General features: G+C 32.3%; 49 protein-coding genes and 1 riboswitch. Of the genes, 15 read left to right on the top strand and 34 right to left on the bottom strand.

Annotated features, from left to right (window positions below; translation table 11 throughout):
- Positions 1-761: 761 nt before the first annotated feature.
- From pruA to LQ679_RS12895, 6 genes are all read right to left on the bottom strand, one after another.
- Positions 762-2312: an L-glutamate gamma-semialdehyde dehydrogenase gene (pruA, locus tag LQ679_RS12870; RefSeq protein WP_037589857.1), complete on the bottom strand. Its 1551-nt coding sequence runs from the start codon at positions 2310-2312 to the stop codon at positions 762-764.
- 229 nt (positions 2313-2541) lie between these two features.
- Complete coding sequence (gene mmuM, locus LQ679_RS12875) at positions 2542-3444, bottom strand: homocysteine S-methyltransferase (RefSeq protein WP_239763177.1); 903 nt, start codon at positions 3442-3444, stop codon at positions 2542-2544.
- A complete protein-coding gene (locus LQ679_RS12880; RefSeq protein ID WP_275589941.1) occupies positions 3428-4756 on the bottom strand; it encodes an amino acid permease in 1329 nt (442 codons plus the stop codon). Before LQ679_RS12880 ends, mmuM begins: the two co-directional genes overlap by 17 nt.
- A 349-nt stretch (positions 4757-5105) precedes the next feature.
- The gene (locus LQ679_RS12885; RefSeq protein WP_126476388.1) at positions 5106-5618 is read right to left on the bottom strand and encodes a thioredoxin domain-containing protein; all 513 of its coding nucleotides are present in this window, start codon (positions 5616-5618) and stop codon (positions 5106-5108) included.
- A 152-nt stretch (positions 5619-5770) separates the two neighbouring features.
- Positions 5771-5971, bottom strand: a complete 201-nt coding sequence (locus tag LQ679_RS12890; RefSeq protein ID WP_025905033.1) for a cold-shock protein — start codon at positions 5969-5971, stop codon at positions 5771-5773.
- Between the two features lie 205 nt (positions 5972-6176).
- A complete protein-coding gene (locus LQ679_RS12895; RefSeq protein WP_049320582.1) occupies positions 6177-6863 on the bottom strand; it encodes a 2,3-diphosphoglycerate-dependent phosphoglycerate mutase in 687 nt (228 codons plus the stop codon).
- Between the two features lie 154 nt (positions 6864-7017).
- Here LQ679_RS12895 and LQ679_RS12900 point away from each other — a divergent pair, with 154 nt between their 5' ends.
- Both LQ679_RS12900 and LQ679_RS12905 read left to right on the top strand, forming a co-directional pair.
- Positions 7018-7404: a CidA/LrgA family protein gene (locus tag LQ679_RS12900; RefSeq protein ID WP_239748897.1), complete on the top strand. Its 387-nt coding sequence runs from the start codon at positions 7018-7020 to the stop codon at positions 7402-7404.
- Positions 7401-8084 (top strand): LrgB family protein, encoded by a 684-nt coding sequence (locus LQ679_RS12905; protein WP_058611381.1) that lies wholly within the window; start codon positions 7401-7403, stop codon positions 8082-8084. The genes LQ679_RS12900 and LQ679_RS12905 overlap by 4 nt, the downstream gene beginning before the upstream one ends.
- 1115 nt (positions 8085-9199) lie before the next feature.
- On the opposite strand, the gene hxlB is transcribed toward LQ679_RS12905, so the two are convergent.
- Together hxlB and hxlA are read right to left on the bottom strand one after the other, a co-directional pair.
- Positions 9200-9739, bottom strand: a complete 540-nt coding sequence (gene hxlB, locus LQ679_RS12910) for a 6-phospho-3-hexuloisomerase (protein ID WP_239763180.1) — start codon at positions 9737-9739, stop codon at positions 9200-9202.
- A 1-nt stretch (position 9740) separates the two neighbouring features.
- Positions 9741-10373 (bottom strand): 3-hexulose-6-phosphate synthase, encoded by a 633-nt coding sequence (gene hxlA, locus LQ679_RS12915; protein WP_107576628.1) that lies wholly within the window; start codon positions 10371-10373, stop codon positions 9741-9743.
- A gap of 112 nt (positions 10374-10485) precedes the next feature.
- Between hxlA and LQ679_RS12920 the strand changes: the two genes are divergently transcribed.
- From LQ679_RS12920 to LQ679_RS12935, 4 genes are all read left to right on the top strand, one after another.
- Positions 10486-10839, top strand: coding sequence for a winged helix-turn-helix transcriptional regulator (locus tag LQ679_RS12920; RefSeq protein WP_037589866.1), 354 nt, complete (start codon positions 10486-10488; stop codon positions 10837-10839).
- Positions 10840-10899: 60 nt separating this feature from the next.
- Positions 10900-11454, top strand: a complete 555-nt coding sequence (locus LQ679_RS12925; protein WP_196307954.1) for a DUF4256 domain-containing protein — start codon at positions 10900-10902, stop codon at positions 11452-11454.
- 158 nt (positions 11455-11612) lie between these two features.
- Positions 11613-12068: a LytTR family DNA-binding domain-containing protein gene (locus LQ679_RS12930; protein ID WP_051575455.1), complete on the top strand. Its 456-nt coding sequence runs from the start codon at positions 11613-11615 to the stop codon at positions 12066-12068.
- A gap of 13 nt (positions 12069-12081) precedes the next feature.
- Positions 12082-12465 carry a DUF3021 domain-containing protein gene (locus tag LQ679_RS12935; RefSeq protein WP_239763185.1) on the top strand — a complete coding sequence of 128 codons (384 nt, stop codon included), beginning with the start codon at positions 12082-12084 and terminating at the stop codon, positions 12463-12465.
- 434 nt (positions 12466-12899) lie between these two features.
- Here LQ679_RS12935 and LQ679_RS12940 read toward each other — a convergent pair whose 3' ends face one another.
- From LQ679_RS12940 to isdC, 13 genes are all read right to left on the bottom strand, one after another.
- Positions 12900-13235: a hypothetical protein gene (locus tag LQ679_RS12940; RefSeq protein ID WP_037589869.1), complete on the bottom strand. Its 336-nt coding sequence runs from the start codon at positions 13233-13235 to the stop codon at positions 12900-12902.
- A gap of 375 nt (positions 13236-13610) precedes the next feature.
- Positions 13611-14075 (bottom strand): hypothetical protein, encoded by a 465-nt coding sequence (locus LQ679_RS12945; protein WP_204258734.1) that lies wholly within the window; start codon positions 14073-14075, stop codon positions 13611-13613.
- Positions 14076-16124, bottom strand: a complete 2049-nt coding sequence (locus LQ679_RS12950; RefSeq protein ID WP_239763187.1) for an AAA family ATPase — start codon at positions 16122-16124, stop codon at positions 14076-14078.
- Complete coding sequence (locus LQ679_RS12955) at positions 16111-16302, bottom strand: hypothetical protein (RefSeq protein ID WP_107566179.1); 192 nt, start codon at positions 16300-16302, stop codon at positions 16111-16113. The genes LQ679_RS12950 and LQ679_RS12955 overlap by 14 nt, the downstream gene beginning before the upstream one ends.
- Positions 16286-18349, bottom strand: a complete 2064-nt coding sequence (locus tag LQ679_RS12960) for a DEAD/DEAH box helicase family protein (RefSeq protein ID WP_239763189.1) — start codon at positions 18347-18349, stop codon at positions 16286-16288. The genes LQ679_RS12955 and LQ679_RS12960 overlap by 17 nt, the downstream gene beginning before the upstream one ends.
- Before the next feature lies 1 nt (position 18350).
- The gene (locus LQ679_RS12965) at positions 18351-21437 is read right to left on the bottom strand and encodes a sigma factor-like helix-turn-helix DNA-binding protein (RefSeq protein ID WP_239763191.1); all 3087 of its coding nucleotides are present in this window, start codon (positions 21435-21437) and stop codon (positions 18351-18353) included.
- 236 nt (positions 21438-21673) lie between these two features.
- Positions 21674-22024 carry an antibiotic biosynthesis monooxygenase gene (locus LQ679_RS12970; RefSeq protein ID WP_126477304.1) on the bottom strand — a complete coding sequence of 117 codons (351 nt, stop codon included), beginning with the start codon at positions 22022-22024 and terminating at the stop codon, positions 21674-21676.
- Positions 22025-22044: 20 nt separating this feature from the next.
- Complete coding sequence (gene srtB, locus LQ679_RS12975) at positions 22045-22764, bottom strand: class B sortase (protein ID WP_239763193.1); 720 nt, start codon at positions 22762-22764, stop codon at positions 22045-22047.
- Entirely contained in the window at positions 22748-23533 is a 786-nt protein-coding gene (locus tag LQ679_RS12980; RefSeq protein ID WP_239763195.1) for an ABC transporter ATP-binding protein, read from the bottom strand. The genes srtB and LQ679_RS12980 overlap by 17 nt, the downstream gene beginning before the upstream one ends.
- Positions 23514-24488: a FecCD family ABC transporter permease gene (locus LQ679_RS12985; RefSeq protein ID WP_204173430.1), complete on the bottom strand. Its 975-nt coding sequence runs from the start codon at positions 24486-24488 to the stop codon at positions 23514-23516. The genes LQ679_RS12980 and LQ679_RS12985 overlap by 20 nt, the downstream gene beginning before the upstream one ends.
- 12 nt (positions 24489-24500) lie before the next feature.
- A complete protein-coding gene (isdE, locus tag LQ679_RS12990) occupies positions 24501-25385 on the bottom strand; it encodes a heme ABC transporter substrate-binding protein IsdE (protein ID WP_126477300.1) in 885 nt (294 codons plus the stop codon).
- Positions 25382-26986, bottom strand: coding sequence for an NEAT domain-containing protein (locus LQ679_RS12995; RefSeq protein ID WP_239763201.1), 1605 nt, complete (start codon positions 26984-26986; stop codon positions 25382-25384). The genes isdE and LQ679_RS12995 overlap by 4 nt, the downstream gene beginning before the upstream one ends.
- Positions 26986-27675 (bottom strand): heme uptake protein IsdC, encoded by a 690-nt coding sequence (gene isdC / locus LQ679_RS13000; protein WP_126477298.1) that lies wholly within the window; start codon positions 27673-27675, stop codon positions 26986-26988. Before isdC ends, LQ679_RS12995 begins: the two co-directional genes overlap by 1 nt.
- 230 nt (positions 27676-27905) lie before the next feature.
- Positions 27906-28014, top strand: a riboswitch (TPP riboswitch).
- A gap of 67 nt (positions 28015-28081) precedes the next feature.
- Between isdC and LQ679_RS13005 the strand changes: the two genes are divergently transcribed.
- From LQ679_RS13005 to LQ679_RS13025, 5 genes are read left to right on the top strand one after another with little or no spacing between them, the layout of a single operon-like run.
- Positions 28082-28675, top strand: coding sequence for a thiamine phosphate synthase (locus LQ679_RS13005; RefSeq protein WP_481817227.1), 594 nt, complete (start codon positions 28082-28084; stop codon positions 28673-28675).
- Positions 28668-29777, top strand: coding sequence for an NAD(P)/FAD-dependent oxidoreductase (locus LQ679_RS13010; protein WP_239763205.1), 1110 nt, complete (start codon positions 28668-28670; stop codon positions 29775-29777). The genes LQ679_RS13005 and LQ679_RS13010 overlap by 8 nt, the downstream gene beginning before the upstream one ends.
- The gene (thiS, locus tag LQ679_RS13015) at positions 29774-29974 is read left to right on the top strand and encodes a sulfur carrier protein ThiS (protein WP_037589891.1); all 201 of its coding nucleotides are present in this window, start codon (positions 29774-29776) and stop codon (positions 29972-29974) included. Before LQ679_RS13010 ends, thiS begins: the two co-directional genes overlap by 4 nt.
- A 1-nt stretch (position 29975) precedes the next feature.
- Entirely contained in the window at positions 29976-30743 is a 768-nt protein-coding gene (locus LQ679_RS13020; RefSeq protein ID WP_239763208.1) for a thiazole synthase, read from the top strand.
- On the top strand, positions 30743-31741 hold the full coding sequence (locus LQ679_RS13025; protein WP_239763211.1) for a ThiF family adenylyltransferase: 999 nt from the start codon (positions 30743-30745) through the stop codon (positions 31739-31741). Before LQ679_RS13020 ends, LQ679_RS13025 begins: the two co-directional genes overlap by 1 nt.
- Positions 31742-32804: 1063 nt before the next feature.
- On the opposite strand, the gene LQ679_RS13030 is transcribed toward LQ679_RS13025, so the two are convergent.
- Complete coding sequence (locus LQ679_RS13030; protein WP_239763213.1) at positions 32805-33158, bottom strand: DUF488 domain-containing protein; 354 nt, start codon at positions 33156-33158, stop codon at positions 32805-32807.
- 149 nt (positions 33159-33307) lie between these two features.
- Between LQ679_RS13030 and LQ679_RS13035 the strand changes: the two genes are divergently transcribed.
- Complete coding sequence (locus tag LQ679_RS13035) at positions 33308-35263, top strand: fructose-1,6-bisphosphatase (protein WP_204258725.1); 1956 nt, start codon at positions 33308-33310, stop codon at positions 35261-35263.
- A 295-nt stretch (positions 35264-35558) separates the two neighbouring features.
- Here LQ679_RS13035 and LQ679_RS13040 read toward each other — a convergent pair whose 3' ends face one another.
- From LQ679_RS13040 to norA, 4 genes are all read right to left on the bottom strand, one after another.
- Positions 35559-37559, bottom strand: coding sequence for a CocE/NonD family hydrolase (locus LQ679_RS13040; RefSeq protein ID WP_239763222.1), 2001 nt, complete (start codon positions 37557-37559; stop codon positions 35559-35561).
- A gap of 94 nt (positions 37560-37653) precedes the next feature.
- Positions 37654-39417, bottom strand: coding sequence for an ABC transporter ATP-binding protein (locus LQ679_RS13045; RefSeq protein ID WP_239763224.1), 1764 nt, complete (start codon positions 39415-39417; stop codon positions 37654-37656).
- The gene (locus LQ679_RS13050; protein ID WP_191836373.1) at positions 39401-41191 is read right to left on the bottom strand and encodes an ABC transporter transmembrane domain-containing protein; all 1791 of its coding nucleotides are present in this window, start codon (positions 41189-41191) and stop codon (positions 39401-39403) included. The genes LQ679_RS13045 and LQ679_RS13050 overlap by 17 nt, the downstream gene beginning before the upstream one ends.
- Positions 41192-41902: 711 nt before the next feature.
- Positions 41903-43048 (bottom strand): multidrug efflux MFS transporter NorA, encoded by a 1146-nt coding sequence (gene norA, locus LQ679_RS13055; protein ID WP_191836526.1) that lies wholly within the window; start codon positions 43046-43048, stop codon positions 41903-41905.
- A 153-nt stretch (positions 43049-43201) separates the two neighbouring features.
- On the opposite strand from norA, the gene LQ679_RS13060 reads away from it, so the two are divergent.
- A complete protein-coding gene (locus tag LQ679_RS13060; RefSeq protein WP_239763226.1) occupies positions 43202-44017 on the top strand; it encodes a MerR family transcriptional regulator in 816 nt (271 codons plus the stop codon).
- Between the two features lie 44 nt (positions 44018-44061).
- On the opposite strand, the gene LQ679_RS13065 is transcribed toward LQ679_RS13060, so the two are convergent.
- Positions 44062-45081, bottom strand: coding sequence for a DUF418 domain-containing protein (locus tag LQ679_RS13065; protein ID WP_239763229.1), 1020 nt, complete (start codon positions 45079-45081; stop codon positions 44062-44064).
- Positions 45082-45220: 139 nt separating this feature from the next.
- On the bottom strand, positions 45221-45922 hold the full coding sequence (locus tag LQ679_RS13070) for an alpha/beta hydrolase (protein WP_239763234.1): 702 nt from the start codon (positions 45920-45922) through the stop codon (positions 45221-45223).
- A 156-nt stretch (positions 45923-46078) separates the two neighbouring features.
- On the opposite strand from LQ679_RS13070, the gene LQ679_RS13075 reads away from it, so the two are divergent.
- Positions 46079-46681 carry a DJ-1/PfpI family protein gene (locus LQ679_RS13075; protein ID WP_239763236.1) on the top strand — a complete coding sequence of 201 codons (603 nt, stop codon included), beginning with the start codon at positions 46079-46081 and terminating at the stop codon, positions 46679-46681.
- A 41-nt stretch (positions 46682-46722) separates the two neighbouring features.
- A complete protein-coding gene (locus LQ679_RS13080) occupies positions 46723-47622 on the top strand; it encodes a macrolide 2'-phosphotransferase (protein ID WP_239763239.1) in 900 nt (299 codons plus the stop codon).
- 38 nt (positions 47623-47660) lie between these two features.
- Here LQ679_RS13080 and LQ679_RS13085 read toward each other — a convergent pair whose 3' ends face one another.
- The 6 genes from LQ679_RS13085 to LQ679_RS13110 form a co-directional block, all read right to left on the bottom strand.
- Positions 47661-48662 carry an accessory Sec system protein Asp2 gene (locus LQ679_RS13085; protein ID WP_239763242.1) on the bottom strand — a complete coding sequence of 334 codons (1002 nt, stop codon included), beginning with the start codon at positions 48660-48662 and terminating at the stop codon, positions 47661-47663.
- 176 nt (positions 48663-48838) lie between these two features.
- A complete protein-coding gene (locus LQ679_RS14905; RefSeq protein WP_239763247.1) occupies positions 48839-51118 on the bottom strand; it encodes a CDP-glycerol glycerophosphotransferase family protein in 2280 nt (759 codons plus the stop codon).
- A gap of 493 nt (positions 51119-51611) precedes the next feature.
- Complete coding sequence (locus LQ679_RS13095; protein WP_239763250.1) at positions 51612-51923, bottom strand: hypothetical protein; 312 nt, start codon at positions 51921-51923, stop codon at positions 51612-51614.
- Between the two features lie 287 nt (positions 51924-52210).
- Positions 52211-53857 (bottom strand): phospho-sugar mutase, encoded by a 1647-nt coding sequence (locus tag LQ679_RS13100; RefSeq protein ID WP_239738576.1) that lies wholly within the window; start codon positions 53855-53857, stop codon positions 52211-52213.
- A gap of 17 nt (positions 53858-53874) precedes the next feature.
- A complete protein-coding gene (galU, locus tag LQ679_RS13105) occupies positions 53875-54741 on the bottom strand; it encodes a UTP--glucose-1-phosphate uridylyltransferase GalU (protein WP_198051857.1) in 867 nt (288 codons plus the stop codon).
- Positions 54742-54752: 11 nt separating this feature from the next.
- On the bottom strand, positions 54753-57509 hold the full coding sequence (locus tag LQ679_RS13110) for a CDP-glycerol glycerophosphotransferase family protein (protein ID WP_204255756.1): 2757 nt from the start codon (positions 57507-57509) through the stop codon (positions 54753-54755).
- Between the last annotated feature and the right edge of the window lie 162 nt (positions 57510-57671).

The raw sequence follows: 57671 nt of genomic DNA on the forward strand, positions 1-57671 counted from the left end.
TTAGAACGCGCTAACTTCCATTATTCTGAATTCTGGTAATTAGAACGCTGTAACTTCCATTATTCTGAATTCTGGTAATTAGAACGCTGTATCTTCCATTATTCTGAATTGTGGTAGTTAGAACGCGCTAACTTCCATTATTTCGAATTCTGGTAATTAGAATGCTGTAACTTCCATTATTCCGAATTGTGGTAGTTAGAATGCTGTAACTACCATTATTTCGAATTGTGGTAATTAGAATGCTGTATCTTCCATTATTCTGAATTCTGGTAATTAGAACGCGCTAACTTCCATTATTCTGAATTCTGGTAATTAGAACGCTGTAACTTCCATTATTCTGAATTCTGGTAATTAGAACGCTGTAACTTCCATTATTCTGAATTCTGGTAATTAGAACGCGCTAACTTCCATTATTCTGAATTCTAGTAATTAGGTGAGCACTCACTTAGAGACATTTCTCAGAATACTGTCCCTAACAACCTCTCTTACGGACATTTCTCAGAATTCTGTCCCTAACAACCCCTCTTACGGACATTTCTCAGAATTCTGTCCCTAACAACATAAACTACTCATCAAAAAGAAAGACAGGCTGGGACATAAAGTAATGTCTCAGCCTGTTTTAGTATATTGGCAGTAGATGACTGAATTGAAAATGCGCTTGTATCAAGCTTTTTTCAACTCTAGTCATCCTTGCCGGGGCGGGACTACGAAATCTTTTTATACAAATTAGATTTCTGTCCCGCTCCCTCTCTTTATCTATTCTAGAATTGTTCTGATAAGATTTTTTGTTCTAAGAAGTTTAGCATATAGTCTGGGCTTCCTGTCTTAGCATCTGTTCCTGACATTTTGAAGCCTCCGAATGGATGATAACCTACTACTGCTGATGTACAACCTCTGTTCAAGTATAAGTTACCTACGTCATAATCTTCACATGCTTGTCTCCAATGTTCACGATTATTTGTAATGACTGCTCCTGTTAATCCGTAATCTGTATCATTAGCAATTTCTAATAATTCTTCAAAGTTATCGCCTTTAGTGAAGCCAACAACTGGTCCGAAGATTTCTTCTTGCATAATTTGATCACTTGATTTAAGTCCAGAAATAATTGTTGGATGTACGAAATAACCTTTACTGTCGTCAGTCTTACCGCCAACTTCTAACTTACCTTCTTTACTACCAATTTCGATATAATTTTTAATTTTATCGAATTGTTTTTTATTAATGACAGGTCCCATGTATACATCAGAACCGCCTTCTGTATGATTAATTGAAAGTTCTTTTGTTAATGCAATTGATTTTTCTAGAACTTCATCATAAACATCTTTGTGCACGATTGCTCTAGAACATGCAGAACATTTTTGACCAGAAAAGCCAAATGCAGAATCTACAATTGCTTTAGCTGCTAAATCAGTATCTGTATTTTCATCTACAATAATTGCATCTTTACCGCCCATTTCAGCGATAACACGTTTTAAGAAGTTTTGACCTTCTTGAACTTTAGCTGCTCTTTCAAAAATACGTGTACCTGTTGCTCTTGAACCCGTAAATGTTACAAAGTGCGTATCTTTATGATCAACTAAGTAATCACCGATTTCTTTCGGATCACCTGGCACAAAGTTTACAACGCCTTTTGGAAGACCTGCTTCTTCTAAAATTTCCATTAATTTATATGCAATTAATGGCGTATCTTCTGCTGGTTTAAGTAATACTGTATTACCTGCAATAATAGGTGCAACTGTTGTACCTGTCATAATTGCAAATGGGAAGTTCCAAGGTGGAATTGTAACACCAGGACCCATTGGTTTATAAATATATTGGTTATGCTCCCCTTCTCTATCAAAGACTGGCTTACCATTAGCCAGCTCCATCATAGAACGCGCATAATATTCAATAAAATCAATACCTTCATTTGTATCTCCATCTGCTTCATTCCATGGTTTACCTGCTTCATAAACCATTAATGCAGAAAGTTCATGTTTTCTTCTGCGAATGATTGCAGAAACTCTAATTAATAATTCGGCTCTTTCTTTATGAGACCATTTTCTCCAAGTCTTATAGGCTTCTTTAGCCGCTTCCATCGCTTGGTCAACTTGTTCTTTAGAAGCTTTTGAAATTGTACCTAGTACTTGTTGGTGGTTTGCTGGATCTACAGATTCAAATTTATCATCTGTATAAATCTTCTCACCATTAATTACTAGAGGAATTTCTTTCCCAAATTCAGATTTAACTTTTATTAATGCATCTTTAAACGCTTGTTGATTCTCTTGATTTGTAAAATCTGTTGCTGGTTCATTGTGAAATTCTACTACCATCCTTCATACCTCCTAAAAATATAAACCTAATAAGAGATAAATACCTCTTATAAAACATTTTACTATTGTATTTTAAAAATTATCAAGTAAAGGGCTTTCATAAAGAAATGATTATTACTCAAAAAGCTTATAATTCCTGTAATATCAGTACTTCAGAGTGACATACATACAAAAAATATGAGACATCACTAGATGCCTCATCTTTACTCAAATAGAGAAATTATACACTTTATTTAATCGCTTGGTGAATGTGTTGAATATCTTGTGGCGTTGTTTCACAACACCCACCTACTATTTGAATACCTTGCGATATCCACTCTTTAGACTTTTGAGCAAGCAATGCATGATCTCCTTGACCTATCCAAACTTTCTCTACTGGATCAAATGTCTTACCACCATTCGGATAAATAGCAATGACTTGTGGTAATGCCGTCAATCCTTTTTCAATTGCTTTATCAACACTTTCAATCTTTGAACAGTTCACACCAAATACAGGCAGACGCGCTTCATGCTCTTTAATATATTGGCATACTGTCTTAAAATCAGTACCATCAGATAAATTGCCTTCATCATTAACGGTACATGATATCCAGAATGTCATGTCATCTGAATATTGAGGAATGATATGTTCAACGATTGCTTTTATTTCATTAAAATTAGGCACCGTTTCAAATACAAAATCATATATACCTCTATCAATTAGTGCTTGGATACGTGCTTGATGAAAGTCGATATAATCTTCTGTGGATACTTCATATGCTCCAGTATATTCTGAACCATCACTTAAATATGCGCCATATGGACCTAAACTACCTACTATAACTTGTTCGTCCGTTACAGATGATTTTATTTGTTCGACAGCTACATCAAATAAATGTTCTATTTCTGACGTTTGCATACCAATCGATTCAAATGTAGCAAAGCTTGCTTGATAAGTACTTGTTAATACAATATCAGCACCTGCATCTGTAAATGCTTGATGCGCTTGTTTCACTTTATTAGGTTCATGAATGATTACTTCACTAGACCATAATGACGAATTCAAATCACAGCCATAACCTTCTAATGTTGTGGCTAATCCACCATCTAATACTAAAGTGCGTTCTTGTTTAATTTTATTCAGAAGTCTCAATGATCTGACCATCCTTTTTATGATATTTTACAAAATAAAATACAATCGCAATAATCGCAAACGGAATACCGAAATATAATGCTGGTGATTGGTTTGGATCAAAAATCATACCAACACATGACACTAAACAAAGGATAAAGCCAATGATTGGTACACTTTGATGAATTTTCAAATGTTTATTTGCACGTTTCGCATTGAAATAAGATAAACAAATACTCATCCATACAATTACAACAGCTAAACCGGCTATAGAAACAAGTACGATATATAAAGTATCTGCAGTATAAATACTTGAGAATAATGCCAGTAAACCTCCACACATACTAAAAATAGTCGCGCGTATCGGCATATGATGTTTGTTTAGTTTCTTAAAATATTTAGGGAACATGCCTTCATTTGAAAGACTCCAAACCATCCGACTAGCTGCATACAACCCTGAATTGGCTGCTGATAATAATGCGGTTATAATAACTAAATTCATGATATCTCCAGCATACGGGATACCCATATTTTGAAAGATGACAACAAATGGACTTTCTAATGATTTCCCTTGATAGCTCGGAATGAGAATAGAAATAATAACCATCGTACCAATGAAGAAAATGATCAATCGCCATAATGTTGCATTAATCGCTTTCGGAATGACTTTTTTAGGATTTTTCGTTTCACCTGCTGCAATACCTATCAGTTCCGTACCACTAAATGCATAGTTAACTGCTAACATCGTTAAGAATACGGCACCTAAACCATTCGGGAATGTTGGATTCGTATATCGTGATTTAATTGTATCTAGACCGTTATAACCACTGTAGTGAATAAGCCCGAATAACGTGAGAGCGCCTAAACAAATAAACAGTATAATCGCTAACACTTTCACTAAAGAAAAGTAAAATTCAACTTCAGCGTAGAATTTCGTAGATACAATATTAAAAGCTAAGACAAGTATAATCGCAATACTTGAAAATATGTATACAGGTACATCGGGTAGCCACTTCTGCATTAAAATACCCACTGCCGTAAATTCCGAACCAAGTGCTACAGTCCATGTTAACCAATAAAACCAAGCAACTATAAACCCTATTGAAGGATGTATATATTTTGAAGCATAAACATGAAATCCACCTGTCACCGGATGTTCAATCGCTAATTGTCCGAGACATAGCATAACGAGATACACGAGAATAGCACCAACGACATAAGATAACATCGTACCTAACGGACCCGCTTGTTGCAACGTATAACCAGAACTTAAAAATAACCCCGTCCCAATTACACCACCAAAACTTAATAACATAATATGACGTTGTTTCATATCACGTCTATATGACTGATTTGACACGATATACCTTCTCTCTAAAATTAAAAATATCTTCAATTTTATATCTTTCGAATAATTCAGTCAACTCATAATTTTCTGTAAATATAAAAAAACCTCTGTATAGCATGGTTTTTATCCCTTGTTATACAGAGGTTTTAGTTAGGAATCTTCGTGCGATACACCCTGATTTCGCACCTTTGCGCACGATATCTCGAAGTCTTCGTGCGATACACCTTGATTTTGTACCTTTGCGCACGATATCTCAGAGTCTTCGTGCGATACACCCTGCTTTCGCACCTTTGCGCACGATATCTCGGAGTCTTCGTGCGTTCTCACCGCTTCATTATATACTTCCTAATGCATTTCTTAATTTTTCTTGTATTGTCTCTTTGTCATCTTCTACAGGATTAAATTCAAATTTTTCATCATTTATAAAAACGGTTGGTACGCCTTTAATCCCTCTTTCAAATGTTTCTTGCATAATGGCTAAGGATCGGTCGTCTGCATTTTTTTGTGGTGACAAGCCTAATTCATGTTCCATTTTTCTTTCTATCGTTTCAAAATTCAATGTCCATTCGTCTTGTGTTTCATATAGGTATCGTATTATTTTAAAAGTTTCTTCGGGGTCATCGTAATCCAGATAAATATTCGCAACAGTTCCTTTAAGCAATCTTTGTTTCGTCTTATCAAAATGCTTAACGATATATTGTACTTTATTCTCATTAATATAAGGTTCTAAAACTTCGTCAGCTGCTGCAAAATAATTTAAACAATATGGGCATGCAAAATTAATAAATGCCTCAATTGTTATGTTTGCGTCTTTGCTTCCTACTGTTAAATGTTGGATTTCTGTCATAACGTTTACCTCCTATATGTTGTTATACTTATTTAACCATTTCACAGTCGATAAAGCGAATGATTATATTCAGAATTGTTTATCAATTCTATTTTAATATAAAAAAACACTCCATAACAAAGTTATGAAGTGTTTAACTAATTGGTTAAATATTAGTTTTTGATAACGTTAACTGCTTGAGGTCCACGTTGTCCTTCTTCGATATCGAAAGTAACTGAAGCACCTTCGTCTAATGATTTGTAACCTTCAGTTTGGATAGATGAGAAATGTACGAATACGTCGTTACCATTTTCTCCTTCGATAAATCCGTATCCTTTTTCTGCGTTAAACCATTTTACTGTACCTTTATTCATAATAAAAGTCCTCCTATTGTGCTTTTGCACGTATATTTGCAATAATCAATCTTCAAACTTAAATGGACTTTATTAACTATGAATAAAACTACCAATTAATTTAATCTCGAAATATCACTTGCTACTCACTATACGCTATAAATGATTGAAAGTAAAGCTTTATGTTAAATTAAACTTTTATTTTACTTTTATCATGCGCTATAACCTATAAATAATACTTGTCTATCACTTTTAACGATTCATCTAATTCATATATTAGTGGTGCACCTGTTTTGATTTCTAAGTTTGAAATTTCATCATCTGGAATATCTTCTAAATACTTAATCAGTGCTCTTAAAGAATTACCATGTGCAGAAACTAAAGTTGTTTGATGGTTTAATAAACTTGTTGAAATATGATCTATCCAATATGGGATGACTCTATCCAATGTATCTTTAAGACTTTCTGTAACAGGCATGATTCTTCTATCTAACATTTCATATCTTCTATCATTCAAGTATTCTTCTCGTAACTTTTCATCCGCTTCTGGCGGTCTTGTATCATAAGAACGTCTCCAAATATGCACTTGTTCTTCACCATATTCTTCTCGTGCTTGATCTTTATTTTTACCTTGAAGTCCACCATAATGACGTTCATTTAAACGCCATGTTTTGTAAACTGGTATCCAAAGTTGGTGAGAATGTTTCAATAATAAATATGTGGTTTCAATTGCTCTTGTTAAAAGTGATGTATATACAACATCTATTTCAATATTTTGTTTTAATAATTTTTCACCTGAGATTCTCGCTTCATTATACCCTTGCTCTGATAACTCTACATCTGCCCAACCTGTAAATAAATTTTTCGCATTCCATTCACTTTGCCCATGTCGACATAAAATTAATTTTGGCATATGATTCGCTCCAATCTTTTAATTGTTAAGTCTATTGAACCACTAATTGCAAACTTTTAAAAATAAAAAGACCGTCCGATAGCATTTCAAAATATACTAATCAGTTCTATAATAAATAAATATCATCATAAAAAGTTCAAAGGATTGAGTTGTCATGATTTATAAATTCATAAAAATCATACTCCAAATATGTATGATCTATTTTATTACCATTCTGGGTAGTTGGATTCAAGACACATTAAACATACCTATTGCAGGTAGTATTATCGGACTTGTGATACTTTTCTTATTATTACAATTTAAAATTATAAAAGAAGAATGGATAAAAGATGGTGCAAATTTATTATTAAGTACGATGATTTTCTTCTTCATCCCTTCAATCGTCGGTGCTATGAATTTGGTTGACCAAATAAACGCACAGTTTATCTTTTTAATTGTATTAGTCATCGCAAGCACATGCATTGTTGCACTCTCTTCAGGATACATAGCTGAGAAAATGTTAAAAAAGAATCATATAGAAGAAAGTGGTGATCAATCATGATGATTAAAGCACTTTTAATGATTCTTTTAACAATTGTCATGTACATATTTGCATTATTTATACAGAAAAAATTCAAGATTGCCATCTTACACCCTGCACTCGTTTCATCCATTGCGATTATATGTGTACTTGTGTTATTTGGATATAATTACAACGACTATATGGTCGGCGGACAATGGATTTATGACTTTTTAAATTGCACAGTTGTATGTTTAGCATATCCACTATATTTATATAGAAAAATGATTGTTCAACATTTCAAAGTCATTATCACAAGTGTATTAGTTGGGATAACGATTAATATTATTTTAATGTTTACGATTTTAAATATATTCGGTTATTCAAAAGAAATGATCGCATCACTGTTGCCTAGATCTATAACAGCAGCAGTCGGTGTACAAGTATCACAACAAATAGGCGGAATAGATAGCTTGGCCGTGTTGTTCATTATAGGTACAGGATTAATAGGAAGTATGTTGGGATCATATCTTATCAAAATAGCCAAATTCCAAACATCCATTGCCAAAGGACTCACTTATGGCAATGCATCACATGCCATTGGAACAGCCAAAATATTAGAAACCGATATCGAATCAGCAGCCTTCAGTTCAATCGGCATGATTCTAACAGCCCTAATCAGCTCAGTCGTGATACCATTGTTTGTTATATTAGTATATTGAGAATTTAGAGATGAAGAGTATAAAAAGATAGAGGCTGGAGTGAGTTGGTAGGTCTGTATGAGGTCTGTATGTTGCTTGTTTTGTATGTCTTGCAACATACGGGCGAGCTATGTTGCTTGTTTTGTATGTCTTGCAACATACAGGAGCTCTATGTTGCTTGTTTGGGCAGTCTTGCAACATACGGTGGCGCTATGTTGCTTGTTTGGGCAGTCTTGCAATATACGGGCGAGCTATGTTGCTTGTTTGGGCAGTCTTGCAATATACGGAGCTTCTATGTTGCTTGTTTGGGGAGTCTTGCAACATACGGGAGCTCTATGTTGCTTGTTTAGGGAGTCTTGATAAATACAGAGCCTCTATTTATCTTGTTTCGCCTGTCTTGATAAATACAGAGCCTCTATTTATCTTGTTTCGCCAGTCTTGATAAATACAAGGCATCTATTTATCTTGTTTCACCAGTCTTGATAAATACAAGGCATCTATTTATCTTGTTTCACCAGTCTTGATAAATACAAGGCGCCTATTTATCTTGTTTCGCCAGTCTTGATAAATACAAGGCATCTATTTATCTTGTTTCACCTGTCTTGATAAATACGAGGCCGCTATTTATCTTGTTTCACCAGTCTTGATAAATACAGAGCCTCTATTTATCTTGTTTCACCTGTCTTGATAAATACAGTGCTCCTATTTATCTTGTTTCACTAGTCTTGATAAATACAAGGCGGCTATTTATCTTGTTTGGCCTGTCTTGATAAATACAGAGCTTCTATTTATCTTGTTTCGCCAGTCTTGATAAATACGAGGCGCCTATTTATCTTGTTTCACCAATCTTGATAATTACAAGGTCCTGAACATTGCTAGTCGCACCCCACTTGCAATGTTCAGACTTCCAACATTGCTAGTCACACCCCACTTGCAATATTCACACCTCCAACATTGCTAGTCACGCTCCACTTGCAATATTCTCACCTCCAACATTGCTAGTCACGTTCCACTTGCAATATTCAGCTTCCCAACATTGCTAGTCACGCCCCACTTGCAATGTTCACACCTCCAACAACACTCATCTCTATCTAAAAAGTAAGAAACCGTCTGAATATTTCAGACGGTTTCCTCTATTATTCTAAATTCGCGTGTTTATTTTGCATATATGTTTCACTTACGTTTAATTGTTCCATTAAATCCATTACGATACTATCTAAATATAATTGAGTGCTTTGTTCGAACAGACTTCCTAGTGGTTGGTCTGATCCTTTTTCATCATATTTAGTACCTGCTGGTAAAACGATCACGTCATCTGCTATTTCAGCGATTGGTGATTGTTCTTTTGTAGAAATTAATATGACATTCGCTCCGATATCTTTTGCTGTTTGTGCGAGTAATTTCAAGTGAGCTGTTGATCCTGAACCGGAGACAATCAATAATTTATCTCCTTCTTGAATAGAAGGTGTACTTGTCTCACCTACTACATAACTTTTCTTACCTAATTGGTTCAATCTCATAGCAAAACTGTTCGCAACAAATGCAGAGCGTCCTTTAGCTGCTACAAACACTGGATCTTCTGACAACAAGCTATTTACGAATTGCTCAGTATCCTTCAAGTCTACTTGATTTAATGTTTGCGTAATTTCATCCAATATTAATTGATAACGGCTCATATTATTTACCTTCAATAATTTCTCTACATAATTTTGCGGCTGCTTTTGGATCGTCTGCGTTAGCAATTCCTCCACCAACAATAATTAAATCTGGATTTTCATCAGCAACAGATTGAATTGTTTCTGGTGTAATACCACCTGCTACTGCTACTTTTGAATTTTTGATAACTGATTTAACTGTACGTAAGCTTTCTAATGGTGATACACCTTCAGCTTGTAAGTCATAACCAGTATGCACAGCGATATAGTCTGCACCTAATGCGTCTAATTCTTTCGCACGTTTTTCTAAATCTTGAACTGCGATCATATCTACTAATAATTCTTTACCATGTTTATGTGCTTCTTCAACTGCACCTTTAATAGAAGCATCTTCTGCTACACCTAAAATTGTTACAATATCTGCACCAAATTTAACAGCTTGGCTTACTTCATAACTAGCAGCATCCATAATTTTTAAGTCAGCTAATACTTGAACATCTTTAACAGATTGACTTAATTTTTCTACTGCACCTAATCCTTCATTAATAACGATAGGTGTACCGATTTCTACTATATCTACATATTCCTCAACTTGTTGTGCTAATTGAGCTGCTTCTTCTTTATTTAATAAATCAATTGCTAATTGTAATTTCATATTAATCATATCTCCTTTATCTATATTACTTTACACTAATAATTGTGATACAATGTATAAAATTATGCAATACTGACAAATATGTCACTTAGTGAAGAAATGGGGTTGTATCATGGTATTAATTAACTATAAAGAAACGGAATATTATAATTCTAAAGACTTAGCATTATCTGTTATTGGAGGACGTTGGAAAATACCAATCATCTGGCATTTATTACAAGCGTCACCTCTTAGACTCAACGAATTAGAAAAGAAACTACCAGATATTAATCAGCGTATGCTTATTAGACAGTTGAGAGAACTTGAAGACGATCATATCGTAAACCGTACTGTATATCCGGTCGTACCACCTAAAGTTGAATATAGTTTGACACAAATAGGCAAAGATTTAGAACCTGTTGTTAATGGCATTTGTGACTGGGGAGACGAATTTTTAGACTTTTTAAATACAAAAGATAAAGCCTAATCACATATTGCTTTTAATCGCTTCATAGTTTGCTACAATAAAATAAAAAAGGGGTATTTTATGACAACTCAAAAACTTTCACAAGAAGAACAAGCTGAACTGCTTACAACTTTACAAAAGCGATTCGAAAAATTTCCAGAACGTCATAAAAATATAGAATGGTCAGATGTAGAACAGCGACTAAATAAACATCCAGAAAAATTATGGTCCCTTAATCAAATGGAACAAACTGAAGGAGAGCCTGATGTAATAGGATTAGAAGACGATGCTTATATATTCGTAGACTGTTCGAAAGAAAGTCCTAAAGGCCGTAGAAGTGTTTGCTACGATAGAGCAGCATTAGAATCTAGAAAGAAACATAAACCAGAAACAAGCGTAATGGACATGGTTCATGAAATGAAGGTTACATTACTTAATGAAGAACAATATAGACATTTACAAACACTCGGTGAATTTGATAAGAAAACATCTAGTTGGATTGAAACACCTGCAAAAATTAGAGACCTTGGCGGTGCATTATTCTGTGATTTACGTTATGACACAGTATTCACGTACCATAATGGCGCTGATTCTTATTATGGCGCAAGAGGTTTCCGAAGCATGTTAAAAATATAAAATAAAGCTTCCTCAATTTGTCTCAAGAAGACAAGTTCAGGAAGCTTTTTCTGTACAATCATTACCTAACCACTTACACCGTATATTCAACCGGTTATGACATAACTACTGACAAATAATGTGATACAACATACTATATAACCAAAGGAGGTTATGCTATGACAGAGCCATTCAACGTTCAACTAAACATCGACACTTCACAAACGACGACGGATATTTCAATCAGAACCTTTGAACAAGAACTTGGTCATAACCTATTAACGTATATTCAACAATTTGAAACATCCAACCATAAAATAGGTATTAAGACATCACAAGGAACGTCACTTATTTTAAAAGAAGATATCATTTTTGCAGAAGTTTTTGATAAACAACTGAACATTATAACACTCAGTGAAACACTCACAACTCGAATGTCACTCACTGCCTTACAGCAAACTTTGCCTAAGCAAAAGTTCGTACAAATTAGTAAATCGTCCATCGTCAACATAGAACATATCACCAAAGTATCACCGTCATTCTCAGGGAATTTATATGCAACTTTATCCAATAATAAAAAAGTAACCATTTCAAGAAGGTATGTTAAAAATTTAACTGAAATATTAGGTATATAAGGAGGAGAAAATTATGAACAAAATCTTTAAATCTATTCTACAAGGTATCGGTATAGGAAGCAGCATTATGCTCATATTTATCGCAATATTTGAAGTAACAATTGACTTCCAAGCAGTATTCAGCGTTTATATATTCGGTGCAATTTGTGGATTTCTACCAATAGTTTATGAAATCGATCAAATACCACTCTTATTCAAACTCATCATTCATTTAGGCGGTAGTATCATTATGTTCTTTATCGTTTCAACAATTAATAACTGGATACCATTACAACCAGCACCACTCATTGGCGGACTCACAACCTTCGCATTGATATTCCTCGTTATCTGGTTTATATTTATGTATCTTAATATTCAACAAAGCAAAAAAATAAATACAAAACTTAAAAAAATGTAAACAAAGACCCTTAAGGTTCTCACCTTAAGGGCCTTATTTTCCGTTTTTACATGTTTTACTGAAATATCTGAAATTCACACGATATAAATTCCTTATCACACAAAGCGTGTAATCAATACTAAAATATATTATCTATTCATATCTTCTAAACTCATAATCGATTTCCCCATTGATTATGAAAACTTCTCTTATTTAGTGCTTAAAATCTTATAAAGTATAATTTTAGCGCCATGAAAAATTTATAAACCTAAAACTCCCCAAAACATTCTTTGAATCATTTAAATCCCTCTAAAATTCTTTATAACCTATAATAACCCTTTCAAAAAGAGAAAACGTACAATATCACATTAAAATTAAGCTTAACTACAATTATAATCAATTAATAAACTGTGCTATGAACAAATATGTGTAATGCTTTAAACAAAATGTATAATCTATGTGCCAATCGCATCTTCAAAGTGACGATTCAAATATAAACAAATTTCATTTATCGTATCAATCGTCTCACCAAACAAAGCAGAACTTCGTTTGAGAACCTTAAAGTGCTTTTGGTCTTCCTCCAGCCTCACGCATGCAAATATAAAAATTGAATTGAAAAATTCAGTCTGATCAGTAAGAGACTCTCCATATCTCTCGTCCAAATCATCCAAAATATCATCCAAACTTATATCTTTCGGAATCGCCAGTTCCTCCACTCTATGCATACCAATCTTACCTTCAGTAATAAAACCTTGAATGTCGTAAAATTCAAATTTAATGATATTGCACATCTTAACCTCCTTTCCTTGGGGTTGTTATAGGTTATACTCTTATTATATTCAGGACTCATTTAATGTCAACAATTTTCTATTCTTTTTTTATACAAATTCTTTAAAATACAATGAAACGCCGTTAAATCAACGTTTTATAAGCCATAAATTTTAAAAATGTCTCAAAATAAGTAGTTCAAAATCGTAAAATTTTCAAAAAAAATTTATTAGACATAATTTAAGTAATAGTAATATTTAAGACACTTTAAACTTCAAAAAATGTAATATAAAAATTAAATTTTTCTCAAAAAAAGTGAAAGAAAAACAAAAAAATCTGCAAAAAATCGACAAAAAAAGACACGACGTAAAAAGTCGTGTCTGGAAGTTAGAATAAATTTAAAATGGTACCATCTTTAATTGAGACAATATAAACTTATTCAGATCATAATAATAATCCTCATATTTTTGATTTAATTCATACCCATCCCAATTTTCATAAAGTGATTCTTCAACAATAAGTTTCATGCCACCATTTGAATACTCTTCTATAATTGTTTTTATTTTACCTTTATTATCATCATCTATAAGTGATTCTAACTCGTTTGATAATTCCGGATCAGTAAATGCTAGATTTAATAATAAATTTTCTTCCATTGGCGTTAAATATGTACTTCGAGTTTCTTTACCTTTCTTATCAAGCTTTACTCTTGAAGCATTTTTGAATCCAATTGATGCTGCTAAAATAAATAAATGCTTAGTTTCAAATTTCTTTTCTTGTTTTAATTTAGCAAAAGTTTCGTACACGCTTGAATACTTTTCATCAGCATAAAACAGTAATTGATTATCTCTTAAAATCCCCATCTAGTATCCTCCTCTTGTAGCCATTCTTTCATCAATTGAAACATATTCAATTTCAGAATGATGTACATCAATTTGATTAATTCTGTACCAACTTCCTAGTCTATTTGTACGCTTAAATACTCTCTCTTCACTTGGTGTTAATTCTGTATCTGTGACTAATAATATCCATTGTCCTGTTAAATCTGGAATCTTCTCAATTAAATTATCTCTGTTCATACCACTAAGTCTGTTAAATGGCGAATCCATGAATAATGGATAATCTATTTTTTCACCAGAATTTTCTCTTGCTGCATTCTTAGCTAAGGCAGTAATAAATGATAATGCTAAAATTTGTCTCTGGCCTTGTGATATATCTTGAGTAATCTTATATTCATTTCTATTAATAGCACCAATTTCAAAGTTTTTATCTATTGTAACTTTATCAATAATATTTATATCTTTAGGATCTATTAAAGTTTTAAAGATTTCCGTAGTATAAGTACCAATTAAGGAACGTACATCATTACTAAAAGTATCAGATATCTTTTTCAGTTCTTCTTCGAGTTTATACATTAATTTTAATTTTTGTTTTTCAATTGTATATTTACTTTCTTTATCAATAAGTTCTTGGTACTGATCTTTTATTTCCTTCAATTCCATTTCTAAGTTATTAAGTTTATCTTTATTTTTTTCTAATTGGACTGTCATATCAATTTTCTTATTATTATCTTGATCTATCATTGTTTGAATAGTTGATAAATCTACAGTATTTCTTGCTTGTTCAGCAATATCTTTTTCTAAATCTTTAATTTGAATATTTGCTTTATCAATTTTTTCAATTGTTTCTTTATATTTCTTGATTAGACTCTCCAATTCTTTTGTATCATCTTCGAATTGTGGCTCTTTATCTTCGATTAAGCTTAATAATCTTCTAGCAACTTCATACGTTTCTGAATTATTCTGTTCTTGTATTAATATTTCAATATGATCTCGAGCAGTATGATTATCACTTAAGTTATTTGCACAAATTATACATTCATTATCTGTAATGGATTTTTCAAGTATTTCTCTAGGAATACTAATTTTTCTATCTCCTAAAAAATTCTCTAAAAATAACTTGTTAGTTTTAAAAATATCTCCTGCTAGTAAATAAGGCATACTAGAAAATGACAAATTAAACAACTGTGATTTCAAACTTTCAAGCTGTTGATTTAGAGTTAATACAACCGATTTTTTATCTTCAATTCTATCTCTTTTTTCTATAATATTTTTATTTTTATCTAGTGTTATATTATGATTTGCAATTGACTCATCAATTGAAGATATTTCTTCACTAATTTTATTATTAGTTTGGTTTAGTTCTTCGATTTCTAAATCTATATCATTAATTTTTTTAGACAAAACTGTCACATTACCATCAGAAGAAGAACTGGTTAATTTATAGTTTAATATCTTACTTTCATCTTTTAATACCTTTTTAGCAAAGTTTATTTTGTCTATTTGTAAGAGATTAAATATAGCATTTTTTACTTCTGACCTTACCTTGTTATCAGATTTAGCTAATGTATCAATTTTTTCTGCATCAAAGAGAAAGAAGTCTTTAATTTTTTCATTCATAATTTTATTGATTTTCAAACTTATCTCTTGTCTATCTTTTAAATAATCAGGCATAACATTTCCTGTTTCTGGATCTATTTGCGTTAATGATACTGATTTTTCTCGTTCTGTTATAATTGATGGTGATTGTTTAAATGCACTAATTTTTCTGCTTATTTCGTATACAATATTTTCATGTTCAAACCTTAAATTAACTGTTGCTTCACCAGTCCCTGAGCTATTCTCATTTAAATATTTAAAGTTAGTTAAATGGATCTTATCATTACCAGTATCTTGTGAAATTTTAATAGACCCAAATAGTACAAACATAATTGCTCTATATATACCAGTCTTACCTTTACCATTTTCCCCAAATAAAATTGTTGTATTACGAGTACCTTCATAAGCGAAATCAACAGTTTGTTTACCATAATATTGTCTAAAATTATTAAGTTCTAATCTAATTAACTTCATCTTTATGTTCCCCTTTAACATATTTATTTATATTGTTTTCAAACCTATTAATTGCTGATTTTTCTTCTGAAACTGTATCAGAATTTGCTAAATCCTCTAAGAATGGTCTTAATAAATCTTCATACTCTTTGTCTAATTCTGCTAAATGCTTGCTCAATTCATTATTTAATGTTGCCATTTTCAAACATCTCCTTCATTTCTTTATAGACTTCCCAAGGTTTTTTATACATTAAATGCGACAAATTATAGTCATTCAAAATATTCCCCATATAAAGTTTTGTTTTACTATAATTTAATGCACTGTTACTAAATTCAGTAAATCTAGGTAATTCTTTAGAAGCAATTTTATTAAAGTCATCAAAAGGTAAGCCTAATGGAAGAACAATATAATCATGTAATTTTGCATACCTTTTACCAGCATGCTTTCTTAGAATTCTACCTCTTCTTTGAATAAATTCTTTTGGATTCGAAGTACTAGCTAAAAAGTATGCATTTCTAGTTGCTGGTATATCAACACCCTCATCTAAACATCTAATAGCTACTAATACTTGAATCTGTCCTTCATCAAACATTTTTAGTAATTTTTCTCGTTCTTTATTTTTTATTTCAGCATTAAATTTACTAACTTTTAACCCTAATTCATATAATTTTTTTACTATAATATCTATTTCTCCACGAGCACAATATACAAGTGTATGCTTTAAATTAGGTAAATCCTCTTCTTTAATATCTTGTATAAACTGAGGAATTTTATTTTCTGCTTTATAAATTAAGTTTGCACGTTTAGAATAAAGTCTCTCTAATTTTTCTCGTTCCTCATCGGAATCCTTTTTTAATAAGTTAAATATTTGCATACTAATTTTGTTGTACTCCGACATTTCTTTTTCACTAAAATTAACGATATGAGGATAATATTCATAAGGTGTGAGTTTATCATTTTCAATTGCTTGATCAAGATCATATTGATATACAACATCACCAACTGATTTTTTTATAAAAAATGTACCTTCTTCATCCCACCATCTATCCGGAGTTGCCGACAAACCTAATCTTCCATTAAATTTATCGAAAGGAAAATCTCTATATCCGTTATATGTTAAAGAATGACATTCATCACATATCAATAAAGATGGTCCTATCATGCGGTTGAATATATTTTTAAAACCAACTGATGATGCAGTTTTATAAGTCGTTAAAAAAACTTGTTCATCAACTAAACCTAGATTATATTCTTGTACAATTTTTTTAGCTTTATTAAACCATGTTTGTTTAGAATTCATACATTTTAAAACATCTACATCTAAAATACTTTCAACATCTTTTGACCATTGTTCTATGAGATGTTGAAATGGAACAATAATTATTATGAGAGCGCGTTGTTGGCTCTTTTTAAACCTTTTTGCGGCTAATAAACTTGTTATTGTTTTTCCGGTGCCTGTTGCCATTTCTAAAATTCCAATATTCTGATTATTAATCCAATTATTTATTGCTATTTTCTGATAGTCTCTTTCTTCAACTTTATCAGTTTTTTGTTTCTCACTCTTCGATGTATATAAATTATATTTTTCAATATCTTTTCTATAGGAAATTAACTCTCTATTAATTGAATCAGGCATATCCATAACTTCTAATTCTCTTGTTCTGTTATGCCATAGATTATCAAAGTCACTTTTTGAATTTTCAATTCTATGTATATCTCTGATGTCAGAGTATACATCAATTTTTTCAAAATTTTCACGTAAACCATAATATGTTTCATTAGCAGATCCAGAAAAGGCTATCGAATAACCAGTTTCATCTGTAAATACACCAAATTTTTCATGATAAATAGCATTTCCTTTAGTAAAAGCTATCTTAAATTCTAATTGCTCTTTAAATATTAACCACGAAATAACATTTAATGTATCGTCTTCAATTGTTTTATAACCTAATTTAATTTCTTTTAATAAATTCTCTTCAATTATTTCTTCTTTTGCTATATGGCCTTTTTCAATAGCTTCTATATCATCTTCCGATAATTTAGGATTAGCAACTATTCGTATTTTCCCTCCATTTTCTAAAAATACTTCTAATCCTCTAGCTAATAATTTAAAGCTTTCACTCGTAAAATAACCTGATGCACGATCATATGAAACTGAATTTTTTAAACAAGGATAATAAAAATCTTCATATATATTACTATCACTCGACCTATATTGTAATTTAAAGTCTAAATTATTTAACATATTAAACTTCTCCTCTTTCAAAGGTAAAATAACCAATGTCATCAAAATTTAATCTACCTAAATTTAAAATAACGTAATATAATCTATCAGCTTTTATATTAACTAGTAATTTGCTTTTTAAATAATTTAAAAACACATTACTTTCATAAGCATCTCTATAATTATTTTCAAGCTCGTAATAGATAACATCTTCATATGTTTTAAATTCTTTCGACACAATAGGCAACTCGTATTTTGAACCTTGATATGCTTCGATTAGTGAATAACCATTAATTTCAAGAAGGTATGCAATTAAATTAGGTGTTAATCGATTTAATTCTTCATAGTTTATATCAATTTGTTCTAAATCGTTTTTATTAAGATATATCTTATCTTGGAGAAGTTTATCTGCTTTTTTCTTAACCTCTTGTAAAATATCTTCATCAAATACAGTATCTTTCAGATTTAAAAATAGATCATTATCGTATGGTGCTATTTTATTGTCTTCTATTAGATTATCTCTAGTCTGATAATATTTTTGCCTTGAATATCCTTTGTAAACGATACACTCTTCTAATTCTTTATTTGAGAATAAATTTGGTAATTCATTCGTAATTACATCTTCGATTTTTCTAATTTTACTATCTTTATCATATAAAAATTGTTTTTGACCTCTGATATTGTCTAATTTAGACTTTATAAACTGTGAAAAACCATATAAATTATCTATATGATATTTCTCAAGTAAAGGTTTATATTTATCATCTAATGACATATCCATAAATAGATCTACTGTATAGATATATTCTTTGTTAAATTCATTTTTAATTAAATCGATGACTTCTTCAAAAAATGGTTCATCTTCAATTCCTTTGATTGATACGACATCATTAAATCCATTAATAAGAATATCATTCATCCTCGCAATTAATTGCTCTAATTTTGTATTACTCCATTTCAAATCATTTAATAAAGTTTTTACATTCGCTGGGCTATTTCTTTCTATATATTTCATTAAAATTTCTTCGGAAGATAGTGACTTTGCGTCTTTTTCATAAATATATAATGTATTTTGATAACCAATTTTATATTCATCTTCATAAAAGTTCTTAATAATAGAATAAAGATGTGTATATGAATTAACCTTATTATCAATCATTAATGTATGATTATTATTAAAAATATCTCTTGGATCAACGTATGGATAATTAGTTAATCCTTCATCGATAATCTCTTTAAGTTGACTAATAAACTGCTTATCTACTTCACTAAAATCATCATACTTATAAGTGTTTCTATCCACTAAAATTACATTTTCTGCACTTGCTACCCTACTAAATAAACTCCTTTGATTAGAAGTTATCTCCATTCCTAACATGGACTTTATTAAATTTTTTACTTTAATAAATCCATCTTCGTTATTAGTAATAATTTCATTTCTGTTATTATCAAAAACATATTCAATCGCTCTAACAATACTTATACTATTCTGCACAAATTTATCTTCTGCAAAGATATAGTTAAATTCATTAAATATAAATTTAAGTATTTCGAACTCAGTTTTATCAATAAATGGAATTTCATTTATTTTAATAACGAGTGTGTCATCATTCAGTTTTGAACTCACATAATCTTTTATTCTACTGTAATGCGTCTTTAATAAAATAATATCTAGTTCATCTATAATAATAAATTTTTCACTTTTCTCTAATATTAGCTTTATTAAATAATTAGATTCTTTTATATTTAAAACATTTTCCAATTCATCTATATGTACTTGATTATTCTTTGTGAATAATAATAATAATAAAGTTTCAATTGTATTGTGTATTCCGTTAGAGATGATATTCTTTCGTACTTTTTCTTGAATTTGTCTAACTCTTTCTCTAGTTACTCCAATGTTAATTCCTATTTCACCTAACGTTTCCCCACGCGCTCTACCACTTATAACTTTTTTCTGATTATCATTTAAAGATTGGTCAATAAAAGTTTTTATTTCTGAAACTTTAAAGACTTTTTCTATATAATCTATAATTATTTCTATCAATGTATAATCCTCTAACTGATTACCAAGTTCATATATATACCTTTTATCATCACGAAAAAGATTAGAAATTTTAGTTATTTTTACAAATTCATTAATTCTATAGTGACTTATCAACTTATAATTCATATGATTTTTTAAATTTGTCAAGCTTTCATTCATTTTTTTATAGTAATTATCCAAATTAACATTATTAACATTATTATCTTTACTATTATTACTTAAACGTTCAATCAAATTTAATCCATATTTATATGGTTCATCTTTTTGTAAGTTTTCTTCACTAAAGTAAATATTTATAAAATCAGCATAATTAATATTATTTTCTTCTAAAGTATATCTAAGCTCATTATTGAAAATATCACGATAGTCTTGTCCGCCTGGTTTTATCATGTTATTTAGTTCAAAGTATTCATATAGCTTTTTTATATAAGTCTTACTTACTTTCTCTCTTTTCTTATAATCTTCTATGAGCATCTTAAATGATCTATAATTTTTGTTTTTTTGATATTTACAAAAATTTTTAAAGTGATCGAACTCATCTCCAAAAATTAATTTATCCATATCATATCCAAATCCATTTACATAGGTTAAAACCTTTTTCTTGGATTTTATATTTGAACTATACACTAACTCAAATCCACTACTTAAAAGCTCTCTTTTAAAATATTCTCTTTTTTCTTTGGGAATATATTTATAAAAGCCTTCTAACGGCATATAGTTAAAAAAAAGATCTGAATTAATATTATGGTCCGAAATAAGATTAGATAATGAGAACATATTCAACGATAGCGATTCAAACCTTTTCTTATCGTCTTCAACATATATATATGGATATAAATTATATTCAATTTTATGAAATAAATTAGTATTCCATTCCCCTTTAAAACTGATTCCCCTAATATAAAGCTCTTTCAAAAACAAATTAAAATCACGTTGATCATCTATGTATAATTTTCTTAAGTTAACGATCAAATCATCACAATAATATTTTTTCATAAGTTGGCTGTGCGTTTCTACTTTCTTTAAATCTGTATAATGAGGTATATCGACAATCTGAGACATTTAATCCTCCTTAGATCTATATAAATAAATTAAAATAATCTTTATCTACATTTTATACAATTATACTACATTTACAAGAAAATGTTTTGAAATATTACGTTAATAATTTCATATTAAATATATTTCTTTATTTTATTAGACTTATAATTTTTTTTGCTTATTAATACTTTATTTTTACTGTGTTATATTTTTAATTTATCCTTATCCCCCACAAAAAACCCAACATGACTTCAATGTCATGCTGGGTTTATAACTTCCGCTTCTACCTCATTATCAAAGTGATAACCGATTGTATATGTTGTGACTGTGTTTTCTAATATAGGACTTTCGCTATCTTCTCTGTTATGTCGTACGTTCTTATGTGCTTCTTTGAATACGTCTGATTTTAACCAGTTTTTGAAGCTTTGTTCTGATTCCCAGATTGTAAGTATTTTTACTTCGTCGTATTCTTCGAGGTTGTTTGTTTTTGTTACATACATTTTCTTGAATCCTTCGATTGTTTCGATACCTTGTCTCATATAGAATCTTTCTATTGTTTCGTCTGCTGTTCCTTTATAGAGTTGTAATTTATTTTCTGCCATAAACATGTTATTTCCTCTTTTCTAATTTATACTTTTACGAGTTTGGCTACGACGACGATTCGTCCTGATGTGAGTGAATATGGGTCTTCACATGTTGAGAGTGTGACGATCTTATCGTCTTTATTAATTTCTGTTGTTGTTGAGATTTGTGATTTTTTTAATGTTTGTTCTAGAAATTGTTCATATGTTGCTTTGTCTTTAAAGTCTGTTTGTATGTAATTATCTTTTGTTGTTGTTTCATAGGCGCTAATGACTTCTAATTGATATTTACCGTATTGTGTGTCGTACTGAATCGTCTTATGTTGATTATAAAATGATTGATCTAAATATTTTTCTACGACGTCAAACATGGTGTTATCTCCTACGTGATGTCCATATATGACGGTATTCATTTTATCGTGCTTTGGTGTATTACGATAATCCATAAAGATACTACCTTTTCTACTTTCTTGTTGTTCAAAGTCTTTCTTTAAGTAGTCTTTGTTGTCTTTCGATTGTAGTATTGGATAGTTCAATGATGTGCCTTCTAGATGTATCCATCCTATGATATCTTTGTTGATATTACTGAGTTGTTTGAATTGTGGTCGCACGGTATTGGTGTTTGTCATTTGTGTATAATTTTGTTGTAAATGAATGTAGCGTTCTTCCGCTTCTTTAACTTCTTGCTTATTGTGAAACATGACATATCCAGACCATATGATGACAGCGACTAATGCTATTTGAATGATTTTAATGATGATTTTCATGAGGCGTCCTACCCTTTCTCTTACAAATCAACATGCCACATTCTGGGTCATGGATGATTTTCGCATCGATATTATATACGCGTGAAATAAAGGATTCTGTTACGACTTCTTCTGGAGGTCCTTGGATGACTTGATTGTTATGTATACATACGATTTCATCGCTATATTCTATCGCTTGGTTAATGTCATGTAACACCATAATAATGGTGATATTAAAGTTCTCTTTCAGTGATCGGATAATGTCCAACACTTGATATTGATAGTTTAAATCTAAGTAAGTCGTTGGTTCATCTAGCAACATATATTGTGGTTCTTGCGCAAGTGACATCGCGATATACACACGTTGTAATTCTCCGCCTGACAATTCACTAATGGCTTTATCTTGAAAGTCTTCTAGTTCTAGTTGATGTAACACATGCTGAATGACTTCTTCTTGTTTGATATCTTTCTTCAATATGGATTGGTAACTATATCTTCCACATTGTACGACTTCTTTTACTGTAAAATCTTCTGGCGCACGGTTAGTTTGATGTACGGTTGCTAACTGCCTTGCTAACGTCTTTCTATTTAATGATGAAATAGCTTGATTATCTAAGTAAACAATACCTTCACTCGGTTCTAAATTACGTGATAATATTTGTAACAATGTTGATTTACCTGATCCATTAGGTCCGATGATAGTTGTAATGGCGTGCTTTTTGAGTTGTATGTTTAACGATTTAAAAATATGCTTTCGCTGATATTTGAAACTAACGTTCTCTGTTCGCATGGACATACGCTCCTTTACAAATAAGGTAAATCAAGAATGGTCCACCTACTACAGTTGTTATCGTACTCGCTGGTATCTCTAAAGGTGGCGCTATTGTTCGACCTGCTGTGTCTGCTAATAATACGAGCCATGCACCAAATATAATGGAATAAGGTATGACTTTTTTATAATTCGTTCCAACGATACGTCTTATAATGTGTGGCACGATTAAGCCTACAAATGCTAACTGACCTACGATAGCTGTTGCGCTACTTGCTAAAAATACAGCAACTAAACCGACGATGAGGCGGTATTTCGTAATATTAAAACCAATATTATGCGCTTGTTTATCTTCGAATGATAACAAGTTCACTTTGTTTACTAACATGAGTGCGAATATAATCCCTATTGTTGAAGTGACGGCGATTATATAAACATCTTGCCATACTTTCATCGTTAACCCTGTCGGTAACTGCATAACAGGACTCATAGATAAAAGCTCTATTACACCATTTAACATGGCATATATCGCAACACCTACTAATATGAGTCTAATCGGTGTTATGTGATAACGAGATACTAAAAGGAATAATATAAGAAACGGTATAACCCCACCAATAAAGACGAATATCGGTAAATAGAAATACAAGGTAGGTAAAAATATAAGTATGACACCTCGTGCAACAAGTGCACCAGATGTCACACCAATAATATTCGCTTCAGCTAGAGGATTTTGTAATACCGCTTGTAGCAAAGCCCCTGATACACTCAGAGCAGCTCCAACAAATAACGCGATGAATATTCTTGGCATGCGTAAATCAATAACTGCATCTACTTGAGGTTCAGTACCTGTTGTGAGTTTCGTGATGATTTGTTCTATACTTAAAGGTAACTTACCACTTACAAGCGATATATAAATTGTTACGACAAGCATACATAACATGATCCAGAACGTGAGTCGCGAATATTTTTTCATGTTTTAACCTCTTTACTTATTATATAAAATGTCATAAAGCTGTACTAACGCATCGTCAGCTTTAATACTTGCTGTTATGCCAAATGGTATTTCTTCTAAATCATAAACTCTATTATTTTTAACTGCGTCAAAGTGTTTCCATATATCATTTGTACTAAACTCTTTCTTAAACATTTCTTTTACTTGATCTGGAAAACCATGTGGCAATCTTAAAATAATATCAGGATTGACTTTATAAAGTTCTTCCGTATTAGAAGATAAATAAGCTCTTGATTCATTTTGTATAACATTCTCTCCTCCGGCAATTTTCACTAAATCACCAATATAAGAGTGTTCTGTTGCTACAAGATAACTACCAGGTACACCCATAAGAATTAGTACTTTAGGGCGTTCTTTGCCTTGAATCTTAGCTTTAATTTCAGCTTCGGCATTTTCAAACTTTTTATTAAGTTTTTTAGCCTGTTCTTTACGGTTGAACGTATTACCCATTTCAGTGATAGATTTCTTCAAACCATTTAAACTGTCGTAATCATAATAAGTACCTTTCATTTTAAGTTGTTCAAACACAGGATCCATTTCAGATTTAATTGTTGTAACCGTTAATACATGTGTTGGATTAAGTGATTTTACAACTTCCACATTCGGTTTCTTAGGCTGACCAATTTCAGGTACATCTTTGTATCGCTTCGGTAAATCTTTATAAGTTGTCGGTTTACCTACGATATCTAAATCTAATGCATCTAAAGTTTCCGTTAAAGCTACAGTAGTTGGTACGATTCTGAATTCTTCTTTCTTCTGTTTACTTGCAGGTTCTGATGATTTACTAAAGTTGATGTTACAAGCCGCAAGTAGACAGCTACATATAAGTATTAAACTTAATAGCGATTTGATCTTCATTTAGATGCTCGCTTCTTACCTAAGAAGAATGAACCAGCTAATAACAATACTGCACCACTGAAGATAAGTGCATATGTCATTGCATCTCCACTGCTACTTGTTGAAGGATTAACGAGTTTCATGTTTGTTGAACCATCTGCGTTACGATCGAAACTTGGATTGGCTTTATCTGCAGTTGTAGAACTTGTTGCATTGTTACCACTTGTCACAGCTTGATTTGCAGGTGTGGCAGGTGATGAACTATGATTTGTTGAACTATTTGCTCCAGATGAAGCATTCGAAGATTCGGATTTTTGGTCATCTGATTGTGTTGTCTGATTGTGTTGAACATTATTAGAATCATGACCTTTAATGTCATCATCTTTACTTGGTGTGCTGACAGGTTGTTGTTGTTCATCACTTGTGTCTGTATTTCCGTTGCCAGATGCCGCTTCTTTATCAAATTCAATTCGTGTTGTGTAATGATTGTCGTAATTAATTGCTGGTACAACAATGTGCACTTTAGATGTTAATACTTTTAAATCTTTCGGCTTTTCAAAGCGAATGATTTTTGTATCTGCAGATTGATCTTCTGACACGGTTGTGACATTTAATTTTTTATCATGATCGAATAATTCAAACGACTTCCAATATGAAGCTGATTTCAATGTTAATTCAACATATTGTTTACCATTTTCTTCAACAATACGTGCAGGTTTCACCATATATTGGTCCATATAAGATATTTCACTTGAACCATTTTTATAGACCATGTAACCTAACGTTGAAGTTGCTTTTTCTTGTTGAGTTGATCCTTGGTTGGAGCCAGACGGATTTTTAACTTTATCAGGAATTGGCACTTCTTTTTTTGTTATCGGCTTATTATCATTCTTAGGTGTTTCGTTCTTTGATATATCCTTCTTAGGTGATTCATTCTCTGATGTATCTTGCTTTGGAAGTTCTGTTTGTGGTTTCTCATGATTCGTATCCTTGGCAGGTGCTTGTTGTGTATCTTCATTATTCTGCGTTGCATTATCCTGCTTTTGGTCAGTCGTTGATTGGTTTGAATCATCTTTCGCTTTATCGTTTGAATCTACTTTTCCTGTATCTTGTTGATTTGAATTCTGAGTTGTCGGTGCACTAGGAATAACTTCTTTAAAATTTACATGAGTTGTATATTTGTTGTCATAATTGATTGCCGGTACAACAATATGAACTTTTGAAGTAAGCGATTGGCTACCTGGTTTAACTTTAAACTTAATGACTTTAGTATCAGCTTGATGATCTTCTTTAACTGTTTGAATGGCTATTGCGCCTGATTCATCATACAGTTCAAATGACTTCCAATAAGAAGCACTTTTCAAAGTCATCTCAACATACGTTTCCCCATTCTCAAAATATACCTTTGCTGGTTTCACCATATATTGATCCATATATGAGACTTCATTTGATTTATCTTTATTTACAACAAAATCAATTGTCTTACTTTCCACTGCTGATGCTTGTTCTTCTGCTGCTTCAACTTTTTTCATTGTTGTATGACTAAGCGGTTCATAAGTGTTGAATGAAAGAGTTGAGAATAATAAAGAAAACGCTAATAGTGACTTAACATTTTTCTTCATTAATTATGACCTCTTTTCAATTTTTTATTGAACATAAACGTAACGATTAATAACATACCCGCAACAATTGGAAGGACTGTGATCATTACTGGTGTGCCTGCGCTCGTTTGAGGATTTTTCACATCTTGTGAAGTTGTAGAAGTAGTAGAACCACTAGATGGTGTACTACTATCTGAACTAGTTGATGCTGCTGTTGTTGAATCTTTTGAAGCATCACTAGATGAATCTGCTGCAGCCTGTCCAGAAGGTTCTTTCACGTCAAATGTGATTTTATATTTGTTATCGTATAAGAACGGTTTACCATCGACTTTTTCATTGATATAAACATCAATTGTTCCAGCAAGTTGTCCAGATGTAGAATTCACTTTAAAGCTAGACGTTCTAACGTCTGAACCTTTATCTTCACTTACGATACTTTCAGCAGAACCATCAACTGTAATACCTTTAATCCAATGGCTATGATTCATCGTTAATTGAAGTTGCTTTTCACCATTCTTAACAACTAACTTACCTGGTTTATTAAAATAATCATTTGCAATCGAAACATCTGAAGTACCATGTTTCAATACTGTGTAATCAACGTCATAAGTACCATCCTTCACATCAGCAGAAGCCACCTTACCTACACCTACTGATAATAAAATAAGTACTAATAACCCAATATTTAAAACTTGTTTAAACCTTTGCATAATATACCTCCTTTGTAAATTTATTGAAATTCTCCTTCCATCTTATAATTTAATTGATAATAGTTATCAATGTCAATATTATTTTCTGTTTTAATAAATAATTGGTCTTTAAAATTTTATTTCATGGAATTTAAAAAATAGATTAATGGAATAATTTAGGATGTAACTCAATAACATATAAATTTGAACATTCTTACTTTTATATGTACAATGGATGTAATAACTGAATAAATGTCCACTGGAAGTGCCTTATTATAGGCTGAGACTGAAGTAGTGACTTCGGGATTCCTTGAACCTGATCCAGTTCATACTGGCGTAGGAAAGTGGCGTATATAAGCTTACTTATACTTATAATTAAATTTTTACGCTATTTTTCTATACAGAAAAATAGCGTTTTTTATTTGGAGTGATTTCATTGTTTATTGCTGTTACACCGTATAAAGACTTAGATGTTGCTGATTTAGAACATTATTTAGAGATTGCAGAAGAGATTGATTTGTTATTACTGAGAGTCCCTATGACACGTAATGATCTATGCTGGGCGCTTGATTATTTATTAGCACATGGCTTTCCTCAAACGAAATTAATGATTCATTCTGATATGGCCATACTTGAAAAATATGATTTAAATTTTATTCATTTTCGTGAAGATGACGCGCACGCATTTGAATATAAAAAGCTTCATCCTCATATATCAGTCAGTATGTCTACACATTCAGTTGAAAGTGTGAAACGCGCACGTGAGTGGTCTTTAGATTTCGTATTCTTTGGTCACGTGTTTGAAACGCGTTCTAAACATGGTCTTAAACCAAGATCTTCTAAAGACATCAAAGATGCAGTATCTATAGATATTCCTGTTTATGCAATTGGTGGTATAGATACCCATTCTATTAAGTCGTTGCCTCATGGTTTTGAAGGTGTTTGTGCAATTTCATTTTTCAGAGATCGAAGTTTGCGTGAAATTCAGTTATTAAGAGAGGAGTGGCTTGCATATGTATGACGTGTTAATTGTTGGTTCAGGCGTCATGGGCATGTCTATTGCACGTGAATTAGCACTTAAGAATGAATCATTGTCTATCGCTGTGATAGATCGAGATGTGCCTGGATTACACGCATCTTATAAAGCTGGTGGCATGTTAGGTGCGCAAAATGAATTTATTGAAGATACACCCCTTTATCAACTTGCATTACGTTCGAGAGATTATTTCGAATCACTTAGTCATACGTTATATAAAGAGACGAATATCAATATTGATTATCAAGCGCACGGTTTAATTAAAATGGCCGCTTCACAAGATGATATCGACAGTTTAACAGCGCAATATCACTTTTTGAATAAGCGGGATCGTTCAGTTACGACGTTAGATAGTCCATCACTTCGTCATCTTTCAAATCATACGATTTCTTATAATCATAAAGCGATTTATATTCCATTTGATGGACAAATTAATGCCAATCAATATGCTAAAGCTTTATTGAAATCTATTGAGTATAAAGGAATTGAACGCATTTATCATACTGAAGTTAAATCCATTCATCGCTTAAATGATTCGTTTAAAGTGCTCACTGCAAACCAAATTTTACTTTCCAAAAAAGTCATTGTTGCTGGAGGCGCATGGAGTCATCAGTTATTAGCAGACTATGAAATTGAGCCTAAAGTAACAGGTGTTAAAGGTGAAGTTCTACTGTTGGAACATCCAGACTTAAAATTAGAACAAACACTTTTTATGACGAATGGCTGTTACATTGTGCCGAAACGTGGCAATCGATTTTTAGTGGGTGCGACGAGTTATGTAGATGACTATACTGTAGGCACATCAGTTGAAGGAGAAAATTGGTTAATGCGTCAAGCGTGTAAATACATTCCATTATTATCAAGTAGCCGACTCATACATAAATGGTCGGGAATTAGACCATACACTGATAATGAATGGCCAATTATGGATGAAATCGATGAAGATTTATATATTGTTACGGGGCATTATCGTAATGGCATATTACTGTCACCTATCATTGGCAAATTACTGGCTGAATGGATTGTTTATGAAGAAAGACCTACGTTATTAGAATCATTTAAAGTGAGGAGGTGTGTCCATTTATGAAATGTATTATTAATGGTGATGAATTTAATTTTGAAGATGCGTTAACGTTGTCAGATTTACTAGACTCGCTGGAACTTGATAAAGATAGAATCATTGTCGAATGGAACGATACACTCGTCAAAAGTGAACAATTTAATGATATTACTGTTAGAGAATCAGATAGATTAGAACTACTAGAATTTGTTGGAGGCGGATAAAATGTTAAAAATAGGACCATATGAACTCAATTCAAGATTATTATTAGGTACTGGTAAATTTAAAGATGAAGAAACACAATCTAAAGCAATCCAAGCATCAGGTGCAGAAGTGCTCACTTTTGCTGTAAGAAGAATGAATCTATATGACAAATCATTACCGAACCCATTAGCAAATGTTGATTTAAATCGCTTTATTACTTTTCCTAATACTGCTGGTGCACATACTGCAGAAGAAGCTGTACGTATTGCAGAAATTGCCAATCATGCTGGGCTTTGCAACTTAATTAAAGTAGAAGTCATTGGTGACGATAAGACTTTATTGCCAGACCCAATCGAAACTTATAAAGCATCTGAAATATTATTAGATAAAGGCTATATTGTCTGTCCATATATTTCGTGTGATGTTGTGTTAGCTAAACGACTTGAAGCATTAGGTGTTCACGCGATTATGCCACTAGCTTCTCCAATTGGAACAGGCAGAGGTATTAATAACCCACTCAATTTAAGATATATCATTGAACAAGCTAACATCCCCGTTATCGTAGATGCTGGTATTGGTTCACCAAAAGATGCTTGTTTCGCGATGGAACTTGGTGCAGATGCAATTTTATTAAATACTGCTATTTCTGGTGCGAAAGACCCTGTCAAAATGGCTGAAGCGATGAAATTAGGTATTGAAGCCGGACAATTAAGTTATGAGGCAGGTAGAATCCCTGTTAGATATACAGCACAAGCATCAAGTCCAACTGAAGGATTAGGATTCTTGTAATGGAACGATACGAGCGACAAATGAAGTTTCAACAGTTCGGCGCGCATAGTCAAGAAACATTGCAGAATACACGTATATTGATTATGGGTGCAGGTGCATTAGGCAGTCATGTTGCAGAACTACTCGCTCGCATGGGCGCTCATCAATTAACGATAATCGACATGGATATCGTTGAGCTTTCTAATTTACATCGTCAAGCACTCTATGATGAACGTGATGCACAAGAAATGCTTCCTAAAGTCGTTGCTTTAAAGAGGAAGATTAAACAGATTAATCATCATGTTGAATTAAATGCTATCCATCAAGAATTAACAGCACAAAACATTGAAACGATTATTAAAAATGTCCAACCAGATATTGTAATCGATGGCATGGATCAATTTGATATGCGCTTTTTAATCAATGAAGTTTGCCATAAATTAAACATTCCTTGGATATATGGTGCAGCAGTCGGAAGTAAAGGGACTGTTTATGCTATTGATTATAGCGGGCCTTGCTTAAGATGTATCCTTCAAAGCGTACCTCAAACTGGAGAAAGTTGTGCGATAAATGGTGTGCTACCACCAGTCGTTCAACAAGTAGCCAGTTACGAAGTATCAGAATTACTCAGATATGTTGCTGGAAAATCTTTTTCTAAAAAGCTCATAACCATAGATACATTTGACATGAACATACGCGCAACCAATATCAATTTATTAAAAGACAATGACTGTGTTGTCTGTGAACAAGGAATATATCAAGCATTAAACACACCACCCCTTTCATCAATAGAAGTATTATGTGGAGATACGTTCATGTTTAGATTTAAACAACACGCATTTGAATTAGCACATCACTTCCCAGGACATATCGCTAAAGAAAACGCATATGTAAAATTTATAGCATATGACGATATGACCATGACCTTATTCAAAGACGGTCGCATGAACGTACGCGGCATAGCATCACAAGAAATCGCAGAAGATATATATCAACAGTTTAATAGGTGTATAAGGTAGGGAGCGGGATGGGATTGGACCAAATCTTGGATGCAGTTGCGGGTGAGGTCTTGGCTTTATTCAGGCGTTAAGCCAAGACTTGCCTCTTCTCTTGGCTTTACTCGGTACTTAAGCTATGACTTGGACTATCTCTTGGCTTTACTCAGTACTTAAGCTATGACTTCGCTCATCTCTTGGCTTTATTCAGTACTTAAGCCATGACTTGGGGCATCTCTTGGCTTTACTCAATACTTAAGCCAAGACTTGGGTGATCTCTTGGCTTTATTCAGGCGTTAAGCCATGACTTGGGTGATCTCTTGGCTTTACTCGGTACTTAAGCCATGACTTGGGGCTTCTCTTGGCTTTATTCGGTACTTAAGCCATGACTTGACCTATCTCTTGGCTTTATTCAGGCGTTAAGCCAAGACTTGCCTCTTCTCTTGGCTTTACTCGGTACTTAAGCCATGACTTTGGGCATCTCTTGGCTTTATTCAGGCGTTAAGCCATGACTTGGGTGATCTCTTGGCTTTACTCGGTACTTAAGCCATGACTTGCCTCTTCTCTTGGCTTTATTCAGGCGTTAAGCCATGACTTGGACCATCTCTTGGCTTTATTCAGGCGTTAAGCCATGACTTGGACCATCTCTTGGCTTTATTCAGGCGTTAAGCCAAGACTTGGACCATCTCTTGGCTTTACTCGGTACTTAAGCCATGACTTGGACCATCTCTTGGCTTTATTCGGTACTTAAGCCATGACTTGGGCGATCTCTTGGCTTTACTCGGTACTTAAGCCATGACTTGGGCGATCTCTTGGCTTTATTCAACACTTAAGCCATGACTTTGGGCATTTCTTGGCTTTATTCGGTACTTAAGCCATGACTTGCCTCTTCTCTTGGCTTTATTCAGTACTTAAGCCATGACTTGGGGCATCTCTTGGCTTTATTCGATACTTAAGCCATGACTTTGGGCATCTCTTGGCTTTATTCAGGACTTAAGCCATGACTTGGACCATCTCTTGGCTTTACTCGGTACTTAAGCCATGACTTGGAGCATCTCTTGGCTTTATTCAGGCGTTAAGCCAAGACTCACCCATCCAATATCTCTTTCAAAACAATTGCTTGATTGTGTTTTTCGTCTTTGGCGCCATACAGAATGATGAGTGTTTGTTTGTTTTCTTTATAAATTTCTTTTAGCTGATTTAAAGCTTCTTGTTGCTCTCCTGATTCGAGTTCTTGTTTATATTTTTCTTTGAATGTTTCAAATTTGCTTGGTTCGTGATTGAACCATTTTCTTAATTCACTTGAGGGAGCGATGTCTTTTAACCAATGATCTAAATTTGCTTTGTCTTTAGATATCCCTCTCGGCCATACTCGGTCCACTAATACTCTTACACCTTTTTCATCAAGATTATTATAAATTCTATCTATTTTACATGCCATGAATAATCGACTCCTTTATATATATTTAGCCTACAGAAGTGAATCTTAAACCATAAAAGAAAACGCTTAATGTGTTATACTATATCTCAAATGGTAGGTTTAATTTCTAAATAAAAAATCTCGAAATGATGAACGGAGTGAATTTTTTTATGACTCAATACGACAGCCAGATTTTAAAAGAAAAATACTTAAATTTATTAGCAGAAAAGTTTGATGAAGAAGAAAAAGTAGCAACTGAAATTATTAATTTACAATCTATTTTAGACTTACCTAAAGGAACAGAACATTTCGTAAGTGACTTACATGGCGAATATCATGCATTCCAACATGTTTTAAGAAATGGTTCTGGTAATGTGAGAGCTAAAATTAATGATATTTTCAAAGATACACATTCTGAAGAACATATTAGTGACCTTGCTGCACTCGTTTATTATCCAGAAGAAAAATTGAAACTCGTTAAAAATCAATTCGCTTCAAAAGCGGAACTAAACGATTGGTATATTGAAACAATTCAACAGATGATACATCTTATTTCATACGCTTCAAGTAAGTATACACGTTCTAAGTTACGTAAAGCTTTACCTAAACAATTCGTATACATAATCGAAGAGTTATTATATAAAAGCAATGTCTATAACAATAAAACGACTTACTACGAAACAATTGTTCAAAAAATCATTTCACTTGGTCAATCAGATAAACTGATTATTGGTTTAGCATACACGATTCAAAGATTAGTCGTTGACCATTTACATGTTGTAGGAGATATTTATGACCGTGGTCCTGAACCCGATAAAATTATGGAGACGTTAATCAATTATCATTCTGTTGATATCCAATGGGGTAACCATGACGTATTGTGGATTGGCGCTTATGCCGGTTCAAAAGTATGTTTAGCGAACATTTTAAGAATATGCGCACGTTATGATAATTTAGATATCATTGAAGATGCATATGGCATTAATTTGCGACCTTTAGTTAATTTAGCTGAAAAATATTACGGCGATAATACTGCATTTCATCCAAAAAAACATGCCGACAAAGAACTATCAGAAGAAGAAAAACTTCAAATCACTAAGATTCATCAAGCAATCGCCATCATTCAATTTAAACTAGAAAGTCCAATTATTAAACGTCGTCCTTCATTTGATATGGAAGAAAGACTCGTACTAGAAAAAGTAAATTACGATAAAAATGAAATTACTATTTACGGTCAAACGTATCAATTAGAAAATACATGTTTTGAAACCGTTGACCGAGCAAATCCAGCACAACTAAACGAAGAAGAAGAGGAAGTCATTAATAAACTTCTACTTTCAGTACAAGAATCTGAAAAACTGAAACGTCATATGAACTTTTTAATGAAAAAAGGTAACTTGTATTTAAAATATAATGGTAATTTACTTATCCACGGATGTATACCCGTAGATGAACAAGGTAATATGGAAGAAATGGAAATTGACGGTAAAGTGTATAATGGGCGAGAATTATTAGACCAATTCGAATATCATATTAGAAATTCATTTAGTCGTAAACATGAAACAGATGACTTATCTACAGATTTAATTTGGTATTTATGGACAGGTAAATATTCTTCATTATTCGGTAAACGTGCCATGACAACATTCGAAAGATATTTTATAAAAGATAAAGCATCACATAAGGAAGAAAAAAATCCTTATTATTACTTAAGAGAAGACAGCGATATGTGTCGCAAAATGTTAGAAGAGTTTGATTTAGATCCTGAACAAGGTCGTATTATCAACGGTCATACACCTGTTAAAGAAATTGATGGTGAAAATCCAATTAAAGCAAATGGTAAGATGATCGTTATCGACGGTGGATTTTCAAAAGCTTATCAATCTACAACAGGTATCGCAGGCTATACATTGCTGTATAACTCATTTGGTATGCAGCTCGTTGCTCACAAACACTTTGGTACAAAAGAAAACGTACTACTCAACGGGGCTGATGAGCTATCCGTTAGACGTGTTGTAGACGAAGAACTCGAAAGAAAGAAAGTTCGAGATACAAATATCGGCGCCAAATTACAAGAAGAAATTCAAATGTTACAAGAATTGATGTCATATCGTTATATAGATTAAAAAAACCGCGAAAACTAACGTGAGCTGTTAGTTTTCGCGGTTTTTCTTATATGTTATTTGAAAAGGAACATATGACTTTTCATATATTAGCGCACGATATCTTACAGTCTTCGTGCGATACGACCTGATTTTGCACCCTAGCGCACGATATCTCGCAGTCTTCGTGCGTTATGCCCCTTTTTTATACCCTAGCGCACGATATCTCGCAGTCTTCGTGCGATACGACCTGATTTTGCACCTTAGCGCACGATATCTTACAGTCTTCGTGCGTGATTCTCCAATTCAAATTTCATCTTCAAGTAAAATCTCGTTCTATTTTCTTTTTCCATGTTTTTGAGAAGCATTGTTCGCCTTCGTTATAAGCTACAACTTTATTATATAAGTAATAATAGTCTGCATCACATGTCATTGTACTAAATGTCTCTACTTCAGTATCTATATCATCATCTTTAACAATCACTTTCCAATCACATTGGACTTTGGCTGATAATGGATCGTCTTCTTTAATTGTATAGACATTTAAGTTCTCTGTTCCATATGTGATATGACTATCTTTTAATGTTCTCAACCCTTCATCTGAATAATCTCTTAATTCCCATACATTGGTCGTTAACCGCTTCGTGATATCCCTCGTTCGAGACCCTTCTCTATGAATGATTTTTTCTAGAGGTTGTGCAGTTTCTGATAAAGGATAGTCTAATTGAATTTCTTCAAAATGATCAACTAAAGGTAATATCAATTGTGAATACTCTAAATCCACTTTTATATTTGCTACCTCTTTGCTCGGCCAAATTTGTGGCCAATATGTAGGTGAGATAGACACTTCTATTTTATGTCCTGCTGGTATTTGATAGCCTATGACATCTAGAGGTACTTCTGCATTGATATACTCGTTTATAGGTAATGTCTCTGGCGTTTCATGACTCTTGTAGTGATTTAGATTCAACTGACCTTTCGTAATCAATGTCTTCTTGCCATTTGGATGTACATCAGAAATACGCACATGAATATTGCCATATTCACGATCAGATTTAACATGAAGCTTTGCGACAGGTTGTCCAATGATATTCAATGTTTCACCATACGTTTCAACCATAAATGAGCATGCTAAAGCATTATCGATTGTTTGGTCATCTGGCAAGTCCCCTTCTTGGCCAAAAGGACAGAACACGCCTGAATAAAGACCATGTTGTTGATTATTTTTCAACGTGATTTCTTGCGTCATACTACTAAAAATATCTTTCGACTTGGTATCTTCTTTTAATAAATCTAGCCATTTGCCTTCTCGATAGTCGTATGAAGTTTGTGGTTCTACACTCTCTTGAACATAAACAAGAAATTCATCTTTATGGTTAATATGCTCATTCGGTTCCATCCATTTATCTAACCATGCGACAACTTCTTGTAAATATCCAAATTGAGGTCCAGGAATTGCGACGTCTGGAAATTCATGTGCCCAAGGTCCTATAATACCTTTCTTTGGAACATTTAAATGACGCATTAAACGAAACACAGCATTTGTATAACCGTCTGCCCAACCACTCATCGTTAATACCGGAATGGTAATGTTTGAATAATCTTCATTGATAGAACCGTGCTTCCAATAATCATCTCTTGTTTGATGACTAACCCATTCTTCCACAAACGGTGGTGTATGTTCTAAACGTTCAAGCCAATTTTCATACCAGTTATCCCCGAAATATTTCGGAAAAGCTGGTCGTGCATTATATGCAAACATCGTAGAAGCCCACCAAAGCATATCAGAAGCCATAAGCGTTCCGCCTTTATAATGAACGTCATCCGCGTATCGATCATCCGTTGAACATAATGAGATAATGGTCTTCAATGCTTCTGGTTGTCTCGCAGCAACTTGTAATCCGTTAAATCCTCCCCACGATTTACCAATCATTGCTATTGATCCATTTGACCATTCTTGGTTTGTTATCCATTCTATAATGTCCAATGCATCGTCTTGTTCTTGTAACGGATATTCGTCTTCGATAATACCTTCAGAATCCCCAGTTCCCCTTATATCAACTCGAATAGCAGTATACCCAAACCCTGCAAAATACTTATGTCTAATTTCATCCCGTAAAGCTGTAAATTCATCTTTTCTATATGGTAAATATTCTAATACCGCGCCTTTTGTCTTTGAGTCGGTCTTAGGTTGCCAGATTTTAGCTGATAATTTCGTACCATCTTGCATCGTTATCCAAGTATGATGAATCACTTCGATTTCAAATGGAAATTGTGTTCGCTCAGTTATTTTATTATAGTCTACATCAAAAACACCCATGTAAAATCCTCCTCTATTTATCTATTACTGCTTATTATACATAATTACATATATAAAAACTGACCAGACACTTTCGTCTGATCAGTTCGTACTATTATCCATTTTGAAGTAAATACATTTTGTGATAAATACCGTCTTGTTTAATCAACTCGTCATGTGTACCTCTTTCAACGATTTCACCTTTATTCAATACGAGTATTTGATCAGCATCTTGAATAGTTGAAAGTCTATGTGCAATCGCTAATGTTGTTCTGCCTTTTCTCATTTTTTCTAAAGATGCTTGAATTTGCGCTTCTGTTTCTGAATCGATATTAGCAGTCGCTTCATCCAGTATTAATATTTTCGGATCACTTGCGATCGTTCTTGCAAATGCTAACAATTGTCTTTCTCCACTTGAGAATGCACTACCTTTTTCGATTACTTTATGATCATATTTCCCAGGTAATTTATTGATAAATTGATCTGCATTTACAAATTCAGCCGCTTCTTGCACTTTTTCAAAAGTCATCGTCGGGTGATACAATTTTATATTCGATGTGATCGTTCCGTAAAAAATAAATGCATCTTGAAGCACAAGCCCAATATTAGATTTCAGTTCTTTTTTCGGTATTTGCTTAATCGATTGTTGATCGATTAGTATTTCACCTTGTTCAAATTCATAAAATCTCATAAACAAGTTAATGATTGAACTTTTACCAGAACCTGTATGCCCAACAAGTGCAACTGTTTCACCTGGGTTTGCGGTAAATGATATATTTTTTAATACATCTGTTTTGCCATCGTAACTAAACGTTACATCTTTAAATTCAATTTTGCCGTCACTAATATGAAAATCTTGACGTTCATGTTGCTCGGGTTCAAGCATATCATTATCGATAAGTTTAAATACACGACTCGCTGATACGAGTGCTTGTTGAAGTACGTTTAAATTTTGACTGACTTGGTTAATCGGTTCAAAGAAGCGTTCCATATATTGTACAAATGCAAATACAACACCTGCTGTAATACCACCTGAAAAGCTCAATATACCGAAGTAGCTTAATATCATAATGACAGCAAATACTGAAATCATACTGATTGCCGGTCTCAGAAGTAAGCCATCGATTTTGACAGTCTTCATATTAAACTCATAGTGCTCATCGTTAATGTCATTAAATTCTTTTTGAAGTCTCTTTTCCTGATTAAATACTTGAATAATTCTCATACCTTCGATAGATTCAGCTAACTTCGCATTTAAATCTGACAAAAGCTGTCTCGCTTGAGAAAAGTATATCGCAGAATATTTTCTATAAAGTGCTAATATGACAACTATAATAGGTACAAATACAAGTGCCATTAAAGCTAATTTAAAATCTAAAATAAACATCATGACATAACTTGAAATAACCATAAATAATGCCATTAAAAATGAAGAAAATACACCGATAAACATTTCTACAATGGCTTCAGTATCATTCGTTAACCTTGATACTATACTGCCACCAGGCTCTTTATCAAAATAGCGCATGCCCAATTGACCAATTTTATCAAAAGCATCAATTCTTAATTGTTGAATGACTTTAAAAGCTAAATATTGAAATAAGTATACATTCCAATATGTTGTTACAGCACCAATAATTTGAACGACAAAGAATATGACAATCAATAATGTCATATCAGATTCTGGAAATACTCGTGGTGTTAAATAATCATCGATAAATACTTTTACTAAATAAGGTGTTGCGACACTTGCAACTGTCGAAATCGTCAGCATCAAGAAAGCAAGTGCAATGATACCTTTAAAGGGGAACGTATATTTAATTAATCTTTTGAGTACATCAAACTGATCTTTGGCAGTTAAATTATGATTTTGTGCCATCGTTGTCATCCCCCTTTGCCAATTCATCTAGACTACTCGCAAGTTTTTCATGTAACGCTTGTGATTGATACGTGTCATAATACCAACCTTTAAGATTCATCAACTCTTGATGTGTACCTCGTTCAATGATTGTGCCTTCATCCATCACGATAATCATATCGGCATGACTGACAGCACTCATTCTATGAGCTGTTATAATATTCGTCTTACCTTGTCTGACGTTCTGCATATTTTCAAGTATATGTTCTTCAGTTTCTGCATCTACTGCTGATAATGAATCATCTAATATCAGTACAGGTGGATTCATAATTAATGCCCTTGCGATAGAAATCCTTTGTTTCTGACCGCCTGATAATGATACACCTCTCTCACCAACAACTGTATTGTAGCCTTCAGGAAAACTTAATATATCTTGGTGAATATAACTAATATTACTCGCGTTATGAATGATGTCATCATCGATAGTCGGATCGCTAAAGGCAATGTTATTTCTTATTGAAGTCGAAAATAAAAAGTGGTCTTGAGGTACATAACCAAATTGCGCTCTTAAATGACGAATATCAAAATAACTTAATGGATGATGACCATATATAATTTCATCCGCTTCTTTCGTATCAAATTCGCGTAATAATAGCCGAATGATTGCACTTTTACCTGAACCTGTTCGACCAACAATACCTAATGTTGTCCCTTTTTCAATCGTGAAATGAATGTCATGTAATGCCACATTATCATCGTTTGGAAATTTAAAGGATTTAATGTCGACGTGAATATCCCCTTCAGGAATCATATCCGTCTTAACTTCTGTATCGACATCGTTTGGAACATTGGTAATTTCATTAATTCTTTCATATGATGCATGACCTCTTTGAACAATATTAAAGAATAATCCAAGTGCGAGCAGTGGCCAAACCATCATCCCTAAATAAGTTGTAAAAGTAACAAGTTGTCCAATTGTAATATCATCTTGAATCACCATTCTTGCGCCAAAGAATATCGCTAAAAAATAACTCACGCCAATTACTGACATAATCGTTGGATCAAACAATGCATCAATTTTAGAAACTTTTAAATTTTTGTATACGACATCATCACTTAGTTGCTTAAAATCTGCTTGATCGTCTTTTTCATAACCAAATGTCTTTGTAACTTTTATCCCAGCAATACTCTCTTGAGTCTTATCATTCAACTGACTAAACGCAGCTTGTGCTTTTTTGAAACCGCGGTTAAGCAACTTACCATAATAACTCGTCAATATAATCATAATAGGAAGTGGAATCATCACAATTAAAGTTAAACGCCAATCAACTGTAATCGCCATAGTAATCAGAACAGCCCCGCCTGACATCAGTGAATCCGCAATTGTCAGAACGCCGCCACCTGCTGTATTCTGAACAGCTCTAATATCATTTGTAGCATGTGCCATTAAATCTCCAGTACGTCTTTCTTGGAAAAAAGAAGGACTCATCGACGTATATTTATGATACAGTCGCTCTCTTAATATCTTCCCTAACCTCATACTTGCCCCGAAAATCATAATGCGCCAGTAGTAACGAAATACATATGTTAATACAGCAGCAAGAAATAAAATGATGAGATAAATAAGAAGCGTCTTTCCCGTTAAAGTATTAAAGCTAATACCATCAATCACTCGACCAATAATTTGTGGAGGCAACAAATCAATCAGCGCAACGAGTAATAAAATGAGAATGCCAAAAATATAATTTTTCCTTTCTTGCTTAATAAACCAGCCCAATTTTGCAAATACCTTCATAATCGTCCACACTCCCCTTATATCTACACATTTAAAATTTTAGCACAAAACAATCATCTGAAAATTGAAAGTTCATAATTTTCATACATTTATATAAAAATCATCCGAATGGCGTATATGGGAATATTGTAGATGAGGAAGATTGGGAGGTGTGGAGTTCTGGGTTTCGGCGGAGTTCTGAGGTTCGGGCGTTTGACGGATTGGAGGATGTATGTTGCTAGTTTGGTGGGTCTTGCAACTTACAGGTGTGCTATGTTGCTTGTTTGGGCAGTCTTGCAACTTACGGACGCTCTATGTTGCTTGTTTAGGCAGTCTTGCAACTTACGGACGCTCTATGTTGCTTGTTTAGGCAGTCTTGCAACAGACGGGCGTGCTATGTTGCTTGTTTGGGCAGTCTTGCAATATACGGGCGTGCTATGTTGCTAGTCACTTCCCTCTTGCAATGTTCACGGCTCCAACATTGCTAGTCACGCCCCTCTTGCAATGTTCACAGCCCCAATGTTGCTAGTCATGTTCCACTTGCAATATTCAGACCTCCAACATTGCTAGTCATGCTCCACTTGCAATGTTCACGGCTCCAACATTGCTAGTCATGTCCCTCTTGCAATGTTAGAGGTGTCCATCCTCCTCACCATCCCCAACCTACTCCTCACCCCATATACGTCCCCAAAAAAAGTCAGGGACATCATGCGAGGTGTCCCTGACTTTTTATTAGAATTTTAATTTATCTGGTCTATAAAATGCGATGATAATTGAAGCGATGATAAAGAATGCCATGGCTATAAATAACGGGAAGTCGATTTTAATATCGAATGCTGCTCCGGCTACTAATGGCCCTATCAAGTTACCAACACTTGTGGCGGCTGAGTTCAAACCACCTGCAGTACCTTGGTTATTACCTGCTAATTTAGAGAAATAGTTCGTCATAGATGGTCTGATCAAATCAAATCCTATAAATATTACGAAACTGACTAACATCACTGTAATGTAGTGAGAGGCATATACAAATGCACCAAGAATTAACACTGAGTAAATTAATGAGAATAGCGTTAATTTAATTTCACCGATCTTACCGACAAGTTTCTCGAATAAGAATAATTGGAATATTACCCCTACTATAGCGCCACCTGTAATCGCGATAGAAATATCTTTCGGTTCAAAGCCTACTTTCTCTGCTGTATATAGTGAGAACATTGTTTCTGTAGATGCTAAACCGTAAGACAATATCAACATAATGATAACTGGTACAATAAACAATTTATATGGGAATGGCTCTTTGACTTTAGGACGTGCTGTTTCATTTGAATCATCGTCACTTGCTTCTTTTAAAAGGAATACTGAGAATAACAAAGCGATGATGCCAAGTGCACCAGCAAAATAAAAAGGCATTCTATGCGAAATTTCTGCTAAGAATCCTCCTACACCCGGTCCAACTATGAACCCTGTATTAATAACGGCTGACATATAACTAAAGTTCTTTGCTCTATTTTCTGAAGTTGATAAATCTCCAATCATACCATTTACACCAGGCATGACAAACGCTGCACTAATGCCACCTAATACTCTTGAAACTAAAAGTATTGAAAATGAATTACCCATCGCGAAAATAAATTCTGAAATGGAGAATAACAGCAGGCCGATAATGATAATAATTTTTTTACCAAACTTATCTGCAAATCGTCCTCCAAACGGTGAAGCAATCATTTGGAACATTGCAAATACTGCGACCAGCATGCCTAAATCACTTCCATTTAAATCTAAATCATGCAAAATTGTAGGTAATACTGGTATAACAATACTAATACCTAAAAACATTAAAAATATATTAAAATATAAAACGTTTAACTTATTATTCATTTTAGACCTCCTTCTTCATTACTTTTAAAAATATTAAGTGATTTTCACTATATTCTAATCTATTTATTTTGATTTGCATAACATAATGCAATCTTTAATATATACAATTTATAGTGTATAGTAACTATACAGTCAATAGGAGGAACTTAATTTATGCAAAAAATTAATCAAATACCTATAAGTGAGTTTGCAAGCTTAACAAATGTTAGCCGCCAGACACTCATATACTATGATAAAATCAATCTTTTTAAACCAGATTATAAGAACGAAATTGGATACCGATATTACTCCATTAAACAAATTGAACTTATAAGTGTGATTACTTTATTGAAAGAACTCGGCATGCCACTTAAAGAAATTAAAGAATATACACAAAATAAATCACCAGAGCACTTTTTAAATTTGATGACGCAACAGAAGAAAACAATTCAAGAACAGAAGAAGCATTTAGAATTCAATGAAATGATCATTGATAGTAAAATTCAACTCATCAGAGACGCTATGGAAACATCCTTTGATCAAATTGAAATTGAAGAATATGATGAAATGACTTTCTATATCAGTGACAACATCGCGAATGCTTCAGAACTCGATTTCTTAATATCGATTAACCAGTTTATTGATGAGCTAAAATCACACGAGATTTTTTCTAGTCAGCCAATCGGTGTCGTAACCCATAAAAATGATATTTTAAGTGGCAATTACTATCATTATAGTTACCTTTACGTGAATATCCCCAATTCTAAAAAGCACTACAAAAATACCGTTACGTTAAAAGGTAAATATTTAGTCGGTTATTATATTGGCATTGATGAACATGTTGAAGAAGCTTACAACAAAATGCTAAATAAAATCGATGAATTGAATTTAACAATGGGTGAATATGTATATGAAGAATATGTATTTGATTCAGTTATTAAAAATAATGAGAATGAATATATCACTAAAATTATGATTGAAATCATATAAAAAAAGCATAGACTCCGGGAGACCTTTTCCCAGACTCTATGCTTTTATTTTATTGGAAACATCTTGAAATACGTACCGATTTTCCATAAGTATTCTAACGGACCATATTTAAAATAACTTAACCATAAACTTGAGAATATTAGCTGTATGACAAGAATGATTAAACAAAGATTCGCCGTATGTATTAAGCGACAATCTGATAATCCTAATCCATAGCTAAATAATAGTATCAATAATGTCTGCCCGATATAATTCGTAAGTGCCATTTGTCCATACGTTCTTAACGGTTTCAATAATTGTTGCACGACTTTATATTGTAACAACGTGACGAGTATACTAAAGTAACAGATCGTCATGATAGGACTCAGTATTAAAATAAATTGATTTGTTAAAGCATATTGTTTCAAATATTGTGCTTCAGTAATACCTGTATATTTAATCGCTTGGTAAGAAGCGCCAACGTAGATTTGATTTAAGTAATAGATGCCGATTACCGAAATGATCATCGAAATTACCGCAATAATGGCATAATACTTTCTATATTGGAACATTTTTTGATGTAGACCAAATTGAGCAAATGTTAAACCTAAAGTGAACAGTGGAAGCGGCATTAATATTTTTCCACCTAAGCCAATTGCAACGCATAAGAGCACGATACCGATTGCGAGATTCACCCACTTATTCACTTTAAACAGTGGTAGTAGCACTAAACCAAATATGGCGTACACGAGCAATACCTCTCCCGGTTGGAGTTGCATATGCCCTAATCCTAACAGCGCCAATATCACAATTCTTCTCAAATAAATCACATACGGATGTTCACTTTTCGCTTTCGCACGATTAATAAAAATATAAAAACCCACACCAAATAAAAATGAAAAAATCGACATAAACTTTGATTCAATAAATATATCTAAAAACTTCTGATAACGAACTTCTACTATTGAAAAATCAAATGGTACTTGTATAATGCTCGAAACATTAAGAAAAATAATACCTAATAAAGCAAATCCTCTAATATAATCTAATTCATAAATACGATGATTCGATGCAGTCGGGTTCATGACTTATGCCTCCTTTAATTCCTTGTTATAATTTACCATTTATACAAAGAAATACAACGAACAATATTGTCACATGTCCTGTCACATTAAAAAAGACTTAGACACCTCATCATGTCTAAGTCTCTTATAATAATTACATCTAAAACAACGTATGAATTGCTTTGTCGAAATATTTTTCAAAGTATTCATGTCTATGAATGCCTTCTTTATCTGTGATAAACGTTAAAGTCGAATCATCATTGACCAGCTTCTCTTTCACCAATTCAACTGCTTCATACGTATTCGGTACCATCCATTTTAATATATTAGGATATTCTACTCCTTCTTGCTCTCCTACATACCAATAAATATGACGTGGATATTCTATCGGTTTGCTATTTTTAATGAAATCTAAAAAGTTCGGATACCACATAGAAGCAGACATTAAGATATAACTACCGAATAAGTGTGGTCTTGTTAATAAAGCATATAATGAAACTAACGCGCCGAATGACCCACCACCGATTGCTAAATATTCCGCTTCATCAAAGATATGATAATGTTCTTTAAGAAATGGTATTAATTCAAATTCCAACATATCTAAATATTGATCAGCTTCTCCCGCATAATGTGCTTGATCAACTTGCTCTTCCCATGGTGTATATTCCTTATTTCTATCAACCGGTTCAATACCGACATACATAATATCTCGTGGCTTATCTTCTATCAGTTTATTAAATATATAATCCCCGTCTTGAACGATTACTGTCTTGAATGGTTTAGAATTTTGTTCATCATAACCAACTGGCATAGCAACCGTTACGAATCGGTCATTCCATAAAAATTTTTGTACAACTTGCATAACTATTCACTCCCGTTATATCTCTTCTTTAATTGAGAAACGTTATCATTTATTACATCATACCACAAATACTATTAGTTATCATTTGCATATGAGATGCCTTTGTATCATGATAAAAATAATCTTTAAATAAATTTAACAAGGGGTGTTATTTTTATGAAAAAAGCGCTAATCGTTCTTACAGAAGCATATGCAGATTGGGAAGTCAGTTACGTTGCTGCTGAACTCGCTATGTCACACGGATTTGAAATCGATACAGTATCATTAGGTGAATCAACTGTTACATCTATCGGCCAATTGAAGACAATCGTTGACTATACAATAGATAACATTAAAGAACCTTATGATGCTTTAATTATCATTGGCGGTAACAATTGGTCACAAATTGAAAATGAACAACTCGTGCAACTCATTAAGACTTCATTAGATAACAATATCGTTGTAGGCGCAATATGTGCAGCCGTTGACTTCTTTGCAAGAAATGGATTACTTACGGGATATAAACATACAGGAAATGATTTAAACCAATGGACGACTGAAAAAAACTACAAAGCCTATACAAACGCATTAGACTTTATGAATGAAGATAGTGTCGTTGATAAGAACCTTGTCACAGCAAACGGATCCAGTGCAGTAGACTTTGCATTTAATGTAATTCGTGCATTAGGACTTCTAGATTACAAAGAAACGGAAAAACAAAAATACTTTTATAAAGCAGGTTATGTATCTTATAAGATGAAATACGGAGAAATTGGATAAGAAGCGAGAAATATAAAAATAACCTTTAAGGAGCGCTCAATATGACTCAACATGAAAACATTGTCACGATTGCCTCACAATGTGGTTTAGATATTCAACCTGAATCAATTTCAATAAATGAATCAGGTCTTGATTTTCAAGTAGCATTTGCTGAAGATAGACATGGTGTTGAATGGGTATTACGTATACCTAGAAGACCAGAAGTTTATGCGCGAACAGACTCAGAAAAAGAAACTCTGGACTTCGTACAACAACATGTATCATTTGAAGTCCCTAATTGGCAAATTCATAAAGAAACATTAATTGCATATCCTAAACTAACAGGCGTACCTGCAGCTACAATTGATCCTGAATTACAACAATATGTATGGGAAATAGAACATAAACCCGTACCTCAGAATTTTATTGATACACTGGCAGAAGTACTCGTTGATTTGCATCGAATAACAAACGAAGAACTCGCTTCAAGTGATATTAAGACGACAACGATTGAACAAATTAAAGAAGATTATCAAGAACGTATGCATAAAGTGAAAGAAACGTTCGGTGTCTCCCCTGACTTATGGAATAGATGGCAAACGTGGTTAGAGAGAGATGAGCTCTGGCCAAATCATGTCACGATGATACATGGAGACTTGCATCCAGGACATATTATGGTGGATAAAGAAGCAAATGTGACAGGTCTGATATATTGGACAGAAGCCAGTCATGCAGACCCGTCCAATGATTTCATGGGACATCATCGTGTATTTGGCGATGAAGGGCTAGATGAGCTAATAGAAGCTTATGATAAAGCTGGTGGAACGACATGGCCACATATGAAAGAACATATTATTGAATTGAATGCAGTGTTTCCAATGTTTATCGCTGAATTTGCACTTGCTTCAGGAGAAGCGACATATGAGAAGATGGCAAAGAAAGAATTAGGCCTTGAGGAGTAAGATAACATCAAAAAAGGTTAGCTCGTGTGAGCTAACCTTTAAATATGTGTTGCAAAGAAATTATTTAAGATGGTCAATTGTTCCGGTACGCTATTTCTTGAAACTTCAGGATGTGACGTAATATGTTTATCTGGTAAGTTGATTTTGTAAATCTTAGATGCATCAATACGATCTGTCTGTTTATAATACAGTTCAACATTTTCACTACATATCACGTATTTCGTATGTTCATTGCTATCATCTAAATGCTGATTAATTTGAGGCACTAAATCGTCATTTCTCAAATCTTTTAAGAACCTTCTATCTTTCTGCTCTAACGCACCACCAATATTCACAATTGGATCTACTGCTAAAGTATTCATATCCAGCGCCGTACCGTGATAAATCGCACCCGTACCACCTTTAGAACCACCGTAAAGTACAACGTGCTCTTTATCAATATTAAGTTCTTCCATCACCTTTAAAATCGTACTTTGAATTTCCTGCTCATATTCAGGATAATTCGTCGTACTAATATAATGCGAACCATGTGATACATTTAAATCCATTATTCTTAAAGTATAAACATTCTTCACGAGACTTCTCTCAATACCATCAAAGAACTTAGGAAACATCCTGTTCGGAATCAACGAACTATCATATCGCTTAGCATCTGGCATACAAGTAAAAATAACAAGCAACTTCTTAGGCACCTCATCATTTACCTTCCTACCAGCCGGCTCATCTAACGTATAGAAAATATCCTTATGTCTAATTAAATCTTTTCTCTGAAATAATTCTTGAACATCAGAACGCTTATAGAACTTAGAAATCGTATTTTGATGAAAATATAAAATATAATCATTAGCCAAGATTTCTTTATACATTTCATGTAGTTTACTATTTTGTCTAGCTAACTGAATAAAATTCGAATCACTACCCGTATCAATTTGAATACGCTTTTGATTCATAAAATCAATAGGCTCATGAAGCGCATAAATCTCTTTAGGTTTATTACGAACTTTCTTAACAAACCTCCCCTTATCAAACAAATAAGCCATAAATATCCCAACCCCCATTTTAGTATTAAGCTCTATATCTCTCACGTCGTACTAAAAAAGAAATGTTTGTTATAGCTTAACATATTGGGTATGAAGTTAAAGGGATGTCTAATATTAAAAAAGTACAAAAAATACCCCGAAACGAATATTTCTATTGTTTCAGGGTATTGTACGTTTTATTTAAAAACTTCTTTAACTACTCTTTCGGTAGCTTTACCGTCATCTAAAGAGCAATATTTATTATAGAATTCATCATATTTGTCTTGATAATCGTTTTCTACTGTTTCAATATTTTTAATAGAATCTATAACTTGTTCAGAATCGAATAATAATGGTCCTGGTAAGTCTTTGTTCATATCAATATAGAAGCCTCTTAAAACATCTTTATATTTTTCTAAATCATACGTATAGAATAAAATTGGTTTTCTAAGGTTAGCAAAGTCAAAGAATACTGATGAGTAATCTGTTATAAGAATATCACTACTAATATATAGATCGTTGATATCATTATATCTTGAGAAATCAAACGCAAAGTTTTTAAACTCAGATAAATCTAGGTTATCAGATATAAAGTAGTGCATACGTAATGCGACAACATACTCATCACCAAGTTCTTCGCGCAATCTTTGTAAATCTAGTTGCATTAAGAATTTATATTGACCTGGTCCATGGAATTGATCATCTCTCCAAGTAGGAGCATATAATATAACTTTCTTATGAACTGGAATACCTAGTTTTTTCTTCAAGCCATTTTTATATTCTTCAGTATGATTCGTTAAAATATCATTTCTTGGGTAACCATAAGTCAAAATATCTTCTCTAGGATACATGAAAGCACTATTAAAGATGTCTTCACTATATTTGTTAGCAGCAATTAAATAATCCCAATTTCTTGATTGTTCATAGAAATCTTTTTTATAATTTTTATTTGCTGAAGTAACATTATCCATATCAAACACCAATTTTTTAAGTGGTGTACCATGCCAAGTAGAAAGTAAAACTTGCTCAGGTTTCTTATATAACCACTTTGGTTGTCTCATATTTAGAACAAAGTATTTTGAAATTGTTACATACATAAAATATTCCCAACTAAATCTTCTTATGATTTTTACATTAGAATTTTTAAATTCAGGTTCATTTTCAACTATTTTTTTATCATTCAATATCCATACATGATTCCATTTTTTAGGTTCATTTTCTAATAGATAATTAAATATCGCTTTAGGACTATCAGAATAATTTCTTCCTAAGAAACTTTCGTATAAAACTGTATTTTCTTTAATTGGTAATTTTGAGAATACATGTTTCTGTACTTTTTTCTGTCTAAATCTTTGGTTCACAGGTTGTATAAACTGATAAGTCTTGTATCCAGTTAATCTCGATTTACTTATATAATAAGCTAATTTATAATTCCCTGATTTTATAGCCTTTATCTCATATTCATGTCTTTTAGTTACATTAATTTTAATACCTGGATGATTCAATATTTTGTTTAATTCTCTAAAAATCGGTAAAACATCTTTAAAGTTTTCCTTAAACTTTTTATTTTTTATCACTTTATATAAATAATAAGATATCGCTTTACTTACTAATTGATTTAATATAATTCTATTATCACTATACTTCAAAGATTCTTTAAAAGCTGTCATTCTTAAGTATAATCTTTCATCTTCTTCTCTTTGTGTTAAAGATGGATAGTTAATAGGATCGTTGTGAATTAATTTATAATATAATTTTGTATAAGTTTCCCTAATAGTTGTTGTTTGGTTATATAAATTTATAACGAACGGTATTTCACCGTATAAATCATTATTATCTTCAAACATTATGTTATTTTCTAATAAATGTTGCTTTTTAACGATTAATCCATGAACTTTCAATGAAAATGATAACTTATTGATATATCTTTTGGGAGTATGATTAATCGTCTTATGATTTAGAATGTTATTTTCAAATAATCCATTTATAATAGCCTTCTGTTGTTCATAATTTGTATCAATATTTAAATCCCCAAGAATTTGGTTTAATGTATCTAAAGTATCATCTTTATAAAAACCTTGTTTTCTTTTATTTAAAGTTGAAGCCATATCAAGATTAGTTTTAGATATACCTAATTTTATAACATGATTATCATTTTCATTTTCTTCATCTTCAATTACTTGTTTAGCATAGACAAGTGAATTAGGGTGTACGAAATCATCAGAATCTAAGAACAGGATATATTCTCCTTTAGAAGATGTAATTCCTAAATTTCTTAAATCTTGCATTCCTAATTCTGAATTAATACTTTTATAATTCAAACTTGATTCTGCTAAAACTGAATTTAAATATTGAGAATTATTATGTAGGAATAATACCTCAAAATCCTTATAAGTTTGATTTTCAAGGCTATTAACACAATTTTTTAAAAACTTTTTATTATTATCATTATAAACAACGATTATTGAAAATAACACAATAACACTCCTTTTATTTTTAGAATTTTCTATATTTCATCTTATTTTTGGTTATAGTCTATATATTTAGACAAACCATGTTCTATAGTATACTTTGGTGAATAACCGAGAACTTTTAACTTGTTAATATTAGAAATTAAATCTTTAATATCTCCTTCCTTTTCTTCAACGAAAGTATAGTCAAATTTTTCGACATTTTTTCAAAAAAACATCAAATATTTCTAATATATTTGTTTGTACGCCTAATCCTAAATTGTATATTTCACCATTTGATCCTTCTTTATCTATAACAATGCTAATGGCGATGATTATATACATGTTTCATTTAACTATCCTTCAACTAATGCATTTATATTTTCTTATTTATCAACAATTTAATACCCATTACGTGGTAAGTATATGGTATAAATCTTATATATAATTTATAGAAGTAATGGTTATATATTTCTAATACGATAAATTAACTCTCATTTCGTTATTAAAGTAATTATCCTTAGTTATTATCTCCAGTATTTTTCTTCAACCATACTGACTCTTCATATGCATAAACCGCTTCTTGATAATTATGGCTTCTAGGCAATATCCCTTTTTTAATCGCTTCATTATATGCATCCATCTTTGTTTGTTCGTCTTGCTTACTGTATATAATTTCAGCTAAATCTTTTTGAGTTTTTATATTGATTACTTTGTCTTGTTTTTTCTGTTGTGGTTCTTTTTTCTTAGTCGTATGTTCTGTTTTTTCTTGTTTTGTCTTATTACTATCTTTAGCTTCGTTGTCTGTTGTTATCATTAAGACTGCAGACATTATTGTGAGACAAAAAATAACCACTACCAGAACTATATTCTTCAATTCTCGACCTCTCCCCTTTGTATACATCAATATTATTATTAAACTACAAAACATTACATTTGTAAATTTGATTTTAAACATTTTATTTTTAATATTACAATCCAACTTTTTCAATTCAATTACAATAGGCATTTTAACTTCTAAAAAAGTATAAAAATTACAAATCTACTTTCACCAAATTTAATCACACACAAAAAAGCAACCTTTCATTTTTCTTGAAAGGTTGCTTTTCACTATAATGCTTATTTTAAATTAAATTTTCTTTCAAATTCCTCAATCACATCATCCAATTTCTCTACATCCAATGAGAAATACAGTTTCATTTTTGGTTCTGTTCCTGATGGTCTAACTGCTATAAATCCTTCTTCAAAAATAAATTTGATAAGATCTGTTTGCGGTAACTGAATAGTGCTTGTTTCACCACTTTGTATATTATGAGATTCTTGTGTGATGTAGTTTTCTATATACAATGGTGTTAAATTGTCTAACTCAATTGTTTCTAACTGTTTAAAGTCATTCATAATTTGTTGGATTTTTTCTCGTCCTTCTGCACCTGCAAATGTTGGTGAGAGTGTCTTATCTTTATACTGTCCTAGTTCTTGATAAATATTGTCTAAAACATCTTTGAAAGTTTGATTATCTTGTGACAGTTGTTCTTTGTATTTAATCAATAGTGCTGCTGTTTGTATCGCATCTTTATCTCTTGAGAAGTCTTCTACTAAATAACCATGGCTTTCTTCGAAAGCTAAGACTAGTTGTGATTGTTTTTCTTCTAATTGCTTTAATTGTTCTGAGATATATTTGAAACCTGTTAATACATTGATGACTTCAATGTTCAATGATTGGGCTAGTTTTTCACTTAAAGCACCTGTTACGACAGATTTAATCATGTATTTATGTACATCACTTGTTAATTGCGCATGTCTTAGTTTAATGAGTAATAGTCCAATCTCATTACCATTGAAATATCTTGTTGTCCCATCTTCATAACGTTCAACAATACCGATTCTGTCGGCATCTGGATCAGTTGCGATAATAAGTTGCGCCTGTTCTTTCTCAGCTAATTGTTTACTTAAATCAAACGTATCTGCTTCCTCTGGATTGGCTATACGCACTGTTGGAAAATCACCGTTAGGTGTAGATTGTTTTTCTTCAACAACATAGTTTGTATATGACAAATCTTCAAGTACATCTGACAATAAAGGCAGACTTGTGCCATGTAAACTTGTTAAAATTGTTTTTGTTTCAGCCGATTCAAATGAACCAACAAGATTTTTAACCGCTGCTTTATAAGCTTTAGTTGTTTCATCTTTAAATGGTAAGATCAGTTCACGTTCTTGTAATGCTGCAAAGTCGTCTGCTTGTATATTTAATGGGTCTTCTACTGTATCAATATAACGGCTTAATTCTAATGAAGGCTCTGTTAATAACTGGCCACCATCTGAACCATATACTTTAATTCCGTTATAATTCTTAGGGTTATGGCTTGCCGTAATCATAATACCCGCTGTTGTTTTCAAGTGTCGTACTGCGAATGACAGTTCTGGTGTTGATTTGTATGTTTCTGGCAAGATAACTTCAATACCATTGGTACCTAATACTTTCGCGATTTCTTTCGCAAATTCTTTAGATAAATGACGTGTATCAAAATGAATCACGATTTTAGGTGTATTTGAAATATGCGTTAAATATTTAGCTAAACCTAGCGCAAACTTTTGAATCGTGAATTTATTCAATCTACCTGGTCCTATACCGAAGGTACTTCTAATACCAGCCGTTCCAAATGATAAGACGTCTGTAAATCCAGCTGCTATTTCTTCTTCTGTTTGAACATTATGAAACTGTTCAACTAAGCTTTCAGATATTCTTTCTTCCCATTGTGCTCTCAAAGTTCTAGCTCCTTTACTTAAATATCTAATGTTTGAATATAGCGTTTAATTTCATCACGCATTTCTTCATCTTTCAATGCGTACTCTATCGTCGTCTTCACAAATCCAATTTTTTCTCCGACATCATAGCGTTGTCCTTCAAAATCATACGCGTAAACTTTATCATCTTTATTTAAACGTTCAATCGCATCTGTTAATTGAATTTCTCCGCCACTACCTTCAGTTTGATTCTCAAGATAATCAAAGATTTCAGGAGATAACACGTATCTACCCATAATCGCTAGATTAGATGGCGCAGTTCCTTGTTCAGGTTTCTCCACAAAACGATTCACTTCATATAAACGACCATCTTGTGAATTCGGGTCAATGATGCCGTAACGATGTGTTTCTGATTCAGGTACCGTTTGTACTCCAATAACTGATTTGCCTGTTGCTTCATATTGTTCCATTAATTGTTTAATAGCTGGATTATCCGATTCAACAATGTCATCACCTAACAATACTGCGAAAGGTTCATTTCCAATAAATTGCTTCGCTGTGTGAATCGCATGTCCTAATCCTTTTTGTTCTTTCTGTCTAACATAGAAAATATTCGCTAATTCTGTTGAATATTGAACTTTATCGAGTAATTCAAGTTTCCCTTTTTCATACAATGTAGTTTCAAGTTCTTTTTGAATATCGAAATGATCTTCAATCGCACGTTTATGTTTACCAGTTACAATGATAATATCTTCAATTCCAGCACGTGACGCTTCTTCTACAATATATTGAATTGTTGGTTTATCTAATATTGGTAACATTTCTTTAGGCATCGCTTTTGTAGCAGGTAAAAATCTTGTTCCTAAACCAGCGGCAGGGATAATTGCTTTTTTTATTTTAGTCATAATAATCTCCTTTACTTAAATACATTTATAAATTCTTGTTTAGATTTTTCTTTATAGTAATTGAAATCAAATTCTTCAAACGATTTATTTCCTTCTAGATGTATCATAAAGCCATCTACAAGGCCTTCTACACTGTTTTCTGTAATTATCGCTTGATTTTCATTTAAATATTCAGTTGTTTCTTTTAAATTCACTGTTATTACATCAGTATTTAAAGCTAAAGCTTCATATACTACTAACCCTAAACCTTCATAATTTGAAGATAGAACGAAAGCATCCACATGATCTAATAAAGGATACGGGTTGTTTATGCCACCCAGAATCACAATATTTTCTTTTGCAACTGAATCTCGAACCCATTGAATCGTTTGAGATTTCAAAGGTCCATGTGGACATACCATAATTAAAAATACATTAGGATTTTCAATATATACTTTTTCAAATGCAGCTATTAACTTATCGTGGCCTTTTTGATAATCATATCTTCCAATATTCATGTATACTTTAATTTCTGGATTATACAAGGCATCGAGCATTCTACATTTTGAAACCCTCATTTGATTATATAATTCCACAGAATGAACAATAGGGTCCTTCTCATTTAAATTAAAGTATTCATCGATTACATCTTGGTTATTCACAAATAAATGTTTGAACGTTTCTGTTAACTCTCTATCTTTTAAGAAATCTTCATAAAGTCCAGTAATAGAGTTTACAATACTTTTTTCTATTTTATCTTTTTGAGTTACTAATGTTGATTTTGAATATTCTTCTTTAGTTTCCAATTGCTTTATAGAATTAGTTATATTTTCCGTCAATACTGTTTGTTCTGGATAATCCTGTATTATTTTATCATCTAGCTGTTCTTGATCTAAATTGGCAAAATCCAAATACATATTTTCGTTATAAGCATAATCAACATGTACATTATCAATTGATTCTAATAAATTTTCTTTTGCTAGTTTTCTTGTTCTTTGTTCTCCTAAGAAATTATTTACAGTGACGACTTTATTAGAAACTTGAGGTAAATGATTGATTAGATTTGCTTTTAGATTTCTATGAACAAGTACGATTTTATTTGCTTTTTCATATGCTCCATAGATAATTTTTTTACTAAAATTCTTTTTAGCTTCATACTCAGCAAACATATCAGTATGAACCCAAATAGCAGTATTTGTATCAATATGTCGCATCATTTCAGCACTTTTTCTTTCAAAACCAGTATAATGAATAAACCAATCTATTTTTAAATCACCAAATAGTCTACTAAATTCTTCTTTGAAAATTCTGCTTAAATCTTTTTCCATACCTTTAATTTTGAATTTTTCGTTCCATAAATATCTTTTCATCAGCAATCTATCTTTAATACTACCGTTTATTTCTCCAACTGTTGGATAAAAATGAACGTTTTCAGGTAAATCTAACAAGCGATAATAATGTTCTTTTTTAACCTTATCTTTTTCAAAGAAACAAATATAATTTTTTTCTGTAGTATCAATATTTTCTAATGTGTTGATTAAAGCAGTCGTAATACCATTACTCCAAAATCCTCCACTAACAATTACTACTGTTTCTTTACCATTATGAAGATTATGTTCTTCAATCGTTAAATCATCTTTATCTAGAAACATATGATTAATAATTATTTTAGGTGCATCTATCTTGTCATACTTATTATATTCATTTTTAAATTCTTGATAATCGATTTGTTGCGGAATTTGTTCAACTTGCTTTAACAATCCTTCTAAGCTATTTGATTGTAGAAATGGGTATAATGATAAATCGTCATATAAACCTCTATTTTCTTTATAATCTTTATAATCATAAGTATAAAGTATAACTGGTTTACCTAAATTCACGTAATCGTACATTACTGATGAATAATCTGTAATAAGACAATCAGTGACAGCTAGAAATTCATATGTCTCAATGTTAGACGGGAATGGTTTAACTTTCTCGTATGAATCTGGAATAATCGTTTTTTCAAATGGATGAAGTTTTACGTATAGCACTGTATTTTCATCTAAATTTTCTTCAAAATATGTAATTAACTTTGTAACATGTTGTGAATTCTGTACACTACCAATATTCCCTCTCCATGTAGGCATATATGCTAGTATTTTTTTATTATTTAAATTCAAATCATTTCTATTCTGATTTCTTTTCTCTTCTTCAAAAAAGACACTGTTTCTTGGAGAAGGACCAACTATAAATTTACCGTTATAAACATTGTTTAAATGATGCGTTCTTGCCAATATTTCCATTGTTTTTTGATTATTGACATATATTCTATCAGCCATATAGAAGTTTCTTTGCACATTAGCAATATCTACTACTTTAGGAATATCTTTACCCATATGTTTTAAAGGCGTTCCATGCCAAATGATATAATATTTCTGCCCTTCTCTCTTATTAAAGAATGGATAAAATGTTGTATCATTTATTAAATATTCACAAGTAGCCATTAATTCATAGTATTGATTCGACATATGTTTTACAAAATTAATTTTCTTTAGTTCTGACTTATCGAAAAATAACTCAATATCTTCTGTCTCTTTCAAAGCTACATAAATTTTAAAATTTAGTTTACTATTATTTAACAATTCTTTTATCATGTAATAAATATGACCACTATATGTATCACCATGCACCGCTTCAAAAAGTATATTACCTTTTTTAATTTTTTTATTACGTCTTGCATTTACATATATTAACTTACCTTTATTTTTCTTATAATTATTATATTTCTTTAAAACTCTATTTTTCATTTTTTCCTCTTCTTTCTAATAAATTGTTATCTATTATAATTTCGGGAAATTCAGTCAAACTCGATCAACACATCGAATCGTCTGTCGATTATTCTATTCCTCTTTATATTCACCATTTTTAATTTCCAAATAATCTTGAACTATATTTTGTATTTTAATTAA

Source organism: Mammaliicoccus sp. I-M35, assembly GCF_022386455.1.
Lineage (GTDB): Bacteria > Bacillota > Bacilli > Staphylococcales > Staphylococcaceae > Mammaliicoccus > Mammaliicoccus sciuri_A.

What these genes read in the sequence shown, in the direction of transcription:
- LQ679_RS12905 (WP_058611381.1), top strand. Translation starts at nt 7,401, where the DNA reads ATGATGATTAAAGCACTTTTAATGATTCTTTTAACAATTGTCATGTAC.
- LQ679_RS13065 (WP_239763229.1), bottom strand. Translation starts at nt 45,081, where the DNA reads ATGAACCCGACTGCATCGAATCATCGTATTTATGAATTAGATTATATT.
- LQ679_RS12890 (WP_025905033.1), bottom strand. Translation starts at nt 5,971, where the DNA reads ATGAATAAAGGTACAGTAAAATGGTTTAACGCAGAAAAAGGATACGGA.
- LQ679_RS12980 (WP_239763195.1), bottom strand. Translation starts at nt 23,533, where the DNA reads ATGCGAACAGAGAACGTTAGTTTCAAATATCAGCGAAAGCATATTTTT.
- LQ679_RS12955 (WP_107566179.1), bottom strand. Translation starts at nt 16,302, where the DNA reads ATGGCAACATTAAATAATGAATTGAGCAAGCATTTAGCAGAATTAGAC.
- hxlA (WP_107576628.1), bottom strand. Translation starts at nt 10,373, where the DNA reads ATGAAATTACAATTAGCAATTGATTTATTAAATAAAGAAGAAGCAGCT.
- galU (WP_198051857.1), bottom strand. Translation starts at nt 54,741, where the DNA reads ATGACTAAAATAAAAAAAGCAATTATCCCTGCCGCTGGTTTAGGAACA.
- LQ679_RS12950 (WP_239763187.1), bottom strand. Translation starts at nt 16,124, where the DNA reads ATGAAGTTAATTAGATTAGAACTTAATAATTTTAGACAATATTATGGT.
- srtB (WP_239763193.1), bottom strand. Translation starts at nt 22,764, where the DNA reads ATGAAAATCATCATTAAAATCATTCAAATAGCATTAGTCGCTGTCATC.
- LQ679_RS13040 (WP_239763222.1), bottom strand. Translation starts at nt 37,559, where the DNA reads ATGGGTGTTTTTGATGTAGACTATAATAAAATAACTGAGCGAACACAA.
- LQ679_RS12965 (WP_239763191.1), bottom strand. Translation starts at nt 21,437, where the DNA reads ATGTCTCAGATTGTCGATATACCTCATTATACAGATTTAAAGAAAGTA.
- LQ679_RS12995 (WP_239763201.1), bottom strand. Translation starts at nt 26,986, where the DNA reads ATGAAGAAAAATGTTAAGTCACTATTAGCGTTTTCTTTATTATTCTCA.
- LQ679_RS12925 (WP_196307954.1), top strand. Translation starts at nt 10,900, where the DNA reads ATGACAACTCAAAAACTTTCACAAGAAGAACAAGCTGAACTGCTTACA.
- LQ679_RS12895 (WP_049320582.1), bottom strand. Translation starts at nt 6,863, where the DNA reads ATGCCAAAATTAATTTTATGTCGACATGGGCAAAGTGAATGGAATGCG.
- LQ679_RS13070 (WP_239763234.1), bottom strand. Translation starts at nt 45,922, where the DNA reads ATGCAAGTTGTACAAAAATTTTTATGGAATGACCGATTCGTAACGGTT.
- thiS (WP_037589891.1), top strand. Translation starts at nt 29,774, where the DNA reads ATGAAATGTATTATTAATGGTGATGAATTTAATTTTGAAGATGCGTTA.
- LQ679_RS13020 (WP_239763208.1), top strand. Translation starts at nt 29,976, where the DNA reads ATGTTAAAAATAGGACCATATGAACTCAATTCAAGATTATTATTAGGT.
- LQ679_RS13030 (WP_239763213.1), bottom strand. Translation starts at nt 33,158, where the DNA reads ATGGCATGTAAAATAGATAGAATTTATAATAATCTTGATGAAAAAGGT.
- isdC (WP_126477298.1), bottom strand. Translation starts at nt 27,675, where the DNA reads ATGCAAAGGTTTAAACAAGTTTTAAATATTGGGTTATTAGTACTTATT.
- LQ679_RS13080 (WP_239763239.1), top strand. Translation starts at nt 46,723, where the DNA reads ATGACTCAACATGAAAACATTGTCACGATTGCCTCACAATGTGGTTTA.
- LQ679_RS13010 (WP_239763205.1), top strand. Translation starts at nt 28,668, where the DNA reads ATGTATGACGTGTTAATTGTTGGTTCAGGCGTCATGGGCATGTCTATT.
- LQ679_RS13110 (WP_204255756.1), bottom strand. Translation starts at nt 57,509, where the DNA reads ATGAAAAATAGAGTTTTAAAGAAATATAATAATTATAAGAAAAATAAA.
- LQ679_RS13085 (WP_239763242.1), bottom strand. Translation starts at nt 48,662, where the DNA reads ATGGCTTATTTGTTTGATAAGGGGAGGTTTGTTAAGAAAGTTCGTAAT.
- isdE (WP_126477300.1), bottom strand. Translation starts at nt 25,385, where the DNA reads ATGAAGATCAAATCGCTATTAAGTTTAATACTTATATGTAGCTGTCTA.
- norA (WP_191836526.1), bottom strand. Translation starts at nt 43,048, where the DNA reads ATGAATAATAAGTTAAACGTTTTATATTTTAATATATTTTTAATGTTT.
- LQ679_RS12935 (WP_239763185.1), top strand. Translation starts at nt 12,082, where the DNA reads ATGAACAAAATCTTTAAATCTATTCTACAAGGTATCGGTATAGGAAGC.
- LQ679_RS12970 (WP_126477304.1), bottom strand. Translation starts at nt 22,024, where the DNA reads ATGTTTATGGCAGAAAATAAATTACAACTCTATAAAGGAACAGCAGAC.
- LQ679_RS13060 (WP_239763226.1), top strand. Translation starts at nt 43,202, where the DNA reads ATGCAAAAAATTAATCAAATACCTATAAGTGAGTTTGCAAGCTTAACA.
- pruA (WP_037589857.1), bottom strand. Translation starts at nt 2,312, where the DNA reads ATGGTAGTAGAATTTCACAATGAACCAGCAACAGATTTTACAAATCAA.
- LQ679_RS13035 (WP_204258725.1), top strand. Translation starts at nt 33,308, where the DNA reads ATGACTCAATACGACAGCCAGATTTTAAAAGAAAAATACTTAAATTTA.
- hxlB (WP_239763180.1), bottom strand. Translation starts at nt 9,739, where the DNA reads ATGAGCCGTTATCAATTAATATTGGATGAAATTACGCAAACATTAAAT.
- LQ679_RS12945 (WP_204258734.1), bottom strand. Translation starts at nt 14,075, where the DNA reads ATGGGGATTTTAAGAGATAATCAATTACTGTTTTATGCTGATGAAAAG.
- LQ679_RS12885 (WP_126476388.1), bottom strand. Translation starts at nt 5,618, where the DNA reads ATGACAGAAATCCAACATTTAACAGTAGGAAGCAAAGACGCAAACATA.
- LQ679_RS12940 (WP_037589869.1), bottom strand. Translation starts at nt 13,235, where the DNA reads ATGTGCAATATCATTAAATTTGAATTTTACGACATTCAAGGTTTTATT.
- LQ679_RS13075 (WP_239763236.1), top strand. Translation starts at nt 46,079, where the DNA reads ATGAAAAAAGCGCTAATCGTTCTTACAGAAGCATATGCAGATTGGGAA.
- LQ679_RS13025 (WP_239763211.1), top strand. Translation starts at nt 30,743, where the DNA reads ATGGAACGATACGAGCGACAAATGAAGTTTCAACAGTTCGGCGCGCAT.
- LQ679_RS13045 (WP_239763224.1), bottom strand. Translation starts at nt 39,417, where the DNA reads ATGGCACAAAATCATAATTTAACTGCCAAAGATCAGTTTGATGTACTC.
- LQ679_RS12880 (WP_275589941.1), bottom strand. Translation starts at nt 4,756, where the DNA reads ATGAAACAACGTCATATTATGTTATTAAGTTTTGGTGGTGTAATTGGG.
- LQ679_RS13050 (WP_191836373.1), bottom strand. Translation starts at nt 41,191, where the DNA reads ATGAAGGTATTTGCAAAATTGGGCTGGTTTATTAAGCAAGAAAGGAAA.
- LQ679_RS12920 (WP_037589866.1), top strand. Translation starts at nt 10,486, where the DNA reads ATGGTATTAATTAACTATAAAGAAACGGAATATTATAATTCTAAAGAC.
- LQ679_RS13095 (WP_239763250.1), bottom strand. Translation starts at nt 51,923, where the DNA reads ATGTCTGCAGTCTTAATGATAACAACAGACAACGAAGCTAAAGATAGT.
- LQ679_RS12960 (WP_239763189.1), bottom strand. Translation starts at nt 18,349, where the DNA reads ATGTTAAATAATTTAGACTTTAAATTACAATATAGGTCGAGTGATAGT.
- LQ679_RS12985 (WP_204173430.1), bottom strand. Translation starts at nt 24,488, where the DNA reads ATGAAAAAATATTCGCGACTCACGTTCTGGATCATGTTATGTATGCTT.
- LQ679_RS12900 (WP_239748897.1), top strand. Translation starts at nt 7,018, where the DNA reads ATGATTTATAAATTCATAAAAATCATACTCCAAATATGTATGATCTAT.
- LQ679_RS12930 (WP_051575455.1), top strand. Translation starts at nt 11,613, where the DNA reads ATGACAGAGCCATTCAACGTTCAACTAAACATCGACACTTCACAAACG.